The sequence below is a fragment of the Intestinimonas sp. HCP28S3_D6 genome (genome assembly GCF_052065695.1).
Classification (GTDB): Bacteria; Bacillota; Clostridia; order Oscillospirales; family Oscillospiraceae; genus Intestinimonas.
Genome location: NZ_JBQHTM010000015.1, coordinates 1 through 55608 on the forward strand (window position 1 = coordinate 1; position 55608 = coordinate 55608).

Sequence of the window (55608 nt, forward strand, 5' to 3'; positions counted from 1 at the left end):
TCCGTAAATGTTTCCTGTTTCTTCATCCCCATACACCACCATTGCGTTGATAGTGTTATTATCCCACATCCGGAGCCTTTATGGTAGTGCGGATTAAATCAGAGATTCCCTGGATCAGGGTGCTCAGCAGCAGCAGGGGCAACAGCACCACCGACACCGTCAGGGAGAGATGCCCCAGCCGACCCACCAGTTCCGCCATCATCGCTCTCCCTCCTTCAGCTTGTCCAGGAGGGCCTGGAGGGCCGCCACCTCCTCCGGCGCCACCCTGCCCCCGTCATAAAGGGCGGCGGCAAACCGAGAGAGAGAGCCACCGTAGAGCTTTTGGAGAATGCTCCTCCCTTCGCTGCGCTGGTAGTCCTCCCGGCTCACCAGGGGGGTGTAGACATTGGTCTTGCCCTCCTTTGTGCAGGCGAGAAAGCCCTTCTCCTCCAACCGCTTGAGGTAGCTGTGGAGGGCGCTGGCCGTCAGGGGCCGCTCCAGATGCTCCAGGATGGCGGGGGCGGTAACCCCTCCCCCGCCGGCCCACACCACCAGCATGATATCCAATTCCGATTCCGGCAGCCGTTTGTTTTCCTTCACCTTGGGAGCCCCCTATATTTTGCATTTGCAGAAGTCCTTCTGTAGCTATATTCTACATTTGCAGAAGTTTGTTGTCAAGATATTTTTTGCAAATGCAGAAAGAGGTCCTGCGCCGGTATTTTCCGGCACAGGACCTCTTGTTACAGATCTAAAATCACGGTCTCCAGTCCCTGACGCAGGGCATAGGTCAGGGTATACATGGTCCCTCCCAGGGTCCTGCCGTCATAGGCGGCGATGATGCGCTGGGAGCGGTCTACCATGTACCGGTCCCGGCGCTGCATGCATCCGGCGGTATAGCGGTGCTGGACCAGGGTCTCATAGTCACACCGCTCCAGCAGAGCAAAGTACCGGTTCCGGTCCCGTTCCCGCCACCGTGCGCACTGTTCCTCACAGGGGACGGCGGCCTCCACCGTGACGTCCTCATGCCGATCCCGCAGGTCCAGCACCGCCTCGCAGAAATAGAGGTCGCAGCCCAGGGCCATGCCGCAGAGAAAGTGGCGGTAGCCGTCGGCGTAGGCCGTCGCCAGCGCCGCCCTCAGCCGGTTCTTCAGGTCCACGCAGCGGGGGTCGGACTCGTCGTTCCCCCAGGGGAGTTTGTTGGACCGGTGGCCGGTAAAGCAGCAGGTGGTCTCTCTTTTCACGCCCTGTCCTCTCCCCTTTCCGCCTATCCTGTCATTCTTGTCTCTGCCATTGTAGTATATCCTGCCGGACAAGTCAACGGATATCGAACATTTGTTTCTTAAAATTGGGGCTTGCATTTTTGCCGGGACCATGTATAATAGCAGATAGAGAAAACAACTGAATCAAAAATGTCTTCAGGGCAGGGTGAAAATCCCGATCGGCGGTACAGTCCGCGACCCGCGCTTCCGCGCGGCTGACCCGGTGGAACTCCGGGACCGACAGTGACGCGCTCTCGATGAGTGCGAAGTCTGGATGGAAGAAGATGTGTTCAAACGCGCACCTCTCCCCATGTAACGTGTTTAACACCTGGAAGGCATTGGGTCTTTCGGGTGTTTTCTACTTTACATGGGGCGCGGCCGGAATGTGGCCGCGTCCGGAAGGAGCGCGTATTTTTATGTCCGATCCCACACTGGTCAAGGCCCGTCCGGCTACCAACACCAAGACCATCACCACCCTGGCCATGCTCTCCGCCATCGCCTTTGTCGTCATGCTGGTGTCCAAGCTGCTGCCCAGCGTCAGCGGCTTCCTGGATTTCGACTTCAAGGACGTGGTCATCTGCATTGGCGGCTTCGTCTTCGGGCCCATGGCCGCCGCCTCCATGGCCATCGTGGTTGCCTTTGTGGAGATGATCACCGTCAGCCACACCGGCATCATCGGCTTCATCATGAACGCCCTGGCCACCTGCGCCTTCTGCTGCACCGCCACCTTCATCTACAAGAAGCGCCACACCATGACCGGCGCTGTGCTGGGTCTGGCCTCCGGCGTGGTGGCCCTCACCGTGATCATGCTGCTGTGGAACTACTTCCTCACCCCCATCTACCAGGGTATGCCCCGTGAGGCCGTAGCCGCCATGCTGGTGCCCATCATCCTCCCCTTCAACCTGGTCAAGGGCGGCATGAACATGGCCGCCACCCTTCTGCTTTACAAGCCCGTGGTCACCGCCCTGCGCCGGTCCGGCCTGGTGGCTCCCTCCACCAGCGCCCAGCCCTCCCGCCGCTCCAGCGCCGGGTTCCTCCTCTTCTCCCTGGTGCTGCTGGCCACCTTTGTCCTGCTGGCCCTGGTCCTCTGGGGCATCATCTGAATTCCACCCCTCCCCTATTACGTTTGGCTCCCCCGGCCCACCGCCGGGGGAGTTTTCTTTTTTCTATGCGCCCCCTTGACGATATCGTTCCTCGATGTTATGATATCGATAGACGATATCGAGCTGCGATATTAGAAAGGAGGCCGCCCATGGGAAAAAAATCCCTGGAATCTCTCACCGAAACTATGTTCTATGTGCTCATGGCCTTCCGGAAGCAGTCCCTGTGCGGCACTGAGGTGGCCGACTTCGTCTCCCGCAAGACCAAGGGCCGGGTGAACATGGGGCCCGGCACCCTCTACACCATTCTGGGCAAGTTCCAGGAGGAGGGCTTTCTCACAGAGATCGCCGTGGAGGGCCGGAAGCGGACCTATCAGCTCACGGAAAGCGGTGAAAAACGGTATCAGGAGGAGGTGGCCCGGCTGCGCGCCTGCGTGGCCGACGCCGAGAGTGAGGAGGAACGGCCATGAAGGAACAGAAGATCGTGCGCAGGCTGGTCCCGGTGGACTTCCTGGACCTGGACGGCCTGGAGCTGTGGCTGGAGGAGATGGCGGCCAAGGGGCTCCATTTCCAAAAATTCGGGACCTTTTTCGCCCAGTTCCGTCCCGGCGAGCCGGCCCGGGTACGCTACCACGCGGAACCTACGGAAAAGGGCGGAAACACCATCCCTGCCCAGGCCGCCGACTACGATGACATGGGCTGGAGCTATGTGGGTAAGATCGGCTATCTGGCCCTATTCCGGACGGCTGACCCGGACGCCCCCGAGTTCCACACCGATCCGGTGACCCAGAGCTACACCCTGGACCGGCTCACCAAGAATCTGACCCGGTTTGTGTGGCTCCTACTGGTCCTGATGGCGGCTCTGGTGGCCTTCATGGTATGGGCCCGCCTGGCCAGCTCCTTCGGCCTGGTCCTAAGCCTGGTCCGGTTCAGCTCCCTCTATACCAACTTGGTCATCCTTGCGGATGTGGCCCTCATCCTCTACTTTTCCTGGGGAGTGTGGGGCCTGTGCCGTCTGAGGAGGCGGCTCCGGGCGGGCATCCCCCACCAGCGGCCACGGCACTGGCGGCACACCGGTCTGGTGCGGCAGGGCTATACCCTCCTGCTGTCCATCGCCGCCCTCGTTCAGATCGGCTTCACCGCCGCCCATTTCGCCGGGGTGACCCGGTGGGATATGGAGCTCTCCGACCTGGACCGCCCCGCCCCGGTGCTCTCCCTGGCGGAGCTGGAGGGGGATGGCTACGCCCCGGAGCCCTTTTACTACCCCGGCTATGAGGGGCCTGATCGGGACAACTTCGTCTCCTACGACTGCCGGCCTCTGGCCCGGATCTATGAAGTGACACAGACTGGCACTGTGGACGGGGAGCGGCGCTATCTGAAGATGGAGTGGTACAACCTGACCCTCCCCTTCCTGGCCGGTCCCATGCTGGAGGACCTGATGGACTATGAGCTCTACGACCTCCGCTACGTACCGGAGCGCTACGCGGTGGAGGAGCTGTCCGCCCCCGGCTTTGACCGGCTGGTGGTGGCGGAGGACGTAGACTACGGCGGCCAGCAGCTCTTCGCCCGGCTGGGGAACCGGGTGGTCTATCTGGATTACACCGGCAGCCGGGACCTGACCGAGCATCTGGACCGGGTGGCCGCCCTTCTCCGGTGGGATAGGTAAGGATTCAATCGAACAGGTGTTTGACTAGCTGAATTTCCTGTGGTACACTGTGGGAAAGGGGGTAGAGACATGGACCGGACCATCCTGCACTGTGACCTCAACGGCTTTTACGCTTCGGTGGAGCTTCGGGACAAGCCGGAGTTGCGGGACAAGCCGGTGGCGGTGTGCGGCGACCCAGAGAGCCGCCACGGCATCATTCTGGCCAAGAACGAGGCGGCCAAGAAATTCCAGGTCAAGACGGCGGAGACCATCTGGCAGGCCCGGCGGAAATGTCCCGACCTCATCCTCCTCCCCGCCCACCACGACCAGTACCGGTTGTGGTCCAAACGGGTCAACGCCATCTACGAGCGTTACACCGACCTGGTGGAGCCCTTCGGCATCGACGAGAGTTGGCTGGACATCACCGGCTCCATGCATCTCTTCGGCGGGGACGGCAGAGTCATCGCCGACCGGATCCGCAACACCGTGAAGGAGGAGACAGGGCTCACCATCAGCGTGGGGGTCTCCTTCAACAAGGTTTTTGCCAAGCTGGGCAGCGACATGAAAAAACCGGACGCCACCACCGTCCTCACCCGGGCCGACGTGCCGGAAAAGGTGTGGCCTCTGCCGGTGACCGACCTCCTCTTCGTGGGCCGGGCATCGGCCCGGGTGCTGCACCAGTACGGCGTCCACACCATCGGGGACCTGGCCGCCTTCGGCCGGGAGCGGCTGGAGCATCTGCTGGGCAAGCAGGGCGGACAGCTCTACGAGTACGCCGCCGGGCTGGAGCACAGCCCGGTAACCCGGGCCGGGGAGACGCCGCCCCCCAAGTCGGTGGGCAACGGCATCACCTTCCGCCGGAACCTGGTGGGCTGGAAGGATATCCACACCGGGGTGGCCCTCCTCTCCGACAGCGTGGCCGCCCGGCTGCGCAAGCACGCCATGAAGTGCACCACCGTCCAGGTCACCATACGGGACCCCAATTTCAAGGACATCTGCCGTCAGACACGGCTGGAGGCACCCTCCTGCACGGCCCAGGACATTGGCCGGGCGGCCCTGGGACTCATCCGGTCCTCCTGGAACGGCAGCGCCCCCATCCGGGCCCTCACCATCACGGGGCAGAACCTGATCCCCGAGGGGGAGGCCGGAGAGCAGCTGGACCTCTTTGCCGCTGACGCCACCCCCCGCCGGGAACGGCGGGAACAGCTGGAGCGGGCCATGGACGGCATCCGGACCAAGTACGGCAAGACCGCTATCTGCTCCGCCGTCACCATGGGGGAGGACATCGACCACCCCGCCGGTCACGCCGGCAGCATTCCACCTCCCGGCGGCTCCAGCCGTGACTGAACCTGTCATGACAGGCAAGCCCGCTCCCTGCACCGATCACGGTGCGGAGGGCGGGCTGTTTCTTCACTTGCGACGCCACCGCAGCAGGAGGGCGGAGTTGATGATAACCAGCACCGATCCGGCATTATGGACCAGGGCGCCCACCACTGGGTTGAGCACACCGGTCATGGCCAAAAGGATGGCCAGGAAATTGAGAACCATGGAAAATGTCAGATTAAACCGTATGGTGGTCATCATCCGCCTGGACAGGGAGAGCAGATGAGGCAGGGCGTGTATATCGTCGTTGACCAGGGCGATGTCGGCAGCATCTATGGCAATATCACTGCCCACAACCCCCATGGCAATGCCCACTTGGGCTTTTTTCAGGGCGGGCGCATCGTTGATGCCGTCTCCCACCATACAGACCTGTCGTCCCTTTTCCTGCTCCGCCCCGATCCAATTCAGCTTGTCCTCCGGCAGACAGTCGGAGCGGACCGTCTGGATTCCCAGTGCCTGAGCGATATGGCAGGCAGCATTGGCGTGGTCGCCGGTGAGGAGCACCGGTTCCACTCCAGCCTCCCGCACCCCGCGGACGGTATCGGCGGCATCTGGCCTCAGTGTGTCGGCCAGGGCCAGAAAGCCCACCAGTACCCCATCTGCCGCTAAGTAGATCACAGTACACCCCTCTTTCAGACAGTCCGCCACCCGTTCCCTGGCCTGATCTGGAATGGATATGCCGCTCTCCTCCAACAGAGCCTCGTTGCCCGCCGTCAGGGTCCTCTCCCCCACCACGGCCCGAACGCCCCGGCCCGGCAGCATTTGAAACTCCGTGGGCTGGACGGCCTCACCCGCCCCCAGTTCCTGATAGCAGCACACTACCGCCCGTCCCAGAGGGTGCTCCGACCGGAGCTCCGCGCTGGCCGCCCAGGCGTACACCTGGCCCTGGTCATGGTTAGGGGAACAGCTGCAAATCTCCACCACCTTAGGAGTGCCCAGGGTGAGCGTACCTGTCTTGTCAAAGGCCACATCAGATACCCCTGCCAGCCGTTCCAACGCGTCTCCCTCCCGGACCAGAAAGCCGTACCGGGTGGCGTTTCCGATGGCCGCCATGATGGCGGTGGGCGTGGCCAGCACCAGAGCGCAGGGACAAAAGACCACCAGGATGGTCACCGCCCGGATGATCTCTCCGGTAATAAGCCAAGTAAGTCCGGCCGCAGCCACGGCCACTACCACCACCCAGGTGGCCCAGCGGTCGGCCAGGCCCACGATCTTGGCCTTCCCGGCGTCCGCCGACTGGACCAGCCGGATCATCCGCTGGATGGCGCTGTCCTCCCCCACTTTGGTGGCCTCCATATCAAAGGCGCCGAACTGGTTGACGGTGCCGCTGGAGACTTCATCTCCCACTTCCTTGTCCACCGGCAGGGACTCGCCGGTCATCACCGACTGGTCAATGGAGGTCTGCCCCGCCCGAATGACACCATCCACCGGCACCGTCTCCCCGGGGAGAACCCGCAGCCGATCCCCCACCCGCACCTGCTCGGCAGGGATGATCTCCTCTCCGTTGTCCGACAGCCGCCGGGCCGTGCGGGGCGTCAGGCGAACCAGCTTCTCGATGCCCGCACGTGCCTTCGCCACGGTAAGGTCCTCCAGGAGGGCCCCCAGCTGCATAATAAAGGCCACCTCACCCGCCGCGAAGTCCTCGCCGATGGCCACGGACGCGATGAGGGCCATGGATACCAGCACATCTGCCTTGATGTCAAAAGCCGTCACCAGGCCGATGACCGCCTCGAGAATGATGGGCACGCCGCACAGCACGATGGCCACCCAAGCCATGTCAAAGGGAAAGGGGGAAACACCCGCGATGCTGCACCCCAGAGCCGCCGCTGACAAGATCAGAAACAGAACATCCCGCTTGACGCCACCCCAGGCCAGAAGTTTCTCCAGTCGCTCCATACGCCACCTCCAGATACCAATACCCCTTATGGTTTCTCTTCATGTGTGATTATACCTATGGGGGTATAGGTTGTCAAGGGACAGCCGGCACTTTGAGGAAAGAGAAAAGGTCCCCGGACGGAGTCCTGCTCCGTCCGGGGACCTTGATCTTATTTCATGTTGGCGAACCGCTCCACAGCTTTGGTGAAGCTGGCGATGGTCTGCTCGGCGTCTCCATGCTCGATACCGTCCCGGACACAGTGGTTGATGTGTCCTTCCAGCACCACCTGTCCCACCTTGTGGAGCGCGGATTTGGCGGCGTTGATCTGTAAAAGCACATCCTCGCAGGGGACATCCTCATCCACCATACGGTCAATGGCCTGTACCTGTCCAATGATCTTTTTGAGACGGCGGTGAAGATTTTCCGCATCCATACACTGTCTCACTGTCTTCCCCTCCCGCCTCAGGAAATGGTATAGCTGCCCCGGACCATCACCGTGGCGTCGGCGGTGGCCTTTAGCCCTCTGCCGTCGGCAGTGACGAGGTAGAGGTGGTTGGGCTGGACGGCGCCGCCGGAGGCCAAGGTGGAACCATCCGTAGAGTCCACCAGGCCGGGAGCTGAGACCGCCACGCAGGTGGCGGAACCGTTGCGCAGCAGCATCTCACAGCCGGTAGAGCCCAACAGCTGCTGTCCCGCCTTCACCGTCACCACGGAGAAGACGGAGGAGGAAGCGCTCCCGCCGGAGGAGCCCACGAGGGACTCCACCTCCTGGGCATAGGTGTCGGCCACCCCATCCAGCTTGTCCACCAAAGCCTGCTCCCGGCTGTCCAGTTTGGAGTCCACCTGCTTGAGAATGGCAGGGGTGTTGACGTCATTGAGATAGCTCATGGTGACCAGAGGGTCGGTCTGGCTCCCCGCGGCGGCCCCCAGCAGCAGGGTGAGGACGCCCACGGAGAGGGCTGTGGTGAGAAGGGTCTTGCGGCGCGTTTTCATATGTAACCTCCATAGCAAAAAAGAGGGACCGGCCGGACCGGCGTCCGACCGGCTGTCCCTTATACCAGTTCTTCCGGATGCAGGCCAAAGCTGACGGCAATGGCGGAGTCCACCCGGTGCATCAGCTTCTCATCCAGACAGCCCATCCGTTCCCGGAGCCGCCGTTTGTCCAGGGTCCGGATCTGCTCCAGCAGGATCACGGAATCCTTGGGCAGGCCGCAGCTCATGGCGGCCAGCTCGATGTGGGTGGGGAGCTTGGCCTTCCCCGTCTGAGACGTGATGGCGGCTGCGATGACCGTGGGGCTGTGGCGGTTGCCGGTGTTGTTCTGGATGATCAGCACCGGCCGGACACCCCCCTGCTCACTTCCCACCACAGGGCTCAGATCTGCGTAGAAAATATCGCCGCGTTTTACGCTGTTGTCCACGTATGCTCACACTCCGCTGGAAGATAGTGCGCAGTGTCACCAAGGCCGAGGCCTATGTAACACCGACACTATGATTCTCCCACGGGGCGGCGGGAATTATACGCCAGGTCTCTAAAATCGAAGCGCGGCGGGCCCTCCCGCCGCCTGCCCGGCGGAACCTCCCCCTTCAGCATATGCCCGGCGGGGCGGGGCCGTTCAGCCTTCCAGGTAGATGCGGGGCACCCGGGGCGCCACGTCGCAGAGGAGCTCGTACTGGATGGTGCCCACCAGGTCAGCGCCGTTCTCCACCGGCACCTCGTCACCGTAGAGGGTCACCACATCGCCGGCCTCCGCCTCGGGCAGGTCGGTGACATCGGCCATGCACATGTCCATGCACACCCGGCCCACCAGAGGCACCCTCCGGCCCTTGATCTCTACCTCCAGCCGGTTGGAAAACAGGCGGAAAAAGCCATCCGCATAGCCCACGGGCAGCACGGCCAGGCGGCTGTCCCGTTTCAGGACATGGGTACATCCGTAGCTTACCGGCGTACCGGCGACCAGGCTGCGGACCGCCGCCACACGGGTCTTCAAGGTCATGACTGGCTCCAGGGGGCAGGTATACTCCATACCGGCGGCGGGATAGTGGCCGTAGAGGGCGATCCCGGGCCGAACCATATCCAAATGGGTACAGGGATAGTTTAACACAGCGGCGCTGGCGGCGCAATGGCGAATTGGAAAGGTCACGCCCTCCCGCTCCAGGTGTCCCAGCAGGTCCAGGAAGCGGGTGAACTGCTCCATGGTGTAGGCCTCGTCCCCGTCGGCGTTGGCAAAATGGGTGAAGATCCCCTCACACTCCAGGCCGGGCAGGCCGTACACACGGCGGATGTTCTCCTCCGCCCCCTGGCTCCACAAAAAGCCCAGCCGGGACATGCCGGTGTCCACCTTGATGTGGACCTTGGCCTTCCGGCCCGCCGCCACAGCCGCAGCCGAGAGGGCCTGGGCCAGCTCCAGATCCCCCACTGCCTGTGTGATGTCATGCTCCAGCAGGACACCGGCGTACTCCGCCGGCGTCACCCCCAGGATGAGGATGGGCAGCTTGATCCCGGCGTTCCGCAGCTCCAGGGCCTCGTCCAGGCAGGCCACGGCCAGGTAGTCCGCTCCCAGCTCCTCCAGCTTCTTGGCCACCGGCACGGCGCCGTGTCCGTAGGCGTTGGCCTTCACCACGCCCAGGAATTTGCAGCCCGGCGGCGTCAGCCCCCGGAGGGCGTGGTAGTTCCGGGCCAGCCGCCCCAAGTCGATCTCCGCCCAGGTCCTCTTCTGTGCATCGTCCATGATCTTTACGCCTCACTATATCTATATTTGGGTCTCTACGCACCTCCGCTCTGCGTTCTTTCAAACGTGGTGAAGGCACACTCGATGACCCGCTGACCGTCCACGGAGATCTCCCCCCGCAGCAAGTCATGGGTATCCTTGTCAAACCAGAGGATGCACTCCGTCCCCTCCCCCGGCGTCCCCTCCGGGTCCCGACAGAGGAGCCGCAGGCAGTCCCGCTCCTCCAGAGTCTCGAAGCCGCTCTCGGCGATAAACCCCTCCGTGGCAGCCTTCATCAGAAAAACACCTGCCCCTACAGGGGAGAGCCCGCTCTCATCCAGTGGGCCCGTTTCTAGACTAACGCCGTCGTACTCCAGAAAAGTCTCTCCGGCGGTGATCCGGGCGGTGATCCCAGCCACCGTCTCCGGCGCAGTCACGGTGACGGTGGTGTCCCCCTCCCGCTGCCAGTCCAGCTCCATGGTATAGGCATACACGCGGCGCCCATAGTCCGCGCCCACCTCCATCTGTGCCGTCACCCGATCCAGGGCTAGGTACTCTCCCCGTATGTCCAGGGTCAGCTGGTCTACCTCATCTGTGGCCTGCCCACCGCACCCGGAGAGCACAAGGCACAGGGTCATCATCAGTGCGCAAGCCGCTCTACGCACAGCTCCGCCTCCTGTCCTGGTTTTCGGTGCTCAGCTGTTCCTTGTGATGCCCATGAGCACCAGAGGCAGCCGGTCGATCATGTCGCCGGGGGTCATGCCGTACTCCCCCAGCTCCCCGGCACACAGATCGCCCGCCATGCCGTGGAGGCACACCGCCATGGGCACCGCCACCCGAGGTGGGAATCCCTGACCCAACAGAGAGAGGATCATGCCGCTGAGTACATCGCCGCTCCCCCCCTTGGCCATACCGGGGTTGCCGGTGGTGTTCACATAGGCCTCTCCATCGGGGAAGGCGGTAATGGTGCGGTGGCCCTTGAGCACCAGTACGCAGCCGTGCTCGGCGGCAAAGGCCCGGGCCGCCGAAAGCCGGTCCCCAGTGGAGAGATCGCCGCCCAGCCGGGCAAACTCGCCGTCGTGGGGGGTGAGCACCGTACACTCCCCTTGACGGACATCCAATCCATCTATATGCCCGGCCAAGGCGTTTATGCCGTCGGCGTCCAGCACCACAGGCAGCCGGACCGTCTTCAGCAGATGCCGCACCACCGAGCCCACACTGTTGCCCCGGCCCAAGCCGGGACCAATGAGGCACACCCCGCAGGGCTCCAACCGCCGCAGCACTTCTTCCGCCGCCTCCAGAGAGAGCATACCGTCCTTGGAGGCGGGGAGCGGGTGGGGCATGGCTTCATCCAGCTTCTGGGCGGCAATGGGCCACACCGGGCCCGGCACTCCCAAGGATACCTGGCCGGCCCCACACCGCACCGCCGCCCGGGCAGCCAGGATAGGAGCACCGCTGTACCCCACACTACCCGCAAGGATATATACTTTACCATAGTTTCCCTTATGGGAATCCCGGTCTCTTCTGGGCAGGTGAAGCTCCCGGGGAAAGACAGCATGGAGATGACTCTCCACCTTCCGGACAAGGTCATCGGGGATACCGATGTCGGCCACGGTGAGCTGACCGGCCATGGCACCCCCCTCCCCCAGAAGATTGCCCACCTTGGGCAGTGTGAAGGTAACGGTCTCTGCCGCCTCTACCGCGCAGCCCAACACCCGACCGGTATCTGCCTCCACACCGCTGGCGATGTCCACCGCCACCACCGGTACCGAGCAGGTGTTCATCATCTGTACGGCGGTATAGGCATCTCCCCGCAGCTCCGTATTGAGACCAATGCCGAAGAGGGCATCCACCATCAGATCACAGTCCAGACACCAGGCCGCAAAGGCGGGATCAGCTGTAAAGTCCTCTAACTTTCCACCTGCTGCCTCCAAATGTGCTTCCATCTCCCGGCAGTCGGGCGTCATCTTGTCCCGGCGGCCCACCAGGAAGCAGCGGACCTCCACGCCGGCCTCCATCAGCTGCCGGGCGGCGGCCACACCGTCGCCGCCGTTATTGCCGGCGCCGCAGAAAACGGCCACCCTTCTTTTCTCCTTCCCCGCCATCCGCTCCAGACAGCGCTCCACCACTGCGGCGGCGGCCCGCTCCATGAGCTGTAAAGAGGGAATCCCCCGCTCCCGGATGGCGGATCGGTCCAGTCCCCGCATCTGCTCCGATGTGGCGATCTTCATAAATCAATTCCTCCTACAAATTCTCAAACGCAGCCTGTTCCTCCTCCATTACCGCCCGGCAGGGGGTAAAGTCCACTCTTCGGTACAGGAAGGCTCCAAGGAACAGGATAATAAAATTACTCAGCACCATGGCGTACCAGACGCCGGTGCTGCCCACGGCGGTAAAATGCTTGAAAAACATAATGAGGGGGAGCCGCACCAGCCATAGCCGGGCAGTGGACATCCAGAATGCGTAGATGGTCTTGCCGGAGCCGTTGAATACCCCAAGATAATTCTGGAAGAGAGACATAAGGGGCTGGGTGAGAAGCACCCAGAATATGTACTCCACGGCGGCGATGCGGGTAGCGCCATCATTGCTGAGGAGCCCCACCAGCTCCACCCGGAAGGGCAGCAGGATCAGACTCCCCACCACTGCAATGACAAAACCGATGTTCCGGCTCACCCGGTAGGCCTGCCGGGCCCGGGCCCCGTTGCCGGCGCCGATGTTCTGGCCCACGTAGGCCGCCAGCACCGAGCCCAGGGCCAGCACCGGCATGAGCAGGATGTTGGAGATCTTGTTGCCGATGCTGAAGGCCGCCGTCACCGCCTCGCCGTAGCTGAGGATGACGGTCTGGAGCACCAGGAAGCCCAAGGAGCTCAGCGCCTGACTGAAGGCCGCCGGGGCGGCGATGCGGGTCAAACGGAAGAGGATGGGCCAGGAGAGGGTGATGCGGCCCCACTCCAGATGGAGGGCCTGCCTCTTGGAAAAGAGGAGGAAGAGGCACACCGGTGCCACGGCCACGTTGCCCAGCACCGTGGCCAGCCCTGCACCGAAGACCCCCATACCCAGGCCCTGAACAAAGGCTCCGGTGAGCACGATGTTGAGCAGTACGGCACTCACTGACAAGACCACTGGGGTCACTGTATCCCCCTGGGCCTGCCGCACCGCCTGAAAGGCGGCGAAGATGAAAGTGAAGACCAGCTCAAAGGAGCGCACCCGCAGGTAGGAGACACTGCATGTAAATACATCGCCGACGGCGCCGGTAAAGGTCATGACCCAGGGGGACACCAGATAGAGGAGGGCATTGAGCACCACGCCGAAGAGGACGGCCACCGCCAGCAGGACCCCGGCGTTCTCCCGGGCCTCCTCCCGGCGTCCCGCCCCCAAAAGTTGACTCACCACCGCCACACCAGCCACCCCGAAGCCCACCTGAAAGGCAGCAAAGATATTGATGAGAGGCCAGGAGATAAACACCCCCGCCTGGGCGGCCACGGAGTTGGCGGTCTGGCCGATGAAGAAGGTGTCCACCAGCTCGTTGAAGGCCTTCATGAAGTTGGCGCCGAACACGGGCAGGGCCAGGGTGAGGAAGGCCTTATAAAGGTTGGGCTCATAGAGCAGCAACGCCCGCCGGTCCTGTTTCACGCTCCCGCCTCCTCTCTTTTGCGCTGAACTGTCCCCCATTATAGTCCCTGAATGGTAGTGAGTCAATTTTATCTTGCAATTTTCCCATTTATGTGATATAAAGTACATTTGTAAATGCGTAGAAGGGGAAAATAGTGCGAAACCGCCGCCAAGAGAGGTCTGGTCACCGGCTGAGAGCCAGACCGTGGACGCCGTGCTTGGTTCGCCCCGGAGCGGCCTTGGAGACAGGGACGGCCCCGCCCGCCGTTACCCGGGCGAGAGTGCCCGCGTGCTGTGCGCGGGAATACGGGTGGTACCGCGGAAGGCTGGCCTTTCGTCCCAAATTGATGGGACGGAAGGCTTTTTTGTCGTCCAAATCAGGAGGCAGCCATGGAAAATCCGGATTTCTGGTCCGCGCTGGACGAGCTGATCCACCGGTCCCGGCTGGTCATCGACCGCCCCCGGGGGTCCGCCCATCCCCGCTTCCCCGCGCTTATCTACCCTCTGGACTACGGCTATCTGGCACAGACCTCCTCCATGGACGGCGAGGGCGTGGATGTCTGGCTGGGCTCCGACCCCGCCCAGACTCTGAATGCCGTCATCTGTACCGTGGACCTGGAAAAGCGCGACAGCGAAGTAAAACTCCTTCTGGGCTGTACCCGGGGGGAAATCCAGCTGGTCCTGGATTTTCACAATCGCAGTCCATCTATGAAGGGCCTGCTCATCCCCAGGCCCGACTCCACGCGATAATCAACATCCGAAAGGAAGAAAGCACCGATGAAAGAACAACTGGCAAACATCCGCGCCCAGGCCCTGGCCGCCTTCGAGGCCGCCAACGACTCCGCCGCCCTGGACGCCCTCCGGGTCCAGTACCTGGGCAAGAAGGGTGAGCTCACCGCCGTTCTGAAGCAGATGGGCAAGCTCTCCGCAGAGGAGCGACCCGCCATGGGTCAGTTGGCCAACGAGGTCCGGGCCGCTCTGGAGAAGGCCCTGGAGCACCGGGGCAAGGAGCTGGAGGCCAAGGCCCTGGAGGACCGCCTGGCCGCCGAGGCTTTGGACGTGACCATCCCCGGCAAGCCCTACAAGGCCGGTCACCGTCACCCCATGTATATCGCCCTGGATGAGATCAAGGACATCTTTATCGGCATGGGCTTCACCGTGCTGGACGGCCCCGAGGTAGAGCTGGCCAAGTACAACTTTGACCGTCTCAACGCCGAGGAGGGCCACCCCTCCCGGGATTGGTCCGACACCTTCTACTTTGACGAGGACTCCCGGGTGATGCTCCGCTCCCAGACCTCCCCCATGCAGGTCCGGGCCATGGACACCATGGAGCTGCCCATCCGTATCATCGCCCCCGGCCGGGTGTACCGGAAGGACGAGGTGGATGCCACCCACTCCCCCATGTTCCACCAGGTGGAGGGCATGGTCATCGACAAGGGCGTCACCATGGCCGATCTGAAGGGCACCCTCAACACCGTGGTAGAGAAGCTCTACGGCAAGGGCACCAAGACCCGTTTCCGCCCCCACCACTTCCCCTTCACCGAGCCCTCCTGCGAGATGGACGTGCAGTGCCACAAGTGCGGCGGCGTGGGCTGCCCCACCTGCAAGGGTGAGGGCTGGATCGAGCTCCTCGGCGCCGGTATGATCCACCCCCGGGTGCTGGAGATGGCCGGCATCGACACCAATGTCTACTCCGGCTGGGCCTTCGGCATCGGCCTAGAGCGGACCGCCATGCGGCGCTTCAAAATTGCCGACCTGCGCCTCATTTTCGAAAATGATGTGCGCTTCCTGGAGCAGTTCTAAGGCACTGAACCATGTCTGCGAACCGGGCGGCCCCAGGCCGTCCCTACAAAATCAATAAGCAATAAGGGAGTTTTCATATATGAATCTGTCTCGTAAATGGCTGCGCGAGTTCGTCACCGTGGACGCCGGTGACCGGGACTTCGCCGAGGCCATGACGCTCTCCGGCTCCAAGGTGGAGATCACCACCGACCTGGGCGCCGAGATCTCCAACGTAGTGGTGGGTCGCGTCCTCTCCATGGAGCGCCACCCCAACTCCGACCACATGTGGATCTGCCAGATCGACGTAGGTAAGGAGGAGCCCATCCAGATCGTCACCGGCGCCTGGAACGTCCACGTGGGCGACCTGGTCCCCGCTGCCCTCCACAAGTCCACCCTGCCCGGCGGCGTGAAGATCGAAAAGGGCAAGCTCCGGGGCGAGGTCTCCAATGGCATGATGTGCGGCCTCTCCGAGCTGGGCCTGGAGGAGCGTGACTTCCCCTATGCTGTCATCGACCCCGCTGCCCTGCTCAACGACTACCACCCCCTGGACAAGGACAAGCCCTCCATCCCCGCTGACATTCAGCCCGGCCACAAGATCTTCGGCAGCGTGGTCTGCGCTAAGGTCACCGAAGTGGTCACCACTGCCTACTCCACCTACAACGTAACCCTGGACGCTGGGGACAAGACCTGCACTGTCTCCACCACCTGCCCCAACCTCCATATTGGAGACCTGGTGGCTCTGGATTCCAAGAAGGATCACATCTGCACCCTCACCGACCTGCGGGCGCAGCAGGCTGAGTTCCCCCACTGCATACCCGACGGCATTTTCATCCTCAATGAGGACTGCAAGCCCGGCGACGACATCAAGCCCGTCATCGGTGTAGACGACTCCGTGGTGGAGTTCGAAATCACTCCCAACCGGCCCGACTGTCTCTCCGTCATTGGTCTGGCCCGGGAGGTGGCTGCCACCTACGACGCCCCCCTGAACCTCCACACCCCCGTGGTGAAGGCCGAGGGTGAGGGCTCCTTGGTGGACCTGCTGGACGTGGAGACCCCCGCCAGCGACCTGGTGCCCCGGTACACCGCCCGGATGGTGCGCAACGTGAAGATCGCCCCCTCCCCCAAGTGGATGCGGGAGCGGCTCCGCGCCATGGGCGTGCGCCCCATCAACAACATCGTGGACATCACCAACTATGTCATGCTAGAGTACGGCCAGCCCATGCACGCCTTCGACTACCGCTATGTGAAGGGCGGCAAGATCATCGTCCGCCGGGCCCAGGAGGGCGAGCATCTCACCACCCTGGACGGCAAGGAGCACGTGCTCAACGCCAACCACCTGGTCATCGCCGATGAGCACCGGGCCGTGGGCCTGGCCGGCATCATGGGCGGTCTGAACAGCGAGATCGTGGACGACACTGTCGACGTGGTCTTTGAATCCGCCTGCTTTGATGGCACCTGCATCCGCAAGGGCGCCCTGGCCCTGGGCATGCGCACCGAAGCCTCCGCCAAGTTTGAAAAGGGCCTGGACCCCATGAATACCCTCCCCGCCGTGGACCGGGCCTGTGAGCTGGTGGAGTTGCTGGGCGCCGGCGAAGTCCTTCCCGGCACCATCGACATTCTCAACTACGTGCCCCAGCCCCGGGTCCTCAAGCTGGAGCCCGACCGTATCAACGGCCTGCTAGGCACCGATATCGCCACCGACGAGATGGTCCGCATCCTGAAGAAGCTGGACTTCGGCGTGGAAGGCGATCAGGTCACTGTCCCCTCCTGGCGCGGTGACGTCATCGGCATGGCCGACCTGGCCGAGGAGGTGGCCCGTTTCCACGGCTACAACAACATCCCCGTCACCCTCATGCGGGGCCAGACCACTCTGGGCGGCTTCTCCGAGGAGGAGAAGCTGGAGCGGCAGCTGGGCGGCATGTGCCGGGCCATGGGCTACGATGAGATCATCACCTACTCCTTCATCTCCCCCACCTGCTACGACAAGATCCGCTGGTGTGCCGACGATCCCCGCCGGGAGTCCTTCAAGATCCTCAACCCCCTGGGCGAGGACACCTCCATCATGCGCACCACCGTCCTCCCCTCCATGCTGGAGATCCTGACCCGCAACTACAACTACCGCAACCAGAACGTGAAGCTCTACGAGGTGGGCCGCATCTACCTGCCCGGCGGCGAGGACGGTCTGGCTGTGGAGAACAAGGTCCTCTCCATGGGCGCCTACGGCGACGATATGGACTTCTTTGCTCTAAAGGGAGCCGTAGAGGCCATTCTGAAGGACCTGCGCGTGACTGACGTCCGTTTCCAGGTGCCCACCGTGGCCAATCCCTCCTACCACCCCGGCCGGGTAGCCGACGTGTACGCCGGCGAGCGCCGCATCGGCGTGCTGGGCCAGATCCACCCCCTGGTATCCAAGAACTACGGTGTGGATGCCGAGTTCTACTGCGCCGAGCTGGAGCTCAACGATCTGATGGCCGCCAAGGGCGCCGACCCCGAGTACGTCCCCCTGCCCAAGTTCCCCGCCGTCACCCGTGATATCGCCGTGGTGTGCGGCGAGGCCGTCACCGTGGGCGCGCTGGAGGACTGCATTCGCAAGGGCGCCAAGGGTCTTCTGAAGGACGTCACCCTCTTCGACATCTACCGGGGCAAGGGTATTCCCGAGGGCAAGAAGTCTGTGGCCTTCAATCTGGTGCTCCGGGCCGACGACCGCTCCCTCACCGCCGAGGAGGCCGATGCCGACGTAAAGAGTATCCTGGAGACCCTGGAGAAGGAGCTGGGTGCCGTCCTGCGCTGACGGCTGGCAGCGAACCCTTAAATCTTCATAAAAATTCGCCCCCACCCCTTTACACCCGGAGCCATTTCGAGTACAATAAGAACATCCGTGATGAGCAAGATATACTATATTTTGTATGCTCATCCCCATTATCACACCAAACGGGAGGTGTTTCCGACATGGAGATCGATTTCACACGCAAATTCAGCCTCAATGAGGACCGGGACGAGGAGATCAAGGCCATTCTGACCGCCGTCTACAACGCCCTCCAGGAGAAGGGATACAACCCCATCAACCAGATCGTCGGTTACATCCTGTCCGAGGACCCCACCTATATCACCAACTACAACAACGCCCGCTCCCTGATCCGCAAGCTGGACCGGGACGAGCTGCTCCAGGAGCTGGTGAAGAAATATCTTGCGAGCTGACAAGCAGATGGAAAAGGTGCCTGCGTGTGACCACGCAGGCACCTTTTTTATTGTTTGATCCAAGATAGAAAACCCCGTTCCGGTACTCCGCAGCGCACCGGAACGGGGTTTTTATATCAGTTGTCGCCCATCAGCAGGCTGAGCACGGCCTTCTGGGCGTGGAGGCGGTTCTCAGCCTCCTCGAAGATCTCGTCGGCGTGGGCCTCAAAGACCTCGGCGGTGATCTCCTCCCCCCGGTGGGCGGGCAGGCAATGCTGCACCATGGCGCCGGGGTGAGCCAGGGCCATGAGATCGGCGTTGACCTGATAAATCCCCTCAAAGGCCAGTCGGCGCTTCTGAGCCTCCTCCTCCTGGCCCATGGAGGCCCACACGTCGGTGATGACCACATCGGCCCCAGCCACGGCCTCCTTGGGGTCCCGGCACAGGGTGAACTTGGCGTCGGTGACGGTCTTGGCGAAGTCCAGCACCTTCGGATCAGGATCATAGCCCTCGGGGCAGGCCACGGACACATCCATGCCGCACTTCAGACCGCCCACGATGAGGGAGTTGGCCATGTTGTTGCCGTCACCGATAAAGCACAGCTTCAGGCCCTCCAATCGGGTCATCTTCTCCCGGACGGTCATCAGGTCGGCCAACACCTGGCAGGGGTGAGCGAAGTCGGTGAGGCCGTTGATGACGGGGATGGTGGCGTACTTGGCCAGCTCCTCCACCTCAGCCTGGGCATAGGTGCGGATCATGATGCCGTCGCAGTAGCGGCTGAGCACCCGGGCGGTATCGGCGATGGGCTCGCCCCGGCCGATCTGGCTCTCCTTGCCGGAGAGGAAGAGGGCGTGACCGCCCATCTGGTAGGTCCCCACCTCAAAGGACACACGGGTCCGGGTGGAGTTTTTCTCAAAAATCATGGCCAGGGTCTTGCCCTTCAAGCAGTCATGGGGCAGGCCGTGCTTCTGGTTATACTTCATCTGGTCGGCCACATCCAGGATCTTGGTAATGTCCTCACGGGTCAGGTCCAGCAGCTTGAGCAGGTCTTTTTTCATCTTCGATCACCTCATCCTAACTTCTCTCGTCTTTTCTGTCTTACGAAAGGGTCTGCTTCATGATGGCAAGGCCCTTGTCCATCTCGTCCTTGGTGATGGCCAGCGGCGGCAGCAGCCGCAGGGCGGGGCCCGCCGTCAGCACCAGCAGGCCGTTATCCATGAGCTTCATGGCCACATCCCGGTTGGTCTGGCCCGGCTTGACCTCTATGCCGATCATCAGACCCAGCCCCCGGGTCTTGCCCAGGCAGGGCAGGTCCATGGCCTCGATGGCGCTGCGGAGGTAGTTTCCCTTGTCGGTGATCTCCCCCATCATCTCCTCGCTGAGGATGTCCAGGGTGGCCAAGGCGGCAGCGGCACAGATGGGATTGCCGCCGAAGGTGGTGGCGTGGGTGCCGGGGCCCAACACGTTCCGGCACTTCTCCCCCACCAGGAAACCACCGAAGGGCAGGCCGCCGGCGATACCCTTGGCAAAGGAGACGGCGTCGGGCAGGATGCCGTACTGCTGGTAGCAGAACAGGGTACCGGTGCGGCCGATGCCGGTCTGGACCTCGTCCACCAGCAGCAGCCAGTCCCGCTCGGCGCAGAGGACGGCCAGATCGTGGATGAAGGACTGCTCCAGGGGCCACACGCCGCTCTCCCCCTGGATGAGCTCCAGCATGACGGCGCAGACGTCGTGGCCGGAGACCTGGGCGATGCCGTCCATGGTGGGCTCGGCGTGGCGGAAGCCGTCGGTGAAGGGGAAGAAATAGTTGTGGAACACCTCCTGGCCGGTGGCGGACAGGGTGGTCACCGTCCGGCCGTGGAAGGAGTTGGTCAGGGTGAGGATGGTCCCCCTCCCCTTCCCGTACTTGTCAAAGGAGTACTTCCGGGCCAGCTTGATAAGGCCCTCGTTGGACTCGGCGCCGGAGTTGGCAAAGAAGGCCGTCGACATCCCGGCTCGGCGGCACAGCCGCTCGGCCAGGGCCCCGCAGGGCTGGGTGTAGAACAGGTTGGACATGTGTCCCAGCTTGGCCGCCTGGACAGCCACAGCGTCCACCCACTTGGGGTTGGCCACGCCCACGGAGTTGACGCCGATGCCGGAGGTAAAGTCGATATACTCCTTGCCCTCGGCGCTCCAGAGGGTGGCGTTTTTGCCGTGGTCAATGTCTACCGGGAAGCGGTTGTACGTATGCATCACATACTGGTCATCCCGGGCTTTGATGGTCTGAAAATCCATGGTGTCACCTCACAGCAGCATGGTGCCGATGCCCTCGTTGGACAGCAGCTCGATGAGAATGGAGTGGGGAATGCGGCCGTCCAGAATGACGGCATTCTTTACGCCGGAGCGCACCGCCTCCACACAGCAGTCCACCTTGGGGATCATACCCCCCTGGATGACCCCGTCCTTGATGAGGCCGGGCACCTTGGAGAGCTCCACCACCGGCAGGAGGGTGGACTCATCCTTGGGATCTAGCAAGAGACCCCGGACGTCGGTGAGGAGGATGAGTTTCTCCGCCCCTAGGGCCACCGCCAGCTTGGCGGCGGCGGTATCGGCATTGATATTGTAGGCCGTTTCCCCGTCCACCCCCTGGGCCACGGTGGACACCACGGGGATATAGCCGTCGGAGAGGGCGTCGTTGACGATGGCGGGGTCCACCTGGACCATCTCCCCCACCAGGCCGTACTTCTCATCCAGCTTTTTAGCCTGGAAGAGGCCGGCGTCCATGCCGCACAGGCCCAGAGCCCGGCCGCCCATGGCGTTGAGGGTAGCCACCAGGTCCTTGTTCACCTTGCCGCACAGCACCTGCTGGACCACCTCCATGGTCTCGGTGTCGGTATAGCGCAGGCCGTCCACGAACTTGGACTCCTTGCCGATCTTCTTGAGCATGGCGGAGATCTCCGGGCCGCCGCCGTGGACCACCACCACCTGGATACCCACCAGGTGGAGGAGGATGATGTCGCTGATGACGGCCTGTCGGAGCTCCTCGGAGATCATGGCGTTGCCACCGTATTTGACTACGATGGTCTTGCCGTAGTATTTCTGAATGTAGGGCAGGGCCTCGGCCAGGACCTGGGCCCGCTGCGCCACAGGGAAATCGGACATTTTACAAAACCTCCATGGGAAGCGCCGGACCTATCAGGTCCGGTAGTCCCCGTTGATCTTCACATAGTCGTAGGTAAGATCACAGCCCCAGCAGGTGGCCTGGTGCTCACCCTCGTTGAGGTCCACGTCGATGATCACCTCGTCCTGGCTGAGGATGCTCTTGGCGGCCTCCTCGTCGAAGTCCACCCCGGCGCCATGCTGACATACCAGGATCTCCCCTACGGCGGAGGAGAACTTCACATCCACGAACTCGGGGCGGAAGGGAGCCTTGGAGTAGCCCATAGCGCAGAGGACCCGGCCCCAGTTGGCGTCAGAGCCGAACATGGCGGCCTTCACCAGGGAAGAGCCTACCACCGCCTTGGCCAGACGCTCGGCGGCCTCCTCACTGCGGGCCTTGCCCACGGTGCAGGTGATGAGCTTGCTGGCGCCCTCGCCGTCGGCAGCAATAGAGCGGGCCATCTGCTCAAAGACGCTGTAAAGGGTCTTGTAGAAAACGGTATAGCCGTCGTCCTTCCACTCGATGAGGGGGTTCTCCGCCATGCCGTTGGCTAGCACCACACACATATCGTTGGTGGAGGTATCTCCATCGATGGTCACCCGGTTGAATGTGCGGGGGACAATCTCGTGGAGGGCGTCGGAAAGCATCTCGTGGGTGATGGCGCAGTCAGTGGTGACGAAACACAGCATGGTGCCCATGTTGGGGTGAATCATGCCGGAGCCCTTGGCGATGGCGCCGATGGTCACCGTCTTGCCCCCGATGGAACAGGTCACCGCCAGCTCTTTCTTCACCGTATCAGTGGTCATGATGGCGTTGGCCGCGGCGTCGGAGCCATCCTTGGAAAGGGCGGCGGCGCAGGCGGGCAGACCGGCCTGTATGGCGGCGATGTTGAGCTCTTGGCCGATGACGCCGGTAGAGGCCACCACGAAGTCGCTGGCCTTCAGGCCGGTGGCCTGGGCGGCCAGCTCGCACATCTCCTCGGCGTGCTCATGACTGTTGGGGGCGCAGGCGTTGGCGTTGCCGGAGTTGGCCACGATGGCCTGGGCTTCGCCGTTTTCCAGGTGGTCCATGGTGACGTACAGCGGCGCTGCCTTCACCCGGTTCATGGTGTAGACCGCCGCAGCGGTGCAGGGCTGCTCAGAGACGATGAGTGCCAGGTCCTTCTTGCCCTCCAGCACCTCGGGTTTCTTGCTCATGGGGGGCTGGTTGCCGTCCCCCTTCCCTTTCTTCACGCCGCAGTGGACGCCAGAGGCGGTAAATCCCTTGGGGGCGGCCACGCCGCCGGAGATCTGTTTCATATCACACAACTCCTTGTCATCACAGGGCCAGCCCCGTGGTCTCGGGGAAGCCCAGCATCAGGTTCATATTCTGGACCGCCGCGCCGGAGGCGCCCTTGCCCAGATTGTCAAAGAGGGCGGTCACGATGATCTGCTCCTCATGGCCAGAGACCACCAGCTCCAGGCTATCCTTCCCCGCCATGGTGTTGGCCGCCAGGAAGGTACTCTCCCTCTGATAGGGCCGCACCTGCACCAGGGCCTCTCCCTCATAGTACCGGGCCAGCATCTCGCTGACGTCCTCCGCCGTGGGGTGGCCAGGCAACAGGGAGGCCGGCAGCATCAGGGTGGTGGCCATGCCCTTGTAATAGTCGTCCACCACCGGGCAGAAGACAGGGGCCTGGGTGAGACCGGCGTAGGCCTTCATCTCGGGCAAGTGCTTGTGGCGGAGGTTGGTGCCGTAAATTCTAGGGCTGTAAAGGGATTCCGCTTTCTCGCCATTCTCATAGTCGGCGATCATCTTCTTGCCGCCGCCGGAGTAGCCGGTGAGGGAGAAGCAGGTGACAGCGGCGTCCTTGGGCAGGACCCCCATGGCGGTCAGCGGGGCGGCGGAGGCCAGAAAGCCGGTGGCGTGGCAGCCGGGATTGGCCACCCGCTTGGCAAACTTCACGCGCTGGCGCTGTCCGGCCAGCAGCTCCGGAAAGCCGTAGGTCCAGCTCTCCGCCGTCCGGTGGGCGGTGGAGGCGTCGATGACCTTGGTCTTTTCGTTTTCAATGAGGCCCACCGCCTCCACGGCGGCGGCGTCGGGCAGGCACAGGAAGCAGAGATCGGCGGCGTTGAGGAGCTTCTTCCGTTCTGTCAAGTCTTTCCGCTTGTCAGGATCGATGAGGAGGAGCTCGATGTCCTCCCGTCCCCCCAGCCGCTCGTAGATCTGGAGACCTGTGGTCCCTTCCTGGCCGTCGATATAAACCTTGGGTTTCATTTCTTCTCACGCGCCTCCACGAACTGCTGGATGTGCTCGATCTGGGTCTTGACAGAGTCGGGGGCGGGGCCACCGTAGACCTTCCGGCCGCTCACACAGGTCTTGAGCTCCAAGGCCTGGTACACATCGGGGCCGAAGGCGCCGGATACCGACTGGAAGTCCTTCAGGGGCAGGGTGTCCAGGGTCTCGCCGGTCTTGATGCACATGTGGACCAGTCGGCCCACGATCATATAGGCGTCCCGGAACGGGAGACCCTTCTTCACCAGGTAGTCGGCGCAGTCGGTGGCGTTGATGAAGCCACCGGCAGCGGCCTTCTGCATGTTCTTGCTCTTGACGGTGAGGGTGTCCACCATGGCGGCGAACACGGGCAGGCACTGTTCCACGGTATCGATGGCGTCAAAGACGGGCTCCTTGTCCTCCTGCATGTCCTTGTTGTAGGCCAGAGGCAGGCCCTTCATGATGGTGAGGAGGGTGATGAGGGAGCCGTACACTCGGCCCGTCTTACCCCGGACCAGCTCGGCCACGTCGGGGTTCTTCTTCTGTGGCATGATGGACGAGCCGGTGGAGTAGGCGTCGTCCAACTCCACGAACTTGAACTCCCAGGAGCACCAGAGGATGATCTCCTCAGAGAACCGGGACAGGTGCATCATGAGGATGGACAGGGCCGAGGTGAACTCAATGGCGAAATCACGGTCTGACACGGAATCCAGGGAGTTGTCGGTGGGCTTCTGGAAACCCAGGGCGGCGGCAGTCTGGAACCGGTCCACAGGATAGGTGGAGGTGGCCAGAGCGCCGGCCCCCAAGGGGCACTCATCCATCCGCTCCAGGCAATCCTCCAGCCGGGTCACATCCCGCTTGAGCATGTTGGCATAGGCCATCATGTAGTGGGCGAAGGTGGTGGGCTGAGCCCGCTGGAGGTGGGTGTAGCCCGGCATGACGGTATCCAAGTTGGCCTGGGCCTTCTTGACCAAAATCTTTTCTAGGTCCAGCACCATGCCTATGATGACGGGAATCTCCTTCTTTACATAGAGGCGGAAGTCCACCGCCACCTGGTCGTTCCGGCTCCGGGCGGTGTGGAGGCGCTTGCCCGTGTCCCCGATGCGGGAGGTGAGCTCACTCTCGATGTTCATGTGGATGTCTTCATTCTCCTCGGAGAATTCCACCTTGTCGGTTTCGATGTCGGCCAGAATGGCCTTCAGACCCTCGATGATCTTCTCCGCCTCGTGCTCCTCGATGATGCCCTGCTTGCCCAACATGGCGGCGTGGGCGATGGAACCGGCGATGTCCTCCTTGTAGAGCCGCGCGTCAAAGCTGATGGAGGAGTTGAAGTCGTTGACCGCGGTGTCGGTCTCCTTCTGGAAGCGTCCAGCCCAAAGTTTCATATCCTTCGCTCCTTATGTATGGGGATAGGGACGCCGTACCGGTCCGCTGGCCGGCGCGGCGTCCCTCTTTGTCCGTTTCTGATTTCAGCTCGCCACTGTTTATTTCAGCTTACCCTGCTCCCGCAGCGCCTGGACGGTATCCGGCAGGCCCCACAGGTTGATGAAGCCGGTGGCGTCGTCCTGGTTGTAGTCGCTCTCCTCGAAGGTGACCAGATCCTCGGAGTAGAGGGTCTCGGGAGAGGTGACGCCGGCGTTGATGATGTTGCCCTTGTAGAGCTTGAGCTTCACGGTGCCGGTGACGTGCTCCTGGGTCTTGTCGGCAAAGGCGCTCAGAGCCTCCCGCAGGGGGGTGAACCACTTGCCGTTATAGACCAGATCAGCAAAGTCCACCGCCAGCTTGGCCTTCATGTGGGCGGTATCCTTGTCGATGGTGATCATCTCCAGCACCTCGTGGGCGTGGTAGAGGATGGTGCCGCCGGGGGTCTCGTACACGCCCCGGTCCTTCATGCCCACCAGCCGGTTCTCCACGATATCCAGCAGGCCGATGCCGTTCTCACCGCCCAGCTTGTTGAGCTTGCGGATGATGTCGCTGGCCTTCATCTTCTCCCCGTCAATGGCCACGGGCACGCCCTTAACAAACTCCAGCGTGACGTAGGTGGGCTTGTCCGGAGCGGCGATGGGGCTCACGCCCATCTCCAAAAAGCCTTCCTTCTCATACAGGGGCTCGTTGGAGGGGTCCTCCAGGTCCAGGCCCTCGTGGGAGAGGTGCCACAGGTTCTTGTCCTTGGAGTAGTTGGTCTCCCGGCTGATCTTCAGGGGGATGTTGTGCGCCTCGGCATAGTCGATCTCCTCTTCCCGGCCCTTGATGTCCCACTCCCGCCAGGGGGCGATAATCTTCATCTCCGGGGCGAAGCGCTTGATGGCCAGCTCGAACCGGACCTGGTCGTTGCCCTTGCCGGTGCAGCCGTGGCAGATGGCGTCGGCCCCCTCCTTCTTGGCGATCTCCACCAGCCGCTTGGCAATGATGGGCCGGGCAAAGGCGGTGCCCAGCAGGTACTGCTCGTACTTGGCCCCCATCTTCATGGAGGGAATGATGACCTCATCCACCATCTCATCGGTGAGGTCCTCTACGTAGAGCTTGGAGGCGCCGGTCTTGATGGCCTTCTCCTCCAGGCCGTCCAGCTCGGTGCCCTGACCCACGTCGCCGGAGACGGCGATGACCTCGCAGTTGTTGTAGTTCTCCTTCAGCCAGGGGATGATGATGGATGTATCCAAGCCGCCGGAATAGGCGAGTACGACTTTCTTGATGTCCTTATGATCTGTCATGGTGAACGCCTCCATGTCTTTCGATGTTGGACACAGTGTACCACTTCCTCAAAGAAAATGCAAGAGGCAATTCGCATAAATATGCGAATTGCCTCCCTGTTTTCTCGTACATTCTCACATCAATATGCATAATATGCGTTATATAATGCATATCCCTAATGTTTATACGCTTCCTCCACCCATTTGAGCTACATGTGGAACCGCCGGCGCACCTCGTCCCGAAGTGCCGGACGGCGGCGGACGATGACCAAGGGAATGATGAGAGCCACACACACGGCGGCCACCACCAGAGACCAACCGGGCACATAATCCTGACGGAGCCAGTGGTCCACGTAGAGTTCAACGCTCATAACAAAAAGGCCGATGGCACCAATGATGAGGGTAACACTGGTAAGGATAGACCGCCCCCGGCTGAGAATCAGCCCCAATGCCACCATAATGGCACCACCAGTGAGGATAATAGGCAGGGCCAGCCCCAGATACCACCGTAGGCCGTGAAGGTCGATGGAGATAAGGTAGACGTACACTCCCACGGCGCAGGCATCCAGGCCCAGCCGGACCCACAGGGGCATACCCCGAAAGAGGAGGGGCGGCACCAGCCAGATCCACAGCATCACTGCCGCGCCGATGACGTAGAGGGACCAGGGGCGGCTGGAGTGGAGAAAAAAGAGGTTGAGCAACCCGCAGACCACCGCCACCGAGCCCAGCATAGCTGAGAGCAGCAGGGCCAGCTCCAGCTTATTCACCGGCTGCACCTCCTCCCGCCGGCTGGGGAAGGGGGGCGGCAGCTCGGTGTCCACCGGCTGCCGGGGGTTGACCACCGGGGTCTGGCACAGCGGGCAGGCGCTGGCGGTGGGGTCCAGCTCTACCCCGCAGTTGACGCAGTATGACATTCGTATCTCCTCCCTGTGCCTTCAGCGAGCCGGCGGTTCCGGTCCCTGGCGGTTGGATATGACCTTCACATGGATACCCTCCCGCACCAGGTGACGGAAGAAGTCCCGCTCCACGTCGGATTCCTTCACCGTACCGGCAAAGGTGATCTCCATGGTGTTTCCGTAGCTGATGGAGGCGCAATTGCTCCGCGGGGTGTAGGACTGGCCCAGAATGACCTCCATGCGCTGGATATGGGGCTCCATCTCCGGCGGGACCTTGAAGGCGCCGGGGTTGGTGTAGGTTGTGGAATAGGGCCGGCAGCCCACCAGCTTATAGCTGATGGCCATGGTGAGATTCTTCACCGGCGCCGGCACCAGCTGGAGCAGCTTGTTCTTCTGGAGCATCACGTTCCGGGTGATGACCGCCTGCATCTCCTGGCGGCTGATGTGCAGGCGCATGTGGTGGTGGACTTGGGAGACGATCTCCGGAAAGGTGTAGTCCCCCAACTCCGGGTCGATGACTGGCCGCACCGTCAGGATGAAGTTGCGCAGGGTGCGGGAGGGAAAGTGAGGTCGCAGGTTAATGGGAACCGCCAGGGCCACCGGCAGCTCCCGGCGGCGGCCCTCCCGGCGCTGCTTGGCCAGGATGGATTCGATGAGAACCGCGGAGAGGTACTCCGTCACCGAGGCGCCGTAGCCCTTGGCCACCTCCCGGAGCTTGTCCAGGGGTACCAGACCCATGGTGACATTGAGGGTGTAGAAGGGCTCCGGTGTGCCGTTGTTCTGATAGGCCTTGCTCTCCCCCATGCCCCGGCGCACCCGGGACTTGGCATAGCGGAAATAGGAATCCTCCTGCTCCTCCTGGGAGGGCGGCTCGTCCACATCCAAAATACCGCCGGTATTGGGGATCTGGTGACCCAGCTCCCGCAGGTAGACCGCCAGCAGGGTACGGAATAGGGTGAGCGCTCCCGCCCCGTCGGCCAGTGCGTGGAATACCTCTAAAGAGATGCGGTGTCCGTAGTAAAAAAAACGGATGAGCCAACCATCATCCTCCCGGAAGCGCACCGGCTGGCAGGGATTGCTCATGTCCTCCTTCACAAAGGGACCAGGGGCATCGTTGGGCTCAAAGTAGTACCAGAAAAAACCACGCTTGATGTGGACCCGGAAGCCGGGGAATCGGGGCATGGTCCGGTCGATGGCCCGCTGAAGGGCGGCGGGGTCCACCAGCTCCGTCATCACCGCCGAGAACCGGTAGATGGCGGAGTAGTTCTCCTTCTGGATGGCGGAGTACATCATGGCGGCGTTATCCAGGCGGTACCACTCCGTCTTCTTCTTTTTCGGCACAGCCAAACAGCCCCTTCCTCTATGCGCCCGGGGACCAGAAACCCCCAACGAAAGTCAGCAGGTATCATTATACTATAAACCCCACGCCCTTGCAATCCGGGGGAATATCCTGTAAGATGAGAAAAGAATCCTTTTTCACCGCATCTCATATGGCGGAAGCATCGTCTCCGCCGCACAGTCAGGAGTTTTTATGGAACAGAAAGAAAAAAAGCGCAAACATCTGTCCCCCCTCTCCCCCGAGGCACGGCAGACCGCAGAGCAAAGGCGCACCAATGCCGTCATGGGTGCCCTCAAGGCCATCCACTCCGCCACCTCCCCTGACTCCATGGACCCGGGCGACCTGGACCGCCAGCGCAAGGGCCAGGAGCTGCTGGGACGCCTGGTGGCCCCCATGCTGGGCATGAGCTGGGAGCCCTTCGACCTCCGGGGTATGCCCGCCGCCTGGGTGCGGCCGGAGCGTGGCCACGACAGGCGCCATGTCATTCTATACTGCCACGGCGGCGGATATACCAGCGGAAACCTGGGCTATGCCCGCATCTTGGCCGCTAAGCTGGCCGGCGTCACCGGCTATGAGGTGCTGGCCTTTGAGTACCGTCTGGCCCCCGAGCACACCTACCCCGCCCCCCTGGAGGACGCCATGAAGGCCTGGGACTACCTGATGCACCTGGGCTACGGTGCCCGGGACGTGGTGGTGGCCGGCGACTCGGCCGGCGGCAACCTGGCCCTTGTCTTGGCCATGCTCCTCCGGGACGCCGGACGCCTCCTCCCCCGGCGGCTGGTCCTCCTCTCCCCCTGGACCGACATGACGGCCAGCGGAAAGTCCTACCAAGAGCACCGGGACGACGACCCCATGCTCACCATGGACTATATCCAGGCCGTCCGGGGAGTGTACGCCCCCGGCCAGGACCTGTCCGCCCCCCTGCTCTCCCCCCTCTTCGGGGATCTGCGGCGGCTCCCACCTGTTCTCATCCAGGCCGGCACCAATGAGATCCTGCTCTCCGACTCGGTGCGGCTCCGGGACCGGCTGGTCCAGGCCGGCACTCCCTGCCGACTGGAGGTCTGGCCCGACATGTGGCATGTTTTCCAGATGTTCCCCATGAAAAAAGCCTCTCAGGCCATGAATCACATCGGCCAGTTCCTGCTGGAGCTGGACTGATACAAAAACGGGAGGCCGCGCATCGCGCGGCCTCCCGTCTGCTTTATCCCTCCGCCGGGGCAATGCTTCCCAGCTCCAGCACCGGGGTGTCCCCCAGAAAGCCCGGCCGGCCCTTGGCCTCCTCCACCGTGCGGCAGAAGTAGGCGTACAACTCAGAGGTCCGGTACTCCTCATAGGGATAGCCCTCCAGAGCATATCCATAGTCCAGGGTGATCCAACCCCGGCGTTCCACATCCAGCAGCAGCGCCCCCATCTCCTTCACCTGCTCCATGGTGTCCTCAGGACTAAGCAGGTAGACCGGCGAGAGAGCCACGGCGGAGAAGTCGTCCTCCGCCGTGCTCTCCATCAGGAACCGGGCCAGAGGCAGGTAGTGGTGTTGCTCCAGCTCGTGGAGAAAGGCGGCCTGGGCCGAGGTGAGTTCTCCCTGCCGGTGGGCGTGCTCACCGTGATGCTCATGATGGTGCTCATGGCTGTGGTCGTGTCCGCAACCACAGCCGCAGTGCTCGTGGTGGTGTTCCATGTCGTTGCTCCTTTTTTTCATTTGTTCCAGCATACCCAAGCCCGGCATCTCTGTCAAGAGAAAAAAACAGGGCGGTGTACCAAGTACGCCGCCCTGTTTTTTGATTAAGTACGCTGTGTGTTAGCCCTGGGAGATAGCGCCGGTGGGGCAGGTATCAGCGCAGGAACCGCAATCGATGCAGGTATTGGCGTCGATGACGTACTGGCTGTCGCCCTGAGAAATAGCACCCATGGGGCAGGAATCGGCACAAGAGCCGCAGCTCACACAAGCATCACTGATGACATAGGCCATTGGTAACACCTCCAATTTGAATGTAAGCCTATTCTACCACAGTTTCGAAAAAATGCAACGTTTATTTCTGCAAATTTCCCTCCTCATTTTTTTGCCTCTGCGGGTAGAAGTCCTCAGAATGGTTAAACTAGGGATACAATCCAGGCGTGCCCAGCCGGAAGGTGGTTTATCCCGCCGGAGATCTGGATATAGTTAGAAGCGTGAGAAAAAACGATGCTTTCCCGGGAGGTGAGCATATGCGGGAATTTCAGGATCGTTTTCGTGTGGAACTGGCCGGCGCCCTGACCCCTGAGCTGGCTGGCGCCGCTCACAGCCGCGCCCACGGACACCGGACCGACCGTCCGGCCCAGACCAAACGGAACCGAGGTGAGAAACCATCCGAGAAGAGCGATTCACACAGCGAGCCCAGGCAGCCCTGAAGCTGGCACAGAAGGCCGCAGTGCGGCTGGGCCACAGCTATGTGGGAACGGAGCACCTTCTTCTAGGTCTCAGTCAGGAGGGACAGGGCGTCGCTGCCCAGATCCTTCGGGCCTCCGGCCTCACCCCTCAGTATTTGGAGGATGGGGTGAAGTTGGTCTCCGGCGCGGGCAGCGCCGTGAGCCTTCCCCTCCACGGCCTGACGCCCAACTGCAGGCAGGCTGTGGAGCTGGCAGCGGCGGAGTGTCTGCGGACCGGCTTCCGGAGGGTGGACACCGAGCACCTACTCCTGGGGCTCCTCCGCCTGCGGACCTGCGCCGCCACCCGGGTCTTGGCCGCTACCGGCCAGCTGGGTGGCCTTTACACAGACACCATGAAAGCTCTTGGCGAGACGCCCGCCGGTCCCCCTCCTTGGAGTGAGCCGGCCCGGCCACGCCCGGAGCGCGAACACACGGAACGGGGCGAAAAAAAGCTGTTAGAACAATTTGCAAAAGATCTGACCCGGCTGGCCGCTGCCGGCAGCCTGGACCCTGTCATCGGACGGGATCGGGAAATCCGCCGGGTCATCCAGATCCTCTCCCGTCGGCAGAAGAACAACCCCGCCCTCATCGGCGAGCCCGGCGTGGGCAAAACGGCCATCGCGGAGGGTCTGGCCCGACGCATTGTCTCCGGCCAAGTCCCCGACTGCCTGCGTGGCAAGCGGCTCCTGTCTCTGGACCTCTCTGCCACCGTGGCGGGGACCAAGTACCGGGGCGAATTTGAGGAACGGGTCAAAAATATCTTGGCCGAGGTCCGTCGAGCGGGGGACATCATCCTCTTTCTGGATGAGCTCCACACTATTGTGGGGGCGGGGAGCGCCGAGGGCGCCATCGACGCCGCCAACATCATCAAGCCAGCCCTGAGCCGGGGCGATCTTCAGGTGGTGGGGGCCACCACCCTGGCGGAATACCGGAAATATATCGAAAAGGACGCCGCATTGGAGCGACGATTCCAGTCCGTATTGGTGGAGGAGCCCAGCCAGGCGGATGCCCTGGCCATTCTCCGGGGCCTGCGCAGCCGCTACGAAAGTCACCACAAACTGACCATCTCCGACCAGGCTCTGGAGGCGGCGGTGACTCTCTCCTGCCGCTACCTCCCCGACCGCTTCCTCCCGGACAAGGCGGTGGACCTCATCGACGAGGCCGCCGCCCGGGTCCGGATCGGCGCCCTGGAGACACCTCCCGCCCTGCGCGGGTTGGAGGAAAAGGCCTGTCAGGCCGCCGCCGCCCGGGAGACTGCCATCCGGGGGCAGAACTATGAGCGGGCCGCCATGCTCCGGGACGCGGAGCGGGACTTTCGGCGGGAGTTGGCAGTGCAGTGCTGTGCCTGGCACCAGGGTCAGAGAAAACAGAGCGTGGAGGCCGAGGACGTGGCCGCCGTGGTGGCCGACTGTACCGGCATCCCGGTGAGCACCCTGACCCAGGCCGAGTCTGACCGGCTCCTGGCCCTGGAGGGGGAGCTCCACCGCCGGGTGGTGGGTCAGGACGCCGCCGTCAAAGCGGTGGCCCGTGCCATCCGCCGGAGTCGTGCAGGCCTGAAGGAACCCAGTCGCCCCATCGGTTCCTTTCTCTTCCTGGGTCCCACCGGCGTGGGCAAGACCGAGCTATGCAAGGCCCTGGCCGCCGCCATGTTCGGCACCGAAGACGCCCTCCTTCGTTTTGACATGTCAGAATATATGGAAAAGCACACTGTCTCCCGGCTCCTGGGCTCTCCGCCGGGTTATGTGGGCTACGACGAGGGAGGACAGCTCACGGAAAAGGTGCGGCGCAAGCCCTATTCCGTGGTCCTCTTTGACGAGCTGGAGAAAGCCCACCCCGATGTATGGGGCATCCTGCTTCAAATCCTGGAGGACGGCGTGGTCACCGATGCCCAGGGCCGGAAGGTGGACTTCCGGAACACGGTGGTGGTCATGACCTCCAACGCCGGCGCCCGGCGGCTCACTGCCAAGGGGGGGCATCTGGGCTTTACAACCCGGCAGGGAGATACCCGGCCGCCGGAGGAGCTGCGTCAGGCTGTTCTCTCCGAGCTCAAGCAGATCTTCCGCCCCGAATTCCTCAACCGGGTGGACGAGATTATCGTATTTCAACAGCTCACCCGACCCGAGCTGCGGCGGATCGCCCGTCGGCTGCTGGACCAGCTGGGGCGGCGGCTGGGGGAGCACCAGGTGGCCCTCAAGGTCAGCGACAAGGCCCTGGACCAGCTCACCGATGCCGGCTTTGATCCGGAATACGGTGCCCGACCCCTCCGTCGGGCCATCCGCACCCAGGTGGAGGACCCCATCGCCGAACTGCTCCTGGGAGGCAGGCTCTCCGCCGGAGAGACTGCCATGGTCCTGGCCGAAGAAAATAAATTCAATATTTTTTCTGCGCCGGGGGAACAAAATCCGGCGGCCTGCGTCCAAGGAGACTGTAAACAAAACAAAACCAAAGGAGAATCATCCCCATGAAACGTATGCTGTCTCTGTCCCTGTCCGCCCTGCTGCTGCTTTCCGCCCTGGTGGGCTGCGGAGGAAGCAAGGACAATTCCGGTACCACCAACAAGACCCCCGAGGAGTACACCGAGGCCTACAAGACCGCCATCGAGACCGCCCGGGACGCCGAGCTCAACGAGGCCATCCCTGTGATTACCTCCACTGAGGACGACATGGCCGCCATGGTGCTCCCCCTCATCGGCGTCACTGACGAAAACACCGACGCCTTTGCCGTGGCCATCTCTCCCATGAACGTGAAGGCCTACGGCGTGGCTGCCATTCTCCCCGCCGAGGGCAAGAGCGAGGAGATCCTGGATGGCGTTAACGCCTTTGTGGACCAGCAGAAGCAGAACTTCCAGCAGTACCTCATCGACCAGTACGACATCGCCAACGCCGCCAAGGTGGAAACCTTGGACGACGGCACCATCCTGCTGGTCATGTGCGAGGATCAGGATACCGTCCTGGACGCCATCAAGACCTCTCTCAACGGCTAAGATGGGCAAAAAACGGCCTCTTCCCGGTTCGGGAAGAGGCCGTTTTTTATCCCTTTTCGATGTCCAGATTGGCGTAGGCGTTCAGGTCCAAACCGCCCCGGGTACCGGCCAGGTACTCATAATAGGCCTGGCAGCCGATCATTGCACCGTTATCGCCGCACAGGGAGAGTGGGGGCAGGTAGAGCTCCATGCCCGCCTGGGCGCAGGCTCGCTCCAGGTCCCCCCGGATGCGGGAGTTGGCCGCCACACCGCCGGCCACTGCCACCTTCCTGTAACGGCAGATCCTGGCCGCCTCCATGACTCTGGGAACCAGCATGTCGCTGACCGCCCCGGCGAAGGAGGCCGCCAGAGAGGGCAGGTCCAGCTCCTCCCCCTTCTGCTGGGCATTGTGAATGAGGTTGATGGCCGCCGTCTTCAGCCCCGAGAAGGACATGTCCATAGGGGCGTCGTGGACGTGGACCGAGGGGAAGGTATACTTCTTGTCGTCGCCGCCCCGGCTCAGCCGGTCCATGGGGGCGCCGCCGGGGTAGCCGATGCCCAGCACTCGGGCCACCTTGTCAAAGCACTCCCCCGTCGCATCATCCCGGGTGGCGCCCAGCACCCGCATCTTGGTGTAGTCTTTCACGTCCACGATGAGGGTCGTGCCGCCGGAGACACACAGGCAGACAAAGGGAGGCTCCAGGTCCAGGTGGGCGATGTAGTTGGCCGAGATGTGTCCCCGGACGTGGTGGACGGGGATGAGGGGCACCCCCAGGCCGTAGGCCACCGACTTGGCAAAGTTGACTCCCACCAGCACCGCGCCGATGAGGCCAGGGCCGTAGGTGACGGCCACAGCGTCGATGTCCCGCCGCTGGAGGCCGGCCTTCTGGAGGGCGGCGTCGGCCAGACCGGCGATGGCCTCTACATGCTTCCGGGAGGCGATCTCCGGCACCACGCCGCCGTAGATGGCGTGCATGTCCGCCTGGGAGGCGATGACGTCGGACAGGACCTGACGGCCGTCCCGGACCACCGCGGCGGCGGTCTCGTCACAGGAGGACTCAAAGGCCAGAATATTCATGTCTCTATCCCCTCCTCATTTTCCTCCAGCCACCTCTCCGCCGGGTGAATCTCCTCCCCTGGCGCCAACGGCAGCTGGATATACCGCCCCATATGCTCCGTGGAAAAATAGGCTGCGTACACGCTCCGGTGGATCTCCTGTACCCTCTGGTCGTCCATCTCCGGCCCGCGGTACAGGCAATGAAATCGCACACCGAACAGGGCGCACATGTAGTTGAGGACCCGGAATCCGTTCCGGACATAGAAACCGATGCGCCGCAGGCGTAGATCATCCTCCGCCGGGTCTCCTGTATCCGGCGCCTCAGCCTCCCCGAACAGCTCATTGTAGCGCTCCCCCAGCTGGGCAAGTATCCGACTACCCGCGCCTCCGTTCCGCTTTCCACGCAAGACGCCCAGATACTCCAGAAGCGCGCTGCCCGGCCGGGCCGAACGCCAGAGCATGGCATAGCCGATGGGTTCTCCGTCCTCAATGGCCAGCAATGCCTCGTATCGCCCCATCTCCAGCAGCCGGAGTATGGCCGCTAGAGGCCGCCGCTCGCTATCAGAGAATACCTGCTCCAGTTCCTGGTGATACAGGTCCTCCAGGCTGTTTCTGTCCAAAACCTTCAGTTCCATATTGATCTACCTCGTATTTCGCACCATCAGCCTCCTACCCGGAAGGGGCAGCCTGGCCGTCTCAGGCCTTTTCGGGGATGTGGATGAACTTGTCGTAGAGCCAGGGGCTGAGCTCGTAGTGATAGAGGCGCTGGTGGGCCTCCATGGCCTCCTCCTCACTCTTGTCGCCGTAGAGGAACATGGCGTAGCGCACACCGTAGATCTCGGCCACATAGCTCAGATCCCTAAAGCCCACCCGGCGGTAGAAGCCCAGCCTCCGGCGGCGCAGAGCGTTCTCCTCTTCGGACAGCTTGTCATCCTCGGCCTCGGCCTCCACCAGAACGCCCTCCACATGGCTGTAGTGGTCCATGAGGTAGGCCACCATCACGGTGCCGATGCCCTCGCCCCGGGGTTTGCCCTGGCAGACCCCCAGGTAGTCCAGCAGTTCAAAGCCCCCCTCCGGATCCTTCCACATCATAGCATAGGCCATGAGCTCCTCCCCCCGATAAAGGCCCCAGGGCTCGTACCGCCCTGCGGAGAGCAGCTTCTCCATGGCGGCCAGGGGCTTGCGCTCTGCGGGGGGAAAATCCGGGGTCAGATGGTCGTGGTAGACCAGGTGCAGGGCGTCCAGATCCAACTTCTTCAACTCATACTGTTCCAATTCGATCAAACTCCACCGTCATTAAAATTGCGTCCTCATGGACTTCTGCATAATAATTCTTTCTCCGCCCCACCTGCCGGAAGCCCAGCTTTTCGTAGAGGGCGATGGCCGGGGCGTTGCTCTCCCGGACCTCCAGGGTGATGAAGGCCAGGTTGGCCCGGCCGAACCGCAGGAAAGCCCCCAAAAGCTCCTCTGCCACACCCTGGCGGCGGTACTTGGGGTCCACGGCGATCTTCTCCAGACAGCCCTCGTCCAGGATCACCGACAGCTCGGCATAGCCCAGCACTGTTCCATCCTCCCCCTGGGCCACGATCAGGGAGACGGCATCGTTATACAGTGCGTCGGTAAAGGTCTGCTCCGACCACGGCCGTCCAAAGCAGGCCCGTTCAATGGACAGCACGCCCTCCAGATGGGAGCGGTCCATGGGAACCAGATCATAATGCACGGGTACTCTCTCTCCTTCTCTCTTTTCCTCTTATTCCTTGGCCTCGGCCCAGCTCCGCCCGGCGGCGGAGTCGGCGCGCATGGGTACCGGCAGGTCCATGACCCCCTCCATCTCCTGTGTGAGGAGAGCCTTGACCCGCTCCACTTCTCCGTCAGGACACTCCACAATGAGCTCGTCGTGGACCTGGAGGACCAGCCGGGCCTCCAGCCCCTCCGTCTTCAGCCGGTCCCGTACATGAATCATGGCCAGCTTGATGAGGTCGGCGGCAGTGCCCTGAATGGGCATGTTGAGGGCCACCCGCTCCCCAAAGGAGCGCAGGTTGAAGTTGGAGGACTTCAGCTCCGGCAGCCACCGCCGCCGGCCCAGGATGGTGGAGACATAGCCGTTCTCCTTGGCCTGCTCCACCACCTCCTTCATATAGTCCCGGACCCCGTGGTAGGTCTCAAAGTACTTGTCCATATACTCCCTGGCCTCTGCCCGGGTGACCCCAATGTCCTGGGACAGGGAGAAGTCGGAGATACCGTAGACGATGCCGAAGTTCACCGCCTTGGCCCGCCGGCGCATCTCGTGGGTCACCGACTCCACCGGCACCCCAAAGACCTGAGAGGCTGTCACGGTGTGGATGTCCTCCCCGCTCCGGAAGGCGGCCTGCATGGCCTCATCCCCGGAGATGCAGGCCAGCAGCCGCAGCTCAATCTGGGAGTAATCGGCGTCCACCAGCTGCCAGCCCTTGGGGGAGACGAACATCTTTCGCAGCTCCGCCCCTAGCTCGGTGCGCACCGGGATGTTTTGCAGATTGGGCTCGGTGGAGCTCAGGCGTCCGGTGGCGGTAACGGTGTTCTGGAAGGAGGTGTGGATGCGCCCGTCGGCGGCGATGACCTTGGTGAGGCCGTCCACATAGGTGCTCTTCAGCTTGGCCAGCTGCCGGTAGTCCAGCACCGCCTCCACGATGGGGTGCTTGCCCCGCAGCTTCTCCAGCACCTCGGCGCTGGTGGACCAGCCGCTCTTGGTCTTCTTCACCGGGGGCAGCCCCAGCTTCTCAAAGAGGATCTTGCCGAACTGCTGGGTAGAGTTGATGTTGAACTCCTCCCCTGCCAGGTCGTAGATGACGGCCTCGTCAGCTTTGATGCGCCCCTCCAGCATGGCGCCGAAGGCGGTAAGGGCCTGCCGGTCCACCAGCACCCCGGCGTGCTCCATCTCGGCCAGCACAGGGCACAGGGGGAGCTCCACTTCATAGAAAAGCTTGTCCATGCCCAGCTCAGTGAGCCGGGGGGCCATGGCCTCCTTCAGTGCGCCGATGAGGGCGCAGTGGGACAGAAGGGCACCCATGGGGCCGCTCACTTCCGCTGCGGCGACCTCCCTATCCTCCGCCCCCTCATAGGGGTCCTTCCCCAGGTCCAGAGCGGTCTGAAAATCGGCCAGAGGGGAGAAAGCATCCTTGGCCAGGTAGGTCTCCTTGGCCTTGGCCGTCTCGTGGTTGAAATACGTCACCGACAGCTTCTCCAAATCATAGCTGCCGTCGGTAGGAGCCAGGAGATAGGCGGCGATGGCGGTATCAAAGACGAAGCCGCCCCCTTCGATGCCCTCAGCCAACAGTCGGGAGAGAAGGGTCTTTACGTCGTGGGTGTTCTTTTTAATGTCTCCGGCGAACAGGGCCCTCAGGATATCGTTGTACCCCTCCAGCTTGGAGGCCATCAGCACGGCGGCGTGGCTGTCCGTCTCTGTCTCCCAGTGCTCCACCGCCACCACGTCCAGCCCGGGGAGAGCCAGCACATCCACGCTGTCCTGTCCCCGCCAGATATTCAGCAGCTCCTCCGCCCGGGCGGGGTCGGTGACCACCTCGCTGGTGCAGGTGCCCGTCACCATCTCCTCGGTCTGGATCGCCTCCCCCTGAGGGGCCTTCAGGCCCATCTTGTCAATGAGCTTGTTGAACTCCAGCTTCAGGAAGAGGTCGTAGAGGGCCCGCTGGTCGGGTTCCCGTCGCAGGGCGTCGTCGGGGGCAAACTCCAGAGGGGCGTCGGTGTGGATGGTGGCCAGGTCGTAGGACATCTTGGCCTGGTCCACCCCCTCCTTCAGCTTCTTGAGCACCGCCGGCTTGGCCTCCACAGAGTCCAGATCGGCATAGATGGCCGCCACACTGCCGTAGCGCTGGATGAGGTCCATGGCCGTCTTCTCGCCGATACCCTTGACGCCGGGGATGTTGTCGCTGGCATCTCCCATGAGGGCCTTGAGGTCGATGATGTGGATGGGATCGAAGCCATAGGCCTCCCGAAAGGTCTCCGGGGTCATATCCTTCTCGGTGGTCTGGCCCATGCGGGTGGTGACCAGCTTCACCCGGGCGGTGTCCGTGATGAGCTGGAGGGAATCCTTGTCGCCGGTAACGATAACGGTCTCCCAGCCTGCCGCCGTATCTTTCACCGAGATGGTGCCCATAAGGTCGTCGGCCTCCCAGCCGTCCATCTCATAGCGGGGGATGTTCATGGCAGCCAGGACATCCTTCAGGATGGGCAACTGGGCAGCCAGCTCGTCGGGCATCCCCTTCCGCTGGGCCTTGTAGCCCTCATAGGCCAGGTGGCGGAAGGTGGGGGCCTTGCGGTCGAAGCAGACGCACAGGGCGTCGGGCGACTCCTCCCCCACCAGCTTCTGGAGGATGGTGAGGAAACCGTAGACGGCGTTGGTCGGGGTGCCGTCCCGGGTGGTGAGCATCCGGATGCCGTAAAAGGCCCGGTTGATGATAGAGTTGCCGTCGATGACCATGAGCTTCATGGAAGTTCCCTCCGCGCCGCGTAAAAGTTCAGATACACAGATACAGTATAGTATAACAGCTTTCCCACCTCAGGGCAAGAAAAAACCGGGCGGCTATACGCCGGCTATACGCCGGCAGCTGTACGCCGCCCGGTTATTCAGGGGTCCGTTTCCTCCCCGTTGGATTCTATTACCATGGAGACAGAGGCATCCCCAATGTCTCCCTCTGCCAGGGCTGCGCTCACGATGGCCTGCGGAGCGCCATTCTCATCCAGAGTTACCTCCACCTGCACTTTAGCTCCCTGATCCTCGTCGTACCATACGTACCGCCCCTCTCTGGCCAACTCCTCAGTAATATCCAGTTCCTCGCCGTTCACCGTCAGAATCGTACGGCCATCCTGCTCCTCCACAGCGGCATCTGGAATACAGAGGGCGGTCATCACCTCTCCGTTTTCCATTACCAGCTCCTCATGGTACTCGCCTATACTTACAGAAGTTCGGATGGACGTAACAATACCTTCCAGAATCTCCGGATTGGAAGCGCTGGCGGTAATGGCCAGAGCGGTGCAGACGGCGGCTACCGCAACCAGTACCCGGATGGGGCGGCGTTTCCGCATAGCTTTCTTTTCTTTTGTCATTTGGATCACCTCTTCTATGGCCTCATGAGGGGCAGTCAGCTGCTCACAAAGTACATGATACATATTAGGATCAAACATAACAGTGTCCCTCCTCAGTTTCTTCCCGGGTCAACTCGGCCCGCAGCCGCTGCCGCGCCCGGTGGAGCCAAGTCTGTACGGTAGACGGCCGGGCACCCATTACCCGGGCCGTCTCCTTCACAGAACAACCCTCATAATAGTAGAGATAGATTGTCAGGCGGTACTTGGGCTCCAGAGACATGACCGCCTCCAGAAGTTCCGCCCTGGCTGGGTCCTCTGGCACTGGCAGATCCCACCCCTCGTCCAAGCTCACCCGCCGGCAGCGCCACACTGACCGAAGCAAGCTGCGGCTCTCATTCACCGCCAGACGTAGTAGCCAATGCTTGAGATGATCGGGACTCTCGAAGTCCTCCTTCCGCTCGTAAAGCTTCAGCAGCACCGTCTGCATCACGTCCTCGGCATCTGCTCGACTGCCTAAAGCGTGTAGGGCCACCCGGTAAATGGTGTCGGCATAGGTCCTTGCTGCCTGTTCAAATGTCTCGTCTGTCATCAGGTACTCCCCTTCCTGGTGGGGTTTGTGAAAGGCCTTTCACTTGGAATACGCGTCAGGGGGGCAAAATATCCCACGCAAATAAAAATATTTGCCGCCCCTAAAAACTTCCCCTTTCCAGCCCGGCCGGCAGGGGGTATAATGGTCATGACTGGTTTTTCACACACATCGACACATAGGAGTGCTGTTATGGATCTCTGCGACCTCAATACCATCAAGGCCCTGCTGGGCCGCCACGGCTTCCACTTCTCCAAATCCATGGGCCAGAACTTCCTCATCCAGGACTGGGTCCCCAGAGGGCTGGTAGAGGGAGCCGGAGTGGGACCGGAAAACGGCGTGCTGGAGATCGGCCCCGGCATTGGCCCCCTCACCTCGCAGCTGGCCGGCGTGGCCCAGAAGGTGGTGGCGGTGGAGCTGGACCGCTCTCTCCTGCCGGTGCTGGACGAGACCTTGCAGGACTTCTCCAACGTGGAGATCCTCCCCGCCGACATCCTGAAGCTGGACATCCCTGCCCTGGTGGACGAGAAGTTCCCCGACATGGTGCCCATGGCCTGCGCCAACCTGCCCTACAACATCACCACCCCCGTCATCACCGCCCTCATCGAGGCCGACCGCTTCGCCTGCATCGCCGTGATGATCCAGCGGGAGGTGGCCCTGCGCATCTGCGCCGCCCCGGGCACGGCGGACTACGGCGCCTTCTCGGTGTACTGCCAGTACCACACCGTCCCCGAGCTCCTCTTCGACGTGGGGCCCGAGTGCTTCGTCCCCGCCCCCAAGGTGACCTCCTCGGTGATCCGCATGGTCCCCCGGTCCGCTCCCCCGGAGGGTGTGGAGGATGAGAAGCGGTTCTTCCGGGTGGTGAAGGCCGCCTTCGGCCAGCGCCGCAAGACCCTCCTCAACGCCCTCTCCGCCGGCTTGGGCGGCGTGGACAAGGAGGCCATCAAAGCCGCCATTGCCGCCGCCGGCCTGCCCGAAAACATCCGGGGCGAACGGCTGGGCATCCCGGAGTTTGCCGCCCTCACCCGTGCCCTGGGGGATTTCTAACGCTCTTTTCGTGTCCACGGCCCTCCTTCCCGCATAGCATGAAGGGAAAGGAGGGCCTCTCCATGCCCATCATCTACCTCTCCCCCTCCACCCAGGAAAACAACCTCTATGTGAGCGGCGGCTCCGAGGAGTACTGGATGAACCGTCTGGCCGACGCCATGGTGCCCTACCTGGACGCCTCCGGCATCCGCTACACCCGGAACACTCCCGACATGACCGCCTCTAGCTCTATCACCGCCTCCAACCGGGGCAATTACGACCTCCATCTGGCCCTCCACTCCAACGCCGCCCCGGAGGGGCGCTATGGAGAGGTGCGGGGCGTACTGGTCTTTTACTACCCCGGCAGCGCCAAAGGCCGACGGGCCGCCGAGATCATGGCAGAAAACCTAAAGCGGATCTATCCCATCCCTTCTCTGGTCCGGGCCGAGGCCACCACCACCATCGGTGAGGTCCGCAGGGTCCGGGCCCCTTCCGTCTTTCTGGAGCTGGGCTACCACGACAACCCGGACGATGCCGCCTGGGTGAAAAACCAGTTGGACCTCATCGCCCAAAATCTGGTGGGCTCCCTGTGCCAGTACTTCGGCATCCCCTTCCTCACTCCGGTGCCGGAGCGCCGGGGTGTGGTGGACGTATCCTGGGGTTCCCTCAACATCCGCTCCCGGCCCGACCGCTCCGCCCCCATCCTGGCCCGGGCCTATGACGGCGCCCGTCTCACCATTATTAACCAGTGGCAGGGGTGGTATCTGGTCCGCTTCGGGGATGTGACCGGTTACGCCAGCGGGGACTATATCACCCTGGTTTGAGGCCTTCTGTGGCGTTCATAGAAAGTTCACAGAGCGTTCTAAATCTGTCCATCACTTCTGTGTGGGGTGTGGTATTCTAATACTCGTAAGGACCCAAACCATTCCAACCTCCTCCCTCTCTCTCTTTGCAACACCGCTGTGCTCCCCGGAGAGGCAGCCGCTTCTCCGGGGAGACAGACCAAAACTTCCGCCGACAGCCTGGCTGCCGGCGTTTTTTGCATCCAGATGAAACAGGACGCGGCAGAGTACTCTGCCGCGTCCTGTTTATATATTCGATTTATGGCTGCCAGGGTGATAGAAGACACGCAGCCTACCCCCTCTGTCCCGAAGCACCTCGGCCTCCACCTCGTAGACCGCCCGGATCAGCTCTGGTGTGAGCACCTCCTCCGGCCTGCCGGAGGCCACCACCCGCCCCGCCTTGACGGCGTAGAGCCGGTCGCAGTACATGGCGGCGATGTTCAGGTCGTGGATGGCGGCGATCACCGTCCGGTCCAGCCCCTTCACGATGTCCATGAGCTGGAGCTGGTACTTGATGTCCAGATGGTTGGTGGGCTCGTCCAGGATGAGGCAGGGAGTGTCCTGGGCCAGGGCCCGGGCCAGGATGACCCGCTGCTGCTCACCCCCGGAGAGGGTGGCGAAGGAGCGTTGGGCAAAGTCCGCCATGCCCACCGTCTCCAGGACCCGGGCCACCATCTCATGGTCCCGGGCGTTGTCCCGGTCCAGGGCCCGCTTGTGGGGCGCCCGCCCCATCATGACCACGTCCCGGACGGAGAAGTCAAAGTTATAATAGTTGTGCTGGGCCACCACGGCCACCTGCCGGGCAGATTGTTTATAGCTGTATTCGGGAAGGGCCCTGCCGTCCAGCCAGACGGCGCCTCCCGTAGGCTTCAGGACCCGGTAGATGCATTTGAGCAGGGTGCTCTTGCCGCTGCCGTTGGGGCCGATGACCCCCACCAGCTCCCCCCGCTCCGCCCGGAGGTCCACCCCCCGGAGGATCTGGCTACCCCCCAGGACGGTCTGGACGTCTGACGCACGGATCTCCATCAGTCACCACCTCCGAAGCCGTATTTTTTCCGGGCCATGAGGTAGACAAAGACGGGGGCCCCCACCAGGGCGGTGAGCACGCCGATGGGCAGCTCATTGCCGGGCAGGACGACCCGGCAGAGCACGTCGGCCCACACCAGGAAGATAGCCCCCAGGAGGGCGGAGATGGGGATGAGCTTTTTGTGGTCGGTGCCAAAGAGCATCCGCACCACATGGGGGATGAGCAGGCCCACAAAGCCGATGAGCCCCGCCTTGTAGACCGCGAAGCCCACCATCACCGCCGCCACCGTCAGGTAGATGAGCCGCCACCGGTGGAGATCGGTGCCCAGGGTGATGGCGCAGTCGTCCCCCAGCAGCATCAGGTTGAGATTTCGGTACTGGGTCCAGAAGAAGAGGGTACTCAGCACCGCCACAGTGACGATGACGGCGTTGCTCCCCCAATCGGCGGCGGCCAGGGAGCCCATGGACCACTGGACCACGGCGCTGGCGGCGTGGTCGTCGTTGAGGAGGAAGATGAAGAAGTTGGAGAAGCCGGAACACACGGCGCTGAGGGCAGTACCGGCCAGGAGGAGCTTGACGGCGTTGGACCTGCCTCCCAGGTTGGCCAGAGCCATCACCCCCAGGGAGACCAGCAGGGCCCCGGCACAGCCCAGCACCCCCATGGCGCTGCCTCCCAGGAGGCCTCCCAGTCCCAGCAGCATGGCCAGGGAGGCACCCAGATAGGCGCCGGAGGACACCCCCAGCACATAGGGGTCGGCCAGGGGATTTTTGACGATGGCCTGCATGACGGCGCCGCAGACCGACAGAGCCATCCCCACCCCCACGGCCAGGACCAGCCGGGGCAGGCGGATGAGCCACACCACGTCCCGGACGCTGCCCCCGGCGGACGCTGTCCCGCCGGGGAGCATGGCCCTCAGCTCCTCCAGGATGACCTCATACACCTGCCCCAGGGGGATGGACACGGTACCGAAACTGACGGCGGCCAGGAGGGAGAGCAGCAGCGCCCCCAGCAGGACCAGGCAGACCAGGAGGTAGGCCGGATCAGCCCCAAAACGGTTCCGTTCCACAGCGCTCAGAGATCCAGGCCGGGGTACATGCCCTGGGCCAGGGTCCGGATGCCGTCAATGGTACGGGGACCGCTGGCGTACATGTCGCCCAGCATGATGAGGTGGACCCGGCCGTTCTGCACCGCCGACAGGCTGGCCAGGGCGGGGTCGTCCTGGATGGCGGCGAGCTGCTCGGCCCGGACGGCGTCTGGGTCGTCCCCGGAATAGGCCATGTAGACCACAAAGATCACGTCGGGATCACAGGCCACCAGGTCCTCCTTGCCCAGGTCGCTGCCGTCGGGACGGGCCAGCTCGCCGCCCAGAGCCGTGACCATATCCCCGGCCAGGGAGTCGGCGCCGTAATTAGTGATCGTGCCGCTGGCCGTGGGCTCCACCACCGCCACCCGGACGGGGTCCTGGCCCTGGGCGGCAGCCAGAGTGGCCTCCACCTGGCCCTTCATCTCGTCCACCAGGGCCTGAGCCTTGTCCTCCACGTCAAAGATCTTTCCGATGTTCAGAATGTCGGTATATTCGTTCTCCAGGGTGCGGGTACCGCCGGGGACCGTGTTGGAGTTCATGTAGGTCCCCACCCCCTTCTCGTTCCATGCCCCCACGTCGCCCAGCTTCTTCTCCCCAAAATAGGAGCCCCAGGAGAAGATCATGTCCGGCTCCAAGAGGGTGACCGTCTCCTTGTCGGGGGCGAAGACGGTCTCGTCGTAGTGCATCCGGGCAAGGCCGTCCTTCCACTCGTCCTTGACCTCGTTGTCCAGACCGTAGGAGGCCAGCACGTGGTCCTCCAGCCCCAGGGCGATCATGGTTTCGATACAGCCCTGATACACGGCGATGACCTTCTCCGGCGCCTTTTCGTAGGTGTAGGTCACCGGCTCGCCGGTGTAGTTGTAGTTGGTGATGGTCACCGGGTAGTGGCCGCTCTGGGGCTGGGTCTCCGCGGGCGCCGGGGTGGTCGCCGCCGTCTTTCCGGCGGAACAGGCGGTCAGGGAGACCGTCAGGGCCAGGGCCGTCAGGGCGGCAAGAGTCTTTGTGTTTTTCATGGGGAGCGCTCCTTTCCTGCTTCCGTGTGCCTCCCGCCGAAAAACAACGGCCGCCTGCCCAACCGGGCAGACGGCACCAAAACAGCACCCGGCAAAGGCCGTGCACCGTTTCAACAGACTGCTCTCAGCGGAAGACATCTCTGTTCTCATTCAACCAAGCAGGTTTCCTGGCTCACGGCTCGCCGCGGGCCGCGCCTTCTCACCGCGCCCTGCGCGGCAATGGCATCTGCGGCTCGCTCCCCGTTCACAGTGACCGGATCGCTCGGGACTCTCACCCGATTCCCTTTTACCCCAGCCGGAGCTGGGCACTTGCCGAATATGTAGTTGTGACAGTCCCCTATTCTAGAGGATGCGCCCCCGGTTGTCAAGCGCCATCCGAAGAAAGGCGGCTGACTTCCAGCCATTCCCGTACCCTGGGACGCAGGGCAAGAAAAAAGCGCATCGCAGGTGAAACACCTGCGATGCGCTGTACCAATGCGTGAGAATTACTATTTTCTCCTAAAGCCTTGTACCACAATAGATTGGGCTTTTATAGATATATTATGTCAGACTTGCTGGTACAATGATAGAGCCGTGGGATAAATTCTGACTTATAATGCTGTCATTCTTTCGCCCCTTTGATCCGCTTCTGGATATCCTCCACGGACGGCAGTTGGTGCTCCAATTCTTCCGGCAGATTGCTGGTAATCTGATAGGCGCTGACACCGATGGGCTTGCTCATATCCTTCAGAGAATACTCTGCCACAAGGTCGTTTTTGCTCTTGCAGAGCAGCAAGCCGATTGAGGGATTATCCTGTTCTTTCTTCAGAATTCCATCTACCGCAGAGAGATAGAAGTTGAGCTGCCCAGCGTACTCCGGCTTGAACTCACCAGTCTTCAGTTCAATCACCACATAGCAGCGGAGATTCAGATTATAGAACAGCAAGTCAATGTAGAAATCATCTCCGCCCACATTGAGGTGGTACTGATTGCCGAGGAACGCAAAGCCGGTCCCCAGCTCCAGCAGTAGTTTCGTCACATCCTTGACCAGTGCCCGCTCAATGTCGCGCTCTACCATATCCTCTTTGAACGGAATGAAGTCGAAGATATACGGATCTTTCATTGTTTGCGTGGCGAGTTCGCTCTGCGGGGACGGAAGGCGGTTTTCGAAGTTAGACACTTTTTCTGCCAGCACCTGCCGTTGATATAGACCGCTCTCAATTTGATGAATCAGCACATTGCGGGACCACCCGTTCTCTGCGATTTTTCTCGCATACCAGAGGCGTTCTTCCATATCCGAGAGTTTGTCCAGCAGAGCAACATTGTGTCCCCACGGGATTTGTGCAACAGGCTGTTGCACAAATCCATCACCCGGATAAGCTGCCGCGAACTTTGCCATATATTTTAGGTTTCTCACAGAGTAGCCAGTGGCATCCGGAAAAGAAATCTTGATGTCGGCGGCAAGGTTTTCTATGAACTTGCTCCCCCATGTCTTGTGCGCGTTGATGACTTCACCGATGGAGTGGTAGAGGAGCAGCAATTCCCGATTGACGCTGACTGTCGCACGGTATTGCGCTGTGCGGATCTCCTGCTTGATCGATTCGACGATATTCAGATATTCGTTGGAATTCATCAACATTGTGTTTTCGCCTCCGTCAATTTATGCAGCAACCCCTGACACCCTTCCAGCACATCCCGCCATGTGGCCTCGAAATCGCCGGTGTACCACGGGTCGGCCACATCGCCGGGGCGCTCGGTGTATTCCATCAAGAGGTGCATCTTGTCCTCGAAGTCCCCGCCACAGATGCGATGCATATTGCGGAGATTGGCCTGATCCATGCCGATCAGGAGGTCGTATTCCTCGTAATCATCGTTCTGGAGCTGCCGGGCGGTCTTGCCGGAGCAGTCGATCCCATGCTCCGTCAGCTTGCGCCGTGCCGGGGGATAGACCGGATTGCCGATCTCCTCGGTGCTGGTCGCCGCGGACTCAATGTGGAACCAGGCTTCCAGCCCCGCCTTTTTCACCAGATCTTTCATCACGAATTCAGCCATTGGGCTGCGGCAGATATTGCCGTGGCAGATGAATAGTATTTTTATCATCGTCTTATATCTCCATATAAGTCTTGTATTTCTTCTCAAATGCCCAATATTGCAGGGTTTTTCGGCATTTTCCTGTTTCTGTGTTTCCGGGGTATCTTCTCAAATCTTCCCGTATTTTCTCATGCTTTTTCCTGCAATATTGGTAAATTCGTTGGTAAATAAATACTCCGTACCAACGGGGTTGTTTTAGGCTTCCGCCGCTCGAAGCAGCTCAGCCTGTGCGTCATCGAACTGCACATGGGTGTAAACATTCAGCGTCACGCTGATGTCCGAATGGCCCATGATATACTGCAATGTCTTTGGATTCATTCCGGATTTCGCCATATTGGAACAGAAGGTGTGTCTGCATACATGAGGGGTTACTTTGGGCATCTGAATGCGATAGATCTTGTTGTATTTCTCAACAATGTGCTGTAGGTATTTCTCCCAGTGCAGTGCGACCATCGGCCTGTCATTTTTGTCCAGAAACAGGAACCCAGCGTATCCATCCACCAACGGCTCGACTTTCGGTGCCGCACGATTGGCAAGAATACGGCGGAAACACGCTGCCACTTCCTCGCTCATCGGCACATATCGGATACCGCTTTCCGTCTTAGGGGCTTGAATCACATACTGCATCTGCGATGTCCTCTGCAACTGATGGTCAACCTTGATACGCTTCTGATCGAACTCAATATCGGAAATAGTCAACCCACAGAACTCCGAGATTCGCAATCCCGTGTGAAAGAGAATGTAGATCGCATCGTAGTATCGGCAGAAATGCGTATCTTCCTTGATGAACTTAAGAAGTTCACGCTCCTGCTTTCGGGTAATTGCTTCTCTGGTGACGGAATCGTTGACAATCACCGATGCCAGCTCAAATCCAAAGGGATTCTTACGAATCAGGTCATCATCCACTGCCAGCTGAAAAGCCGGTCTCAGAACCCCTCTGATGGAGTGAATGGAGCTGTACCCTCTGCCGTCCACCTGCTGAAGCTTAATCAGCCATGCTTTTGCATCGGACAGGCGAACCTTGTCAATGCGCAGCTTTCCAAACGCTTCTTTATTCAGGATATTGATCACGGTCTTATATCCTGCACGGGTGTTGTGGCTCACTCCGGTTTTCAAAGACACATACTTTTCTACCAGTTCAACTACCGTGTAATTGCCACCGTGGGTAACGATGTGGTCAAACAGATCTGCCTGAATCTGCTTTTCCTTTTCTCTCAGCGAAAGCTCTCGCTTCTTGCCCTTGGGTATCGGATCGTTCTTATCCAAACGCCAACTGTATACATTCTTTTCCTTGCCGTCCTCGTCAATATATCGGTAACGATACCTCCCATCTGTACGCTGGTATTCGCCTTCACGCAAAATCCGGTTTCGATTGTCTCGTCTTTTTTCGCTCATGGAATCTCTCCTTTCAAGGAAGGAGAGCCAGACTTGCAATAACATCATATCACAAATTTGGCTCTCCGTATAGTTGTATCATTTGAAAACGGCAGTTCTGCCGCATTATTTTTTTACCATTTACACAGCGGTAGCCTGATCCAGATACCGTTCAAACTTCTCACGTTTAATCAGCGCCCGGTTCCCGTTCATGACATAGAAATCTTCGTGAGGGTTCTGGTCAATCAGCATCCGCAGTTTTCCTTCTCCGATGTGATAATACCCTGCAGCTTCCTCAATGGTCAGCGTGTATCTGCGCCACACCGGAATATCAAAATAGTTCTTCTCACTTGCATTGCTCTTGCTATTTGCCATAGGCATTTACCTCCATATATCAATTCATTGTGCAGGGATAAGGAGTTCCAATCCCGTATTTTTCGTATAAGCCGGGCAAGGGGAAACCGGAAACAGAAACCGGAAACCGCTCTCTAAAAATCAGATTTCTCCTTTTCGGCAGTTGTCTTTGCTATTTTGGCTTTTCTTCAATTTTTTGTTGCTTTCGTTTCCGGAGAAGGAATAGCCTTGCAAAATAGGGCTTTTTCCGGAAACCAATACGGCAACGGAGTGGATATGAAACAGGAAACCATTCTCCTTTCTCAAAAGGGCAGCTCCATCTGGCTGCATTCTTCCTCAGTCAGTTCACGGAATCCATCCATGGGGCTTGTACCCGTTTCCGGTGCTTCGTTTCCACGCATCCAGCCCCTTTGTTTTCCATACTTCTTATAGCTTCTGGGATTGGGGTACGGAATCCAGCCAGTCACAGACTGATTCATAATCTCGTTGATTTCCCGTATCTCCCATGATTTTGGCTCGTCGAACCGCCCCAGCGCTTCATGATAGAGCAGCTTGGAGCAGACCATATCTCCATCAAAGTCATCCAGAAACGCTTGAATCACACCCACCTTGGTGTCCTCCGGCATGAATTGCTTTTGCAATAGAACAAGCTGCTCGTTCATTTCTTTGGACAGTTTCAGCTGCACCTTTCCCCGCCGGTAAATGGTCATGGCTTCTGCCCACAGCTGATTCATATACTGCCGGGATGCTGCTTCATCTTCCAGAATGTGAACCTCTGCCTGTTCCGGATGTACCATGACAGGCAGAAAGCGACGATTGCCGCTGCGGTCAAGGGGCAAAAAGTCCAGCGCATTGGAAGTGCCGCCGAACACGCATTGCCGCAGCCTGTCCTCCGGCTCAGTAGCATAGGGAACCTTATAGGTTTCCTTGGAGCGGCTCAGAAACGATTTAATATCCTCAATGCTTCGTGCATTGGCTGTGGCAATCATCTCCGACATTTCTATAATCCAATGTCCCTGCATTTTGCGGAACACATTGTCGTCATCAATCTTTTTCAGATCATCGGAGAACCATTCATCCTTGCAGGCCAGAAAGCGAAAGAAGGTAGATTTCCCAGCTCCCTGTCCACCTACCAGACAGAGCATCAGCTCAAATTTGCATCCCGGTCTGAATACCCGGTGAATGGCTCCCAGCAGAAACAGACGCATGACTTCAGTGCCATACGCACAGATTTTTGCCCCCAGAAAGTGATGAAGTACATAGGGGATGCGCTCTGTCCCATCCCACTCCAAGTGGTTCAGATACTCCCGGATGGGATGATACTGGTTCTGATGGGCAACCACCGTCAGTGCCCTTCGGATACGGTTCTCGTGGTTCAATCCGTATTGTTTTTCCAGATACAGCATGAGATAGTTGAAATCCGTATCGCTCATGGCGGAAGTGTTGCGCTCCCACCAAAGGGGCTTGCAGATGTCAATGCGCCCGGTGAGGATGTTATAGCCAATAGTCCCATGCAGCACCGGGTCTGACAGAAATACCTGATACACATTCTGCATGGTGTTTTTCACCTGTCCTTTATCGTTCACTTCCAGAAGTTCTCTGACTTCCTCTGTGGCTTGGCAGAGCCGGTTCTCTGCCAGCATCTTCAATTTTTCTCTCAGCTCCGGTGCCAGATTCTGATAATCGCCGTTCAAGTTTCATCACTTCCTTTCCGTAATCTTCGATAAGCGCTGCCCGCTCCCCAATGGAATCGTACAGCAGCACATCCAGTAGATACTCGATGTGGTCTTTCTTTTGCAGGGCTTCCACAAACAATGGATGCCATGTTTCGTCCTCCGGTTTCGGGGCATACGCCCGCTCCCAATACCGGAGTAAATGAAAATAATCGGATAATACCTTGAAGCACCAGGTTTCCAGTTCCCGGTACATTTGCTCCTCTGATTTCTTTTTGACAGGTTTTTTCACCAATTCCTTCCTTTTGTGATGGGCATAGGGAATTTGAAAGTCCGCAGCCAGTTTTTCGGCGGCGGACTTTGCATCTAACCCATATAGCTGTGCTGTAAAATCGATCACATCTCCATCAGCACCGCAGCCGAAGCAATGGAACCGCTTGTCCACCTTCATGCTGGGTGTCCGGTCATTGTGAAAAGGGCAGTTGGTTTTTCCTGCCCGGTTAACACGAATGCCGTACAGCTCTGCCGCCTGTCGAGTAGTGACGGATTGTTTTACAGCTTCAAATACATTCATTGCATCATCCTTTCAGGAAACAAAAAGGCACTCGACATTCTCACAAAGAAAACAGCAAGTACCTTAGAGTTCCATATTCTGTTTTTTGTGCTGCGGAGTTTTCTGCTCCGGCTGTTGCTTCTTCTGTTCCTGCTCGAACTTCAATCGCTCTGTTATAGAATGCTTCGGCTCGGGCTTTTTCTCAACCTCGGACTGCTCTGGCGTGAGGACTTTGCCGACCCAATAGCGAACATCTTTCATCGGATTCAATTCCTCTTTGACGGCTGCAAGCTGTCCGGCAAGCTCGGCATGGAATTTTTTCAAATCATCATATTCTGTTTGCAAAGCATCCAGATTGACATTCAAATCCACGCCCTGCTTTTTGAGATAACGGAACGCTTTGTTGAAGCTGTCCAGCTTGTCTTTGTGGCTTTCTGCAAAAGCAGCCTGCCTTGCTTTCCAACCGATTTTCAGATATTTGTCATGGACTGCTTTGTGGGTCTGGCAATCAGCAACGGCTCTCTGGATGCCGGTGATGACCTGCATCCGCTTTTCGGCTTTCTTCATATTTGCATTGATGGCTCTGGCTTTCTCATTCACCCCTTGCAGGGCGATATCCAAATCTTCCAGCGTGAAAAGCTCGTGTTCTTTCAGATAGATCACAGCCCTGGAAACGGCTTTCAAATCATCTGCCATGCCTTTCTGCTGTCCGTATCTCGACCAGTCGCTGCGTTCTGCCTTTCGCAGATTCATATAATCACGAAGCAGGACGGACAAGTCGGGGGAAGCGTTTTGCTTTGCTGCTTCCATCTCTGCAAAGGTTTCTTTGGTGGCTTCCAGAATGTCCGCAATCCAATTTCGCAGATTTTTGATGGTGTTGCGGATAGTGGTCATCATGCGGTTGGCCGCTTTAATGTCTCGGTTAAGATTGCCGATGTTGGTTTCGATGCCCTTGCGTTCCAAGGCAGCAACGGCAACACCCATATGAACCGTCGGGATAATATCAAGTCCCTGTCTTTTATAGGAACGCATATCCACTCGCTCAGGGCTTCCGGCAAGCTCCAAATATTTATTCTGAATTACTTCCCATCCGTGTCTCCATTCCTCGGCGTGATATTGCTCGTTCCAGTCAACGGTATCTTCCTTATGGCTTTTCCATCTGCCGGAGGGGAGCTTGATGCGTTCGCCATTCTCGTCAAGGTCATAAACCTTTCGGCTCTTGGGAAGCCACTTTCCGTGTTCGTTAATAGCTCGCATGGTCAGCATGATGTGACAATGGGGATTGTGTCCCGGTGGATCTGGGTCATGGATTGCAAAATCACAGCACATACCTTTGGACACAAAATGCTCACGACAGTATTCCTGCAGCATCTGCGGACACATTTCAAGTGGTACTTCTCTGGGCAGGGCAACAACGAAACGCCTTGCAAGCTGAGAGTTCCATTGTTTTTCAATTTCTTCAACAGAGTTCCAGAGGATCGCTCGGTCTGCGTATTCGACAGGAGCATTTTTCGGTAACATGATTTCCGTATAAACGACTTCCTTTTTGCAAGTGTAATTCTTTGTTTTCTGGTCATACTCGGAAAACAGCTTTTCTCCGGCTTGATAAGCAGCTCCGGCAACGGCTGAGTTGCCTTTGCTTCGCTGAACAATTCTGATTTCCAAATGAGGAACAGGCATTTAGTATGAACCTCCTTTCTCGGTGCAATAAAAAAGATCGATGCTGTTCAGTACGGTCAAGGGGTAGCTGGCAAGACCAGCGCAGGGGAAGCAACGCTTCCTCTGGATGATTGGAACAAAAGGCTTTTAGGAAAATCATCAAGCTCCCTGCAAGGGGCTTTCGGCAGAACGCAATCACCATCTTTAGGTGGTGTATAATTGCGCCCTTGTCTAAGCCAAGGGTTTTAGCCCTCGTCCGTTTCCAGCTCGTTCTTTCGGCTCTTAATCCGCAAGTCCAGCTTCTTTTGAACCGCTTCGCTGTGAAAGGCAAAAGTTAAAAGCTCCATCACATCATCATCGGTCAGAATGGTAGGCTCTTTCAAAAAGGCTTCCAACATTCCGGCACGGGTACAGAGACGGTGCGTTCGCTCACTCCGAGTCAACTGCTTCAGCTCATGCTGCAACCGCTTCTCCTTGTGCTTGGCTGCGGTCAGTTTTTTCTCAGCTACATACTTCTGGTGCTTCAGTTTTTCCAACTGCTCATTCGGCAATCGCATCACCCCCTCTTAACCCAAACAATGTCATATCCTAACGCATCGGCCAGCTCCACCGCTTCGCCGTAGCGCAGGCTCCCACGCTTCAGCTTGCCCGACAAATTGGAAACGCTGCTGCTCCATCCGTACTCGTCTGCCAGAAAATCCACCACCTCACTCATGGTCATGCCCGCCCGGACGATGTAAGACTTGATCTCGTTTCGATACAATTCAGGCTTTTTCTTCTTCATATTCACATTTCCTCCATTCTTTTTTGTTCGTGATATGGTATAATTTGCTCATCAAACAGCAGGTGCCGTGTAGTGATTCGTGACAGAAATGGTGAATCGTCTTTTCGCTCAGAATTTCTGCAACGATATTCTGTACATAGGGAGCGGTATCCCTTTTTGCTGTTTAACTTGGTTCTTTGTGAAATCGTGAAAATCCACACTGTATGCCATACCGTATTTGCCGTTGAGTGCATCACTCACCGATAGAGATAGCGGCACAAAAAGAACTGCTTTTTCACTGATTTCACATGGTTTGAATTTAACCTGTGATTTTTGAGCGCCGTTCTGCCCGAATGTTGTTCCTGCCCGGAGATCTTCCCGGCGTTTTCGCCCCGTTGGTACGCTCCTGCTTTTCGTAGTCATGGCGATACTTCGCAGGGGGACATATCCCATTCGGACGGTCATTCAGTTTTCAAGGTGCATTGGTGATTTACAAGTACAGTTTAGCGAAAAAAGACGCTCTCTCCCGTATATCCAAAAGGTCGGAAAAGAGCGTAAAAATGCGTGGTTTTCCACGCTTATGGAATGGAGATGAAATATGCAACCGAAACTCACTGTTCAAGAAAGGTTAAAAGACCTGCGTGTTGTGGATTTTAATTTGACACTGGAAGAATTGGCAGAGCGCACCGGGCTGTCCCGTTCCGCCCTCGGTAAATATGAATCCGATGAAACAGCAAAAGACATCAGCCCTTATGCAATCCAGACACTCGCCAAGTTCTATGGCGTGTCCACCGACTATCTGCTGGGTCTGACAGAAAATAAAAATCACCCAAACACAGAGCTGAACGCTCTGCATCTGAGTGATGATGCAATTACTGTATTAACGACCGGGAACTTCAATCACCGGCTGCTTTCTGAATTGATCTGCCACAAAGATTTTCAGCGTATGATGCTGGATGCGGAAATCTACGTAGACCGTATTGCAGATATGCGGATTACCAACATGAACGCTACCATGGAAGCTGTCCGGCAATCTGTGATTATGAAAAAAGGCAATGACCAGGAAGATTTGTACCTGCGGACTTTGGAACTGGCACAGGTGCAAGAAGATGAGTATTTCGGTCATGTGATCTCCAAGGATTTAACCGGCATCCTCCGTGACATTCGTGATACACACCGCAAAGATGCGACCACAGCAGACGAGGGTTGCGCTGCTCTGGATGTGCAGAAACAATTACA

Annotated in this window: 58 protein-coding genes and 2 riboswitches (1 of these 60 only partly in view); of the genes, 15 read left to right on the plus strand and 43 right to left on the minus strand. The window is 60.3% G+C overall.

The window, feature by feature from the left end:
• Positions 1 to 58: 58 nt before the first annotated feature.
• From ACTNBK_RS06715 to ACTNBK_RS06725, 3 genes are all read right to left on the minus strand, one after another.
• Positions 59 to 202, minus strand: coding sequence for a hypothetical protein (locus tag ACTNBK_RS06715; RefSeq protein WP_441144719.1), 144 nt, complete (start codon positions 200 to 202; stop codon positions 59 to 61).
• Complete coding sequence (locus tag ACTNBK_RS06720; RefSeq protein ID WP_441144721.1) at positions 199 to 579, minus strand: BlaI/MecI/CopY family transcriptional regulator; 381 nt, start codon at positions 577 to 579, stop codon at positions 199 to 201. Before ACTNBK_RS06720 ends, ACTNBK_RS06715 begins: the two co-directional genes overlap by 4 nt.
• A 140-nt stretch (positions 580 to 719) precedes the next feature.
• Complete coding sequence (locus ACTNBK_RS06725; RefSeq protein WP_441144723.1) at positions 720 to 1220, minus strand: SLOG family protein; 501 nt, start codon at positions 1218 to 1220, stop codon at positions 720 to 722.
• A gap of 166 nt (positions 1221 to 1386) precedes the next feature.
• Positions 1387 to 1528, plus strand: a riboswitch (FMN riboswitch).
• Between the two features lie 126 nt (positions 1529 to 1654).
• Between ACTNBK_RS06725 and ACTNBK_RS06730 the strand changes: the two genes are divergently transcribed.
• From ACTNBK_RS06730 to dinB, 4 genes are all read left to right on the plus strand, one after another.
• On the plus strand, positions 1655 to 2341 hold the full coding sequence (locus ACTNBK_RS06730) for an ECF transporter S component (protein ID WP_294514535.1): 687 nt from the start codon (positions 1655 to 1657) through the stop codon (positions 2339 to 2341).
• A gap of 149 nt (positions 2342 to 2490) precedes the next feature.
• Positions 2491 to 2808, plus strand: a complete 318-nt coding sequence (locus ACTNBK_RS06735) for a PadR family transcriptional regulator (protein ID WP_441144725.1) — start codon at positions 2491 to 2493, stop codon at positions 2806 to 2808.
• Positions 2805 to 4004 (plus strand): DUF2812 domain-containing protein, encoded by a 1200-nt coding sequence (locus tag ACTNBK_RS06740; RefSeq protein WP_441144727.1) that lies wholly within the window; start codon positions 2805 to 2807, stop codon positions 4002 to 4004. Before ACTNBK_RS06735 ends, ACTNBK_RS06740 begins: the two co-directional genes overlap by 4 nt.
• Before the next feature lie 69 nt (positions 4005 to 4073).
• Positions 4074 to 5330, plus strand: a complete 1257-nt coding sequence (gene dinB, locus ACTNBK_RS06745) for a DNA polymerase IV (protein ID WP_441144729.1) — start codon at positions 4074 to 4076, stop codon at positions 5328 to 5330.
• A gap of 63 nt (positions 5331 to 5393) precedes the next feature.
• Here dinB and ACTNBK_RS06750 read toward each other — a convergent pair whose 3' ends face one another.
• The 8 genes from ACTNBK_RS06750 to ACTNBK_RS06785 form a co-directional block, all read right to left on the minus strand.
• A complete protein-coding gene (locus ACTNBK_RS06750; RefSeq protein WP_441144731.1) occupies positions 5394 to 7262 on the minus strand; it encodes a heavy metal translocating P-type ATPase in 1869 nt (622 codons plus the stop codon).
• Between the two features lie 149 nt (positions 7263 to 7411).
• Complete coding sequence (locus tag ACTNBK_RS06755) at positions 7412 to 7687, minus strand: metal-sensing transcriptional repressor (protein WP_130849814.1); 276 nt, start codon at positions 7685 to 7687, stop codon at positions 7412 to 7414.
• A 17-nt stretch (positions 7688 to 7704) separates the two neighbouring features.
• A complete protein-coding gene (locus ACTNBK_RS06760; protein WP_441144733.1) occupies positions 7705 to 8235 on the minus strand; it encodes a hypothetical protein in 531 nt (176 codons plus the stop codon).
• Positions 8236 to 8294: 59 nt separating this feature from the next.
• Positions 8295 to 8660: a type II toxin-antitoxin system PemK/MazF family toxin gene (locus tag ACTNBK_RS06765; protein ID WP_130849812.1), complete on the minus strand. Its 366-nt coding sequence runs from the start codon at positions 8658 to 8660 to the stop codon at positions 8295 to 8297.
• 195 nt (positions 8661 to 8855) lie between these two features.
• Positions 8856 to 9971 carry an alanine racemase gene (alr, locus tag ACTNBK_RS06770; RefSeq protein ID WP_441144735.1) on the minus strand — a complete coding sequence of 372 codons (1116 nt, stop codon included), beginning with the start codon at positions 9969 to 9971 and terminating at the stop codon, positions 8856 to 8858.
• A gap of 35 nt (positions 9972 to 10006) precedes the next feature.
• The gene (locus ACTNBK_RS06775; protein WP_441144737.1) at positions 10007 to 10615 is read right to left on the minus strand and encodes a hypothetical protein; all 609 of its coding nucleotides are present in this window, start codon (positions 10613 to 10615) and stop codon (positions 10007 to 10009) included.
• A gap of 30 nt (positions 10616 to 10645) precedes the next feature.
• The gene (locus ACTNBK_RS06780; RefSeq protein WP_441144739.1) at positions 10646 to 12181 is read right to left on the minus strand and encodes an NAD(P)H-hydrate dehydratase; all 1536 of its coding nucleotides are present in this window, start codon (positions 12179 to 12181) and stop codon (positions 10646 to 10648) included.
• Positions 12182 to 12194: 13 nt separating this feature from the next.
• Positions 12195 to 13583, minus strand: coding sequence for an MATE family efflux transporter (locus ACTNBK_RS06785; RefSeq protein WP_441144741.1), 1389 nt, complete (start codon positions 13581 to 13583; stop codon positions 12195 to 12197).
• Positions 13584 to 13952: 369 nt separating this feature from the next.
• Between ACTNBK_RS06785 and ACTNBK_RS06790 the strand changes: the two genes are divergently transcribed.
• The 4 genes from ACTNBK_RS06790 to ACTNBK_RS06805 all read left to right on the plus strand — a co-directional run bounded on the left by ACTNBK_RS06790 (position 13953) and on the right by ACTNBK_RS06805 (position 18542).
• Complete coding sequence (locus ACTNBK_RS06790; protein WP_441144743.1) at positions 13953 to 14312, plus strand: inorganic pyrophosphatase; 360 nt, start codon at positions 13953 to 13955, stop codon at positions 14310 to 14312.
• A 27-nt stretch (positions 14313 to 14339) separates the two neighbouring features.
• The gene (gene pheS / locus ACTNBK_RS06795) at positions 14340 to 15365 is read left to right on the plus strand and encodes a phenylalanine--tRNA ligase subunit alpha (RefSeq protein ID WP_441144745.1); all 1026 of its coding nucleotides are present in this window, start codon (positions 14340 to 14342) and stop codon (positions 15363 to 15365) included.
• Between the two features lie 79 nt (positions 15366 to 15444).
• Entirely contained in the window at positions 15445 to 18135 is a 2691-nt protein-coding gene (pheT, locus tag ACTNBK_RS06800; protein WP_441144747.1) for a phenylalanine--tRNA ligase subunit beta, read from the plus strand.
• A gap of 158 nt (positions 18136 to 18293) precedes the next feature.
• Entirely contained in the window at positions 18294 to 18542 is a 249-nt protein-coding gene (locus ACTNBK_RS06805) for an IreB family regulatory phosphoprotein (RefSeq protein ID WP_294512083.1), read from the plus strand.
• A 116-nt stretch (positions 18543 to 18658) separates the two neighbouring features.
• Here ACTNBK_RS06805 and argF read toward each other — a convergent pair whose 3' ends face one another.
• From argF to ACTNBK_RS06850, 9 genes are all read right to left on the minus strand, one after another.
• On the minus strand, positions 18659 to 19579 hold the full coding sequence (argF, locus tag ACTNBK_RS06810) for an ornithine carbamoyltransferase (RefSeq protein ID WP_441144749.1): 921 nt from the start codon (positions 19577 to 19579) through the stop codon (positions 18659 to 18661).
• A 40-nt stretch (positions 19580 to 19619) separates the two neighbouring features.
• Entirely contained in the window at positions 19620 to 20795 is a 1176-nt protein-coding gene (locus tag ACTNBK_RS06815; RefSeq protein WP_441144751.1) for an aminotransferase class III-fold pyridoxal phosphate-dependent enzyme, read from the minus strand.
• A 9-nt stretch (positions 20796 to 20804) separates the two neighbouring features.
• Complete coding sequence (gene argB / locus ACTNBK_RS06820) at positions 20805 to 21662, minus strand: acetylglutamate kinase (protein WP_441144753.1); 858 nt, start codon at positions 21660 to 21662, stop codon at positions 20805 to 20807.
• 33 nt (positions 21663 to 21695) lie between these two features.
• The gene (gene argJ / locus ACTNBK_RS06825) at positions 21696 to 22958 is read right to left on the minus strand and encodes a bifunctional glutamate N-acetyltransferase/amino-acid acetyltransferase ArgJ (RefSeq protein ID WP_441144755.1); all 1263 of its coding nucleotides are present in this window, start codon (positions 22956 to 22958) and stop codon (positions 21696 to 21698) included.
• A 19-nt stretch (positions 22959 to 22977) separates the two neighbouring features.
• On the minus strand, positions 22978 to 23916 hold the full coding sequence (gene argC / locus ACTNBK_RS06830) for an N-acetyl-gamma-glutamyl-phosphate reductase (RefSeq protein ID WP_441144757.1): 939 nt from the start codon (positions 23914 to 23916) through the stop codon (positions 22978 to 22980).
• The gene (gene argH, locus ACTNBK_RS06835) at positions 23913 to 25298 is read right to left on the minus strand and encodes an argininosuccinate lyase (protein ID WP_441144759.1); all 1386 of its coding nucleotides are present in this window, start codon (positions 25296 to 25298) and stop codon (positions 23913 to 23915) included. Before argH ends, argC begins: the two co-directional genes overlap by 4 nt.
• Before the next feature lie 99 nt (positions 25299 to 25397).
• Positions 25398 to 26624 carry an argininosuccinate synthase gene (locus ACTNBK_RS06840; protein WP_441144761.1) on the minus strand — a complete coding sequence of 409 codons (1227 nt, stop codon included), beginning with the start codon at positions 26622 to 26624 and terminating at the stop codon, positions 25398 to 25400.
• Positions 26625 to 26812: 188 nt separating this feature from the next.
• Positions 26813 to 27517, minus strand: a complete 705-nt coding sequence (locus tag ACTNBK_RS06845; protein WP_441144763.1) for a DUF6320 domain-containing protein — start codon at positions 27515 to 27517, stop codon at positions 26813 to 26815.
• 21 nt (positions 27518 to 27538) lie between these two features.
• Positions 27539 to 28840 carry a hypothetical protein gene (locus tag ACTNBK_RS06850; protein WP_441144830.1) on the minus strand — a complete coding sequence of 434 codons (1302 nt, stop codon included), beginning with the start codon at positions 28838 to 28840 and terminating at the stop codon, positions 27539 to 27541.
• A gap of 190 nt (positions 28841 to 29030) precedes the next feature.
• Here ACTNBK_RS06850 and ACTNBK_RS06855 point away from each other — a divergent pair, with 190 nt between their 5' ends.
• Positions 29031 to 29996: an alpha/beta hydrolase gene (locus tag ACTNBK_RS06855; protein WP_441144765.1), complete on the plus strand. Its 966-nt coding sequence runs from the start codon at positions 29031 to 29033 to the stop codon at positions 29994 to 29996.
• A 43-nt stretch (positions 29997 to 30039) separates the two neighbouring features.
• On the opposite strand, the gene ACTNBK_RS06860 is transcribed toward ACTNBK_RS06855, so the two are convergent.
• Positions 30040 to 30516, minus strand: coding sequence for a hypothetical protein (locus ACTNBK_RS06860; RefSeq protein WP_441144767.1), 477 nt, complete (start codon positions 30514 to 30516; stop codon positions 30040 to 30042).
• 120 nt (positions 30517 to 30636) lie between these two features.
• Positions 30637 to 30807, minus strand: coding sequence for a DUF362 domain-containing protein (locus ACTNBK_RS06865; protein ID WP_130849795.1), 171 nt, complete (start codon positions 30805 to 30807; stop codon positions 30637 to 30639).
• A 236-nt stretch (positions 30808 to 31043) separates the two neighbouring features.
• Between ACTNBK_RS06865 and ACTNBK_RS06870 the strand changes: the two genes are divergently transcribed.
• Genes ACTNBK_RS06870 through ACTNBK_RS06880 form a run of 3 tightly spaced genes read left to right on the plus strand, consistent with a single transcriptional unit; the run spans position 31044 to position 34227 of the window.
• Positions 31044 to 31226, plus strand: a complete 183-nt coding sequence (locus ACTNBK_RS06870) for a hypothetical protein (protein ID WP_441144768.1) — start codon at positions 31044 to 31046, stop codon at positions 31224 to 31226.
• Positions 31184 to 33709, plus strand: a complete 2526-nt coding sequence (locus ACTNBK_RS06875) for an ATP-dependent Clp protease ATP-binding subunit (protein WP_441144832.1) — start codon at positions 31184 to 31186, stop codon at positions 33707 to 33709. The genes ACTNBK_RS06870 and ACTNBK_RS06875 overlap by 43 nt, the downstream gene beginning before the upstream one ends.
• Positions 33706 to 34227 (plus strand): DUF4358 domain-containing protein, encoded by a 522-nt coding sequence (locus ACTNBK_RS06880; protein ID WP_441144769.1) that lies wholly within the window; start codon positions 33706 to 33708, stop codon positions 34225 to 34227. The genes ACTNBK_RS06875 and ACTNBK_RS06880 overlap by 4 nt, the downstream gene beginning before the upstream one ends.
• Before the next feature lie 46 nt (positions 34228 to 34273).
• Here ACTNBK_RS06880 and tsaD read toward each other — a convergent pair whose 3' ends face one another.
• The 7 genes from tsaD to ACTNBK_RS06915 form a co-directional block, all read right to left on the minus strand.
• Positions 34274 to 35284 (minus strand): tRNA (adenosine(37)-N6)-threonylcarbamoyltransferase complex transferase subunit TsaD, encoded by a 1011-nt coding sequence (gene tsaD, locus ACTNBK_RS06885; RefSeq protein WP_441144771.1) that lies wholly within the window; start codon positions 35282 to 35284, stop codon positions 34274 to 34276.
• Positions 35281 to 35898 carry a GNAT family N-acetyltransferase gene (locus tag ACTNBK_RS06890; protein ID WP_441144773.1) on the minus strand — a complete coding sequence of 206 codons (618 nt, stop codon included), beginning with the start codon at positions 35896 to 35898 and terminating at the stop codon, positions 35281 to 35283. The genes tsaD and ACTNBK_RS06890 overlap by 4 nt, the downstream gene beginning before the upstream one ends.
• 61 nt (positions 35899 to 35959) lie before the next feature.
• Positions 35960 to 36547, minus strand: coding sequence for a GNAT family N-acetyltransferase (locus tag ACTNBK_RS06895; RefSeq protein WP_441144775.1), 588 nt, complete (start codon positions 36545 to 36547; stop codon positions 35960 to 35962).
• Positions 36525 to 36983, minus strand: a complete 459-nt coding sequence (rimI, locus tag ACTNBK_RS06900) for a ribosomal protein S18-alanine N-acetyltransferase (protein WP_441144777.1) — start codon at positions 36981 to 36983, stop codon at positions 36525 to 36527. Before rimI ends, ACTNBK_RS06895 begins: the two co-directional genes overlap by 23 nt.
• A 30-nt stretch (positions 36984 to 37013) precedes the next feature.
• Entirely contained in the window at positions 37014 to 39749 is a 2736-nt protein-coding gene (gene polA, locus ACTNBK_RS06905; RefSeq protein ID WP_441144779.1) for a DNA polymerase I, read from the minus strand.
• Between the two features lie 137 nt (positions 39750 to 39886).
• Positions 39887 to 40366 (minus strand): hypothetical protein, encoded by a 480-nt coding sequence (locus tag ACTNBK_RS06910; protein WP_441144781.1) that lies wholly within the window; start codon positions 40364 to 40366, stop codon positions 39887 to 39889.
• A 70-nt stretch (positions 40367 to 40436) separates the two neighbouring features.
• Positions 40437 to 40934, minus strand: coding sequence for an RNA polymerase sigma factor (locus ACTNBK_RS06915; RefSeq protein WP_441144783.1), 498 nt, complete (start codon positions 40932 to 40934; stop codon positions 40437 to 40439).
• 189 nt (positions 40935 to 41123) lie between these two features.
• On the opposite strand from ACTNBK_RS06915, the gene rsmA reads away from it, so the two are divergent.
• Both rsmA and ACTNBK_RS06925 read left to right on the plus strand, forming a co-directional pair.
• Positions 41124 to 41978 (plus strand): 16S rRNA (adenine(1518)-N(6)/adenine(1519)-N(6))-dimethyltransferase RsmA, encoded by an 855-nt coding sequence (gene rsmA, locus ACTNBK_RS06920; RefSeq protein ID WP_441144785.1) that lies wholly within the window; start codon positions 41124 to 41126, stop codon positions 41976 to 41978.
• 62 nt (positions 41979 to 42040) lie between these two features.
• A complete protein-coding gene (locus ACTNBK_RS06925) occupies positions 42041 to 42781 on the plus strand; it encodes an N-acetylmuramoyl-L-alanine amidase (RefSeq protein ID WP_441144787.1) in 741 nt (246 codons plus the stop codon).
• Positions 42782 to 43045: 264 nt separating this feature from the next.
• On the opposite strand, the gene ACTNBK_RS06930 is transcribed toward ACTNBK_RS06925, so the two are convergent.
• From ACTNBK_RS06930 to ACTNBK_RS06995, 14 genes are all read right to left on the minus strand, one after another.
• Positions 43046 to 43825 (minus strand): ABC transporter ATP-binding protein, encoded by a 780-nt coding sequence (locus tag ACTNBK_RS06930; protein WP_441144789.1) that lies wholly within the window; start codon positions 43823 to 43825, stop codon positions 43046 to 43048.
• The gene (locus ACTNBK_RS06935) at positions 43825 to 44892 is read right to left on the minus strand and encodes a FecCD family ABC transporter permease (protein ID WP_441144791.1); all 1068 of its coding nucleotides are present in this window, start codon (positions 44890 to 44892) and stop codon (positions 43825 to 43827) included. The genes ACTNBK_RS06930 and ACTNBK_RS06935 overlap by 1 nt, the downstream gene beginning before the upstream one ends.
• A gap of 5 nt (positions 44893 to 44897) precedes the next feature.
• A complete protein-coding gene (locus ACTNBK_RS06940) occupies positions 44898 to 45923 on the minus strand; it encodes an ABC transporter substrate-binding protein (protein ID WP_441144793.1) in 1026 nt (341 codons plus the stop codon).
• A gap of 139 nt (positions 45924 to 46062) precedes the next feature.
• Positions 46063 to 46251: riboswitch (cobalamin riboswitch) on the minus strand.
• Between the two features lie 273 nt (positions 46252 to 46524).
• Positions 46525 to 47541 (minus strand): PDDEXK nuclease domain-containing protein, encoded by a 1017-nt coding sequence (locus tag ACTNBK_RS06945; RefSeq protein WP_340039124.1) that lies wholly within the window; start codon positions 47539 to 47541, stop codon positions 46525 to 46527.
• Entirely contained in the window at positions 47535 to 48002 is a 468-nt protein-coding gene (locus ACTNBK_RS06950) for a low molecular weight protein-tyrosine-phosphatase (RefSeq protein WP_441144796.1), read from the minus strand. The genes ACTNBK_RS06945 and ACTNBK_RS06950 overlap by 7 nt, the downstream gene beginning before the upstream one ends.
• A 186-nt stretch (positions 48003 to 48188) precedes the next feature.
• Entirely contained in the window at positions 48189 to 49388 is a 1200-nt protein-coding gene (locus ACTNBK_RS06955) for a tyrosine-type recombinase/integrase (RefSeq protein ID WP_441144798.1), read from the minus strand.
• 120 nt (positions 49389 to 49508) lie between these two features.
• Positions 49509 to 49742: an excisionase gene (locus ACTNBK_RS06960; protein WP_441144800.1), complete on the minus strand. Its 234-nt coding sequence runs from the start codon at positions 49740 to 49742 to the stop codon at positions 49509 to 49511.
• Between the two features lie 120 nt (positions 49743 to 49862).
• Positions 49863 to 50027 (minus strand): hypothetical protein, encoded by a 165-nt coding sequence (locus tag ACTNBK_RS06965; protein WP_441144802.1) that lies wholly within the window; start codon positions 50025 to 50027, stop codon positions 49863 to 49865.
• The gene (locus tag ACTNBK_RS06970; protein WP_441144834.1) at positions 50024 to 51364 is read right to left on the minus strand and encodes a VapE domain-containing protein; all 1341 of its coding nucleotides are present in this window, start codon (positions 51362 to 51364) and stop codon (positions 50024 to 50026) included. Before ACTNBK_RS06970 ends, ACTNBK_RS06965 begins: the two co-directional genes overlap by 4 nt.
• Positions 51297 to 51968 (minus strand): CHC2 zinc finger domain-containing protein, encoded by a 672-nt coding sequence (locus ACTNBK_RS06975; protein ID WP_441144804.1) that lies wholly within the window; start codon positions 51966 to 51968, stop codon positions 51297 to 51299. The genes ACTNBK_RS06970 and ACTNBK_RS06975 overlap by 68 nt, the downstream gene beginning before the upstream one ends.
• 63 nt (positions 51969 to 52031) lie before the next feature.
• Complete coding sequence (mobQ, locus tag ACTNBK_RS06980; RefSeq protein WP_441144806.1) at positions 52032 to 53627, minus strand: MobQ family relaxase; 1596 nt, start codon at positions 53625 to 53627, stop codon at positions 52032 to 52034.
• 224 nt (positions 53628 to 53851) lie between these two features.
• Positions 53852 to 54163, minus strand: coding sequence for a DUF3847 domain-containing protein (locus tag ACTNBK_RS06985; RefSeq protein WP_441144807.1), 312 nt, complete (start codon positions 54161 to 54163; stop codon positions 53852 to 53854).
• Complete coding sequence (locus ACTNBK_RS06990; RefSeq protein WP_441144809.1) at positions 54163 to 54390, minus strand: LLM class flavin-dependent oxidoreductase; 228 nt, start codon at positions 54388 to 54390, stop codon at positions 54163 to 54165. Before ACTNBK_RS06990 ends, ACTNBK_RS06985 begins: the two co-directional genes overlap by 1 nt.
• A 108-nt stretch (positions 54391 to 54498) precedes the next feature.
• Positions 54499 to 54792 (minus strand): hypothetical protein, encoded by a 294-nt coding sequence (locus tag ACTNBK_RS06995; protein ID WP_441144811.1) that lies wholly within the window; start codon positions 54790 to 54792, stop codon positions 54499 to 54501.
• A gap of 175 nt (positions 54793 to 54967) precedes the next feature.
• Here ACTNBK_RS06995 and ACTNBK_RS07000 point away from each other — a divergent pair, with 175 nt between their 5' ends.
• Positions 54968 to 55608: the 5' portion of a helix-turn-helix domain-containing protein gene (locus ACTNBK_RS07000; RefSeq protein WP_441144813.1), read on the plus strand. The gene runs 208 nt beyond the window's last position; the window shows 641 of its 849 coding nt (coding positions 1–641); it begins with the start codon at positions 54968 to 54970; its stop codon lies off the right edge, out of view.

Excerpts from the sequence above, each read along its gene's own strand:
- ACTNBK_RS06715 (WP_441144719.1), bottom strand. The coding sequence starts at position 202 with ATGATGGCGGAACTGGTGGGTCGGCTGGGGCATCTCTCCCTGACGGTG.
- ACTNBK_RS06730 (WP_294514535.1), top strand. The coding sequence starts at position 1,655 with ATGTCCGATCCCACACTGGTCAAGGCCCGTCCGGCTACCAACACCAAG.
- ACTNBK_RS06735 (WP_441144725.1), top strand. The coding sequence starts at position 2,491 with ATGGGAAAAAAATCCCTGGAATCTCTCACCGAAACTATGTTCTATGTG.
- ACTNBK_RS06740 (WP_441144727.1), top strand. The coding sequence starts at position 2,805 with ATGAAGGAACAGAAGATCGTGCGCAGGCTGGTCCCGGTGGACTTCCTG.
- dinB (WP_441144729.1), top strand. The coding sequence starts at position 4,074 with ATGGACCGGACCATCCTGCACTGTGACCTCAACGGCTTTTACGCTTCG.
- ACTNBK_RS06750 (WP_441144731.1), bottom strand. The coding sequence starts at position 7,262 with ATGGAGCGACTGGAGAAACTTCTGGCCTGGGGTGGCGTCAAGCGGGAT.
- ACTNBK_RS06760 (WP_441144733.1), bottom strand. The coding sequence starts at position 8,235 with ATGAAAACGCGCCGCAAGACCCTTCTCACCACAGCCCTCTCCGTGGGC.
- alr (WP_441144735.1), bottom strand. The coding sequence starts at position 9,971 with ATGGACGATGCACAGAAGAGGACCTGGGCGGAGATCGACTTGGGGCGG.
- ACTNBK_RS06780 (WP_441144739.1), bottom strand. The coding sequence starts at position 12,181 with ATGAAGATCGCCACATCGGAGCAGATGCGGGGACTGGACCGATCCGCC.
- ACTNBK_RS06790 (WP_441144743.1), top strand. The coding sequence starts at position 13,953 with ATGGAAAATCCGGATTTCTGGTCCGCGCTGGACGAGCTGATCCACCGG.
- pheS (WP_441144745.1), top strand. The coding sequence starts at position 14,340 with ATGAAAGAACAACTGGCAAACATCCGCGCCCAGGCCCTGGCCGCCTTC.
- pheT (WP_441144747.1), top strand. The coding sequence starts at position 15,445 with ATGAATCTGTCTCGTAAATGGCTGCGCGAGTTCGTCACCGTGGACGCC.
- ACTNBK_RS06805 (WP_294512083.1), top strand. The coding sequence starts at position 18,294 with ATGGAGATCGATTTCACACGCAAATTCAGCCTCAATGAGGACCGGGAC.
- argF (WP_441144749.1), bottom strand. The coding sequence starts at position 19,579 with ATGAAAAAAGACCTGCTCAAGCTGCTGGACCTGACCCGTGAGGACATT.
- ACTNBK_RS06815 (WP_441144751.1), bottom strand. The coding sequence starts at position 20,795 with ATGGATTTTCAGACCATCAAAGCCCGGGATGACCAGTATGTGATGCAT.
- argB (WP_441144753.1), bottom strand. The coding sequence starts at position 21,662 with ATGTCCGATTTCCCTGTGGCGCAGCGGGCCCAGGTCCTGGCCGAGGCC.
- argJ (WP_441144755.1), bottom strand. The coding sequence starts at position 22,958 with ATGAAACAGATCTCCGGCGGCGTGGCCGCCCCCAAGGGATTTACCGCC.
- argC (WP_441144757.1), bottom strand. The coding sequence starts at position 23,916 with ATGAAACCCAAGGTTTATATCGACGGCCAGGAAGGGACCACAGGTCTC.
- argH (WP_441144759.1), bottom strand. The coding sequence starts at position 25,298 with ATGAAACTTTGGGCTGGACGCTTCCAGAAGGAGACCGACACCGCGGTC.
- ACTNBK_RS06840 (WP_441144761.1), bottom strand. The coding sequence starts at position 26,624 with ATGACAGATCATAAGGACATCAAGAAAGTCGTACTCGCCTATTCCGGC.
- ACTNBK_RS06845 (WP_441144763.1), bottom strand. The coding sequence starts at position 27,517 with ATGTCATACTGCGTCAACTGCGGGGTAGAGCTGGACCCCACCGCCAGC.
- ACTNBK_RS06855 (WP_441144765.1), top strand. The coding sequence starts at position 29,031 with ATGGAACAGAAAGAAAAAAAGCGCAAACATCTGTCCCCCCTCTCCCCC.
- ACTNBK_RS06860 (WP_441144767.1), bottom strand. The coding sequence starts at position 30,516 with ATGGAACACCACCACGAGCACTGCGGCTGTGGTTGCGGACACGACCAC.
- ACTNBK_RS06865 (WP_130849795.1), bottom strand. The coding sequence starts at position 30,807 with ATGGCCTATGTCATCAGTGATGCTTGTGTGAGCTGCGGCTCTTGTGCC.
- ACTNBK_RS06870 (WP_441144768.1), top strand. The coding sequence starts at position 31,044 with ATGCGGGAATTTCAGGATCGTTTTCGTGTGGAACTGGCCGGCGCCCTG.
- ACTNBK_RS06880 (WP_441144769.1), top strand. The coding sequence starts at position 33,706 with ATGAAACGTATGCTGTCTCTGTCCCTGTCCGCCCTGCTGCTGCTTTCC.
- tsaD (WP_441144771.1), bottom strand. The coding sequence starts at position 35,284 with ATGAATATTCTGGCCTTTGAGTCCTCCTGTGACGAGACCGCCGCCGCG.
- ACTNBK_RS06890 (WP_441144773.1), bottom strand. The coding sequence starts at position 35,898 with ATGGAACTGAAGGTTTTGGACAGAAACAGCCTGGAGGACCTGTATCAC.
- polA (WP_441144779.1), bottom strand. The coding sequence starts at position 39,749 with ATGAAGCTCATGGTCATCGACGGCAACTCTATCATCAACCGGGCCTTT.
- ACTNBK_RS06910 (WP_441144781.1), bottom strand. The coding sequence starts at position 40,366 with ATGACAAAAGAAAAGAAAGCTATGCGGAAACGCCGCCCCATCCGGGTA.
- ACTNBK_RS06915 (WP_441144783.1), bottom strand. The coding sequence starts at position 40,934 with ATGACAGACGAGACATTTGAACAGGCAGCAAGGACCTATGCCGACACC.
- rsmA (WP_441144785.1), top strand. The coding sequence starts at position 41,124 with ATGGATCTCTGCGACCTCAATACCATCAAGGCCCTGCTGGGCCGCCAC.
- ACTNBK_RS06925 (WP_441144787.1), top strand. The coding sequence starts at position 42,041 with ATGCCCATCATCTACCTCTCCCCCTCCACCCAGGAAAACAACCTCTAT.
- ACTNBK_RS06930 (WP_441144789.1), bottom strand. The coding sequence starts at position 43,825 with ATGGAGATCCGTGCGTCAGACGTCCAGACCGTCCTGGGGGGTAGCCAG.
- ACTNBK_RS06940 (WP_441144793.1), bottom strand. The coding sequence starts at position 45,923 with ATGAAAAACACAAAGACTCTTGCCGCCCTGACGGCCCTGGCCCTGACG.
- ACTNBK_RS06945 (WP_340039124.1), bottom strand. The coding sequence starts at position 47,541 with ATGTTGATGAATTCCAACGAATATCTGAATATCGTCGAATCGATCAAG.
- ACTNBK_RS06950 (WP_441144796.1), bottom strand. The coding sequence starts at position 48,002 with ATGATAAAAATACTATTCATCTGCCACGGCAATATCTGCCGCAGCCCA.
- ACTNBK_RS06955 (WP_441144798.1), bottom strand. The coding sequence starts at position 49,388 with ATGAGCGAAAAAAGACGAGACAATCGAAACCGGATTTTGCGTGAAGGC.
- ACTNBK_RS06960 (WP_441144800.1), bottom strand. The coding sequence starts at position 49,742 with ATGGCAAATAGCAAGAGCAATGCAAGTGAGAAGAACTATTTTGATATT.
- ACTNBK_RS06970 (WP_441144834.1), bottom strand. The coding sequence starts at position 51,364 with ATGCTGGCAGAGAACCGGCTCTGCCAAGCCACAGAGGAAGTCAGAGAA.
- ACTNBK_RS06975 (WP_441144804.1), bottom strand. The coding sequence starts at position 51,968 with ATGAATGTATTTGAAGCTGTAAAACAATCCGTCACTACTCGACAGGCG.
- mobQ (WP_441144806.1), bottom strand. The coding sequence starts at position 53,627 with ATGCCTGTTCCTCATTTGGAAATCAGAATTGTTCAGCGAAGCAAAGGC.
- ACTNBK_RS06985 (WP_441144807.1), bottom strand. The coding sequence starts at position 54,163 with ATGCGATTGCCGAATGAGCAGTTGGAAAAACTGAAGCACCAGAAGTAT.
- ACTNBK_RS06990 (WP_441144809.1), bottom strand. The coding sequence starts at position 54,390 with ATGAAGAAGAAAAAGCCTGAATTGTATCGAAACGAGATCAAGTCTTAC.
- ACTNBK_RS06995 (WP_441144811.1), bottom strand. The coding sequence starts at position 54,792 with ATGACTACGAAAAGCAGGAGCGTACCAACGGGGCGAAAACGCCGGGAA.